Genomic DNA, 57,671 nt, shown 5'->3' on the forward strand with positions numbered 1-57,671 from the left:
GCCAATGCTCCGCAGTGGCTCCCTCCTCCGCCTTGCGATGCACGGCACCAGACGCCACTCCCTGATCCAGCCTGATCCAAACGAAAGACCCTAGCTCGTACCCCACCCACAGCATCCGACCCGGCTTTCCCGTACAGAAAGGACCATGACGTGCTGAACGAGCGGATCCACCAGATCTGGGCGCGTGAGCTCAACCTCGACGACTTCTCCGACACCGACGACTTCTTCGAGCTCGGCGGCCACTCGCTGATCATGACCCGCGTCCAGGCGGCCATCCAGCAGGAGATCGGCATCGAGGTCCCCATGGACGAGCTCTTCCGCAACCCCACGGTGGCCGAGATATCCGCCCACCTGGCGCAGGCGCCCACCGCCGCCTAGCCGATGGCTCGAAGGGGGCGGCGCCCCGGCCGCCCCCTTCATGCCGCACCCCACCCGACAAGGAGGGCACACATGGGACTGTCACTGAGCGGCACGAAAATGGCGAAGGTATCCGGCCTGCGCAGCATCATGGAGGACATCGCCACCACGACGTCCGACACCGGCGGCGCGTCCGGCTGGCTCAACCTCAGCATCGGCAACCCGGCGCTCATCAGCGAAGTACAGGCCACCTGGCAGCAGTTGACGGCCGAGTCCCTGGCCGACGACTTCACCACCGCGAGTTGCCTCTACGGCCCCTCGCGCGGCGCCCCGGCACTGGTCGACGCGATCGTCGCGGAATTCAACACCCGCTACGGGTGGGGCATCACCGCGGAGAACGTCGTCATCGGCCCCGGCAGCCAGATGCTGTGCTTCATCGCCGCGGCCCTGTTCACCGGACCCGCCGTGGACGGAACACAGCAGATCGTCCTGCCCATGACCCCCGACTACACCGGCTACCAGGGCCTGTGCATGCACTCCGGGGGCATCTCCGGCGTCCCGCCCAGAATCGAGCAGGGCGAGGACCGGTCCTTCCGCTACGCCTTCGACTTCGACGCCCTTCAGCAGCGCAACGGCATCGGCATGATGCTGCTCTCCAGCCCCAGCAACCCCACCGGGCGGAGCATCGACAGCGCCGAACTCGACCGTCTCATCGGCGTCGCCCGCCGGCGCGACGTCCCCCTGATCATCGACCACGCGTATGGGGCGCCCTTCCCCCAGATCGCCGCGACGGCCACCGCCCCGGCCTGGGACGAACACGTCATCAACTGCTTCACGCTGTCCAAGGCCGGCCTGCCCGGGGAGCGCATCGGCTTCGCCATCGGCCCCGCCCACCACATCAACGCGATGGTGTCCTTCCTGGCCAACTCGGCGCTGCACGCCCCGCAACTCGCCCAGAACGTCGCCGCCCGCGCCCTCACCACGGGCCGGCTCCAGGACATGGCCACCGAAGTGATCAGCCCCTTCTACCGCGACCGACGCCAGACGGCGGAGAAGCTGCTGACCGAACTGCTCCCCGACGACATGGACTGGCGGCTGCACAGCAGCGAGGGCGGCATGTTCTGCTGGCTGTGGATCAACCACGCCTGGTTCGACGACATGGCGCTGTACCGGCAGCTGAAGACCAAGCGCGTCTTCATCGTGCCCGGCCGCCACTTCTTCGTGGACCCCCTCTACACCGCCCGCCTGGCCAACCACGGGAAGCAGTGCTTCCGTATCAGCCTGAGCGCGGACGAATCCGTCATCGGCGAGGGCATCGTCAGGATCGCCGAAGCACTCCGGGAGTTGCGCAGTGCTTCATGAGAGCGTCGAGCGGGACGGCCTGCGGCTGAGAATCCTGCGGGGTGAGCCGCTCCCGCACCGCGCCACCGCCGCCACCGCCGAGACCGTCCTCTTCGTCAACGCGGTGGGCATGCCCATCGAACTCCTCGACGACATGGCCCGGCAGTTCGCCGCCGAGGGCCTCGACTTCGTCACCTGGGAACTGCGCGGCAGTCCCGGCCCCGGCCGCCGCCCCGACGACTCCCGGCTCGCCGACCACGTCGCGGACGGGCTGGCCGTCCTCGACCACCTGGGCGTGACGGCCGCCCACCTCGCCGGCTGGTGCACCGGCGCCTCCGTCGCCCTCGCCATGGCCGGGCTCGACGACGGCCCGGCCCTGTCCCTGACCTCCGTGGACGGCGCGTACCTGTTCAACGGGGTACCCGGCGGGCCCATGGGCAACGCCATGTTCGAGATGTGCGGCGAGATCGTCGCCGACCCGGCCGCGGGGGAGCGCTACCACGAACTGACCCGGCCCCGCGGCAACGAAGCGCAGGTCATGGGTCTGCTGGGCAGCAGCACCGAGCTGGTCGAACAGCTCACCCTGCCCTACCGCGGCACCACCATGGACCTGGTCCGCTACGCCCACGCCATCCGCTCCGCCTGCGATTACGACCCCCTCGCCGCCTGGTCGCGGATCACCTGCCCCGTCCTGCTCACCGCCCGCACCGACGACCGCATGGTCTCGTACCGCAACTCCGCCCGCGCGGCCGAACTGGTCACCGGAGCCCGCCTCACGGTCGAGCACAGCGGCGGCCACTACGGGCTGTTCACCGACACGGAGGCCGTGCCCGCGATGGCCGGGTTCATGCGCGCCGTCACGGACGAGACGGTGCCCTGCGAGGCGGTGTCCGTCTCATGAGCGCGCCCATGACGAGCGGGGAGGTGATCCTCCACGCGCTGCCCGCCCTGTGCCTCATCGTCGTCGCCGCGCAGCTGGCGGGACGGCTCGCCGCGCGCATGGGGCAGCCGCGGGTGCTCGGCGAGATCGTCGCCGGCATCGCCCTCGGTCCAAGCCTCCTGGGACTGCTGTGGCCGCAGGCCCACGCGTACGTCTTCCCCTCCCAGGTCCTCGGGGCGATGAACGTACTGGCCCAGCTGGGCCTCGTCCTGTTCATGTTCCTGCTCGGTCTGGAGATCGAGTGGTCCGCCCTGCGCGGACAGGGCCGCAAGGCGGTCGCCATCAGCCAGGTGTCGGTGCTGCTGCCCCTGCTGCTCGGTGCCGGGACGGCCCTGTGGCTGTATCCCCGGATGGGCGGCGACGGCGGCGGGGGAGGGGTACTGGGCTTCGCCCTGTTCCTCGGCGCCGCCATGTCCATCACCGCCTTCCCCGTACTGGCCAGGCTGCTGCTGGAGACGGGCCTGCACCGCACCCGTATCGGGGTGCTCACCATCGCCTGCGCCGCGGTCGACGACGTCACCGCGTGGTGCCTGCTCGCCGTGGTCGTCGCGGTCGTCGGCTCGGCCGGTGTCCTTCAGGCGCTGCTGACGCTGACCCTGGCCATCGCCTACGTCTGCCTCATGCTCTTCGTCGTCCGGCCGCTGCTCGCCGACCGGCGCCCGCCGCTGTGGGCGGTGCTGTCCATCGTGCTGATGAGCGCCTGGATCACCGAGCTCATCGGAATCCACGCGATCTTCGGCGGCTTCCTCGCCGGGGTGATCATGCCGCGCCGGCAGGCGTGGCGTACCGAGGTCCATCACCGGCTCGACGCGGTGGTCTCCCAGCTGCTGCTGCCCGTGTTCTTCATGACCGTGGGCGTCACCACCCGCATCGACGCCCTGAACTCCTGGTACTTCTGGGGCATCACGGCCCTGCTGACCGCGGTCGCCATCGCCGGCAAGCTGGGCGGCGCCACGGTCACCGCCCGGCTCACCGGCGAGTCGTGGAGGGACTCCACCGTCATCGGTGTGCTGATGAACACCCGGGGACTCACGGAGATCGTCATCCTCACCGTGGGTCTGCAACTCGGCGTCATCACCGAGACCCTCTTCACCGCCATGGTCCTGATGGCTCTGATCACCACCTTCATGGCGGCACCGCTGCTGCGTCGGCTCGGCGTCGGGCAGTTGGTCGTCGAGGGCCCCCCGGAACACCGTCCCGCGCCCACGGCAGCGGACGCGCAGCCTGTCGCGGTCGGACCGGAACGGTCCGACTACGCGGCGCAGAGCCCTGGTTGACGGCCCACCATGTCCCGCGCGGCCAGGCGGGCGTTAACTACGGGAGAAACGCAAGAGCACCATGGAGGTACGCGTGAATCACATCGTTCTGTCCCTCGGAGAGTCGCAAGCGCCGGCGGTCGCACAGCGCTGCCGCAGCCACGCTGCCTTCATCAGCAGGCTCGCCACCTACGACGGTGGCACCAGCGACGTCATGTACGGACCGGGCGACCCCGCCGAGGCCCTGGGGGCCCTGGCCGCCGCGGCCGGCGTGGTCGGTGACCCCCGGAACGCCGACGAAGCCGTCCGCTACGTACCGACGCAAGCGGCCCGCGGGCGGGTCGGGGCCGAGGAGGACGGCAACTGGCCGCAGTCGCCGGCCTCCCGCCAGCGCAAGACGTTGCGCCGCACCCCCGGGGCCCTTTTCACCTTCCCCCTGGAGAAGCCCGCCGCGGACACCACCGGGCCGCTCCAGGTCTTCATCACCGACTGGTCGCCCAGCCCCGCCGCCTGCGCCGTCGCCGTCCACCCGGGCCACCCCCTCAGCGACGGCCTCCCCTCCGGCCGCGACGCCGCGTTCACCGGCCGGTACTGCCGCCACCCGCTGACCGGCGATCTGCTGCCCATCTGGGTGGCCGACTGGGTCAAGCCCGAGTTCGGCACGGGGGCGGTCCTGGTCAACCCCGGCCATGACGCCGTCGACCTCGCCTTCGGGCGGTCCGTCGGCCTGCCGATCCGCTTCGCCCTCGCGCCCCAGGACTACGACGAGGCCCCCGCGAACTGGCTGAACCCGCCGGTCGTCAAGACCGGCCGGGCCATCCGCACCGGTACCACCGACGGCCTGGACTTCGCCGAGGCGCGCGCCGCGTACTTCCGGATCCTGTCCGAGCGGGGCCTGGCCGTGGAGCACACCGACATCGGTGCCGGCTCGTTCCCCGTGGCCACGTTCGGCGAGGACGGCCCGGCCAAGCTCGGATGGCAGCCGGAGCGGCGTACCGCGGCGGGCGACGGCCAGGACACCGGCACCCCGGTCCGGCTGTCGGTGTCACCGGCGCTGGCCGCCGCCGACCCGCGGGTGCGGCAGGCCTCGCTCGCCGTGGTCGCCGCGTCCACGACCGTCGAGACCGACCTGCTGGCCCTGCGCCTGATGCTCGCGGAGCCCGGCCTCGGACCGGTCCACGAGCACGCCCCCGAGGTCACCATGGTGGGCCCGGTCACCGGCGCCACCGACGGGGTGGACGCCCCGGTGCTCGGCCTGGCGCTGCTGACCGCGGCGGGCGTCACGGAGTCCCTCGCGGTCAAGGCGCCGCAACTGGAGGCGGCGCAGCGGTTCCTGGACGCCCATGAGCGCATCGCCGGCGTGGTGCCCTCGGACGGCGACGCCGACCCGGCCACCGCGAAGGCGGCGGCCCAGATCAAGGGGCTCCTCCGGCGCCAGGACACCAAGCAGGCGTTCACCCAGCTCTACCGGCTGCAGAAGACCCTCGCCAAGGCCGAGTCGGTGGCCGAGGGCAGCGTCGTGATCTACGAGGTGCTGGCGCGGATCGTGGCGGGCGTGCCCAGCCGGTACGCGGAGGAGCGGCTGGCCGCGGCCTGGCAGCAGCTCTGAAGTGATGCGCCGGCCGCGCCCCCAGCGGCGCGGCCGGCGCGGTCCGCTCCGAGGAACGCGAACGCGAGGAACGCGAACGCGAAAAACGTAAACGCGAAGAACGTGAACGCGAGGAACGCGCAGAGCACCAGGGACGCGCAGAGCACCAGGACGCGCAGAGCAGGAAGCGCACGACGAGCACGGCCACCACGGAGAACGCGAGGAAGGAGATCACATGGCACACCACGACGGGGGGCCCATGGCGGACGACGAGTGGCTCAACACCCCTTCCCCGGCTGCGGCGCCCGTCGCCGGGGGGACCCCGGCCGACGACTTCCACGTCTTCGACACGACGCTGCGCGACGGCGCCCAGCGGGAGGGCATCAGCTTGTCCGTCGACGACAAGCTGACCATCGCCCGGCTCCTCGACGGTTTCGGCGTGGGTTTCGTCGAGGGCGGCTGGCCCGGCGCCAACCCGCGTGACACCGAGTTCTTCGCGCGGGCCCGGGAGGAGATCCGGTTCCAGCACGCGCAGCTCGTCGCCTTCGGCGCCACCCGCCGGGCCGGCGCCACCGCCGCCGAGGACCTACAGGTCAAGGCGCTCCTCGACTCCGGCGCCCCGGTGATCACGCTGGTGGCCAAGGCGCACGACCGGCATGTCGAGCTGGCCCTGCGGACGACCCTGGACGAGAACCTCGCGATGGTCGCGGACACCGTCGCGTACCTGCGTCAGGAGGGCCGCCGGGTCTTCGTGGACTGTGAGCACTTCTTCGACGGGTACCGGGCCAACCCGGAGTACGCCGAGTCCGTCGTGCGGACCGCCCACGAGGCGGGCGCCGAGGTGGTCGTCCTGTGCGACACCAACGGCGGCATGCTGCCGGCCCGCGTCCAGGAAGTGGTCTCCGCCGTCCTCGCCGACACCGGCGCCCGCCTCGGCATGCACGCCCAGGACGACTCCGGCTGCGCCGTCGCCAACACCCTCGCCGCCGTCGAGGCGGGTGCCACGCACGTGCAGTGCACGGCGAACGGTTACGGCGAGCGCGTGGGCAACGCCAACCTCTTCCCGGTGGTCGCCGCGCTGGAGCTGAAGTACGGAAAAAACGTTTTGCCTCCGGGTGGCCTCGCCCGTATGACGCAGGTCTCGCACGCCATCGCCGAGGTGGTCAACCTGACCCCCTCCACCCACCAGCCGTACGTCGGTGTCTCCGCCTTCGCCCACAAGGCGGGCCTGCACGCCTCCGCCATCAAGGTCGACCCCGACCTGTACCAGCACATCGACCCCGAGCGCGTGGGCAACACCATGCGGATGCTCGTCTCCGACATGGCCGGCCGCGCCTCCGTCGAGCTCAAGGGCAAGGAGCTCGGATTCGACCTGGGCGGCGACCGCGAGCTGGTCGGCCGGGTCGTCGAGCGCGTCAAGGAGCGGGAGCTGAAGGGGTACACCTACGAGTCGGCCGACGCCTCCTTCGAACTGCTGCTGCGCGAGGAGATCGACGGCCGGCCGCTGGAGTACTTCCGTATCGAGTCGTGGCGCACCATCGCCGAGAACCGCGCCGACGGCAGCCACGCCAACGAGGCGACCGTCCGCCTCGTGGCCAAGGGCGAACGGATCCTCTCGACCGCCGAGGGCAACGGCGCGGTCAACGCCCTCGACCGGGCCCTTCGCGCGGCGGTCGAACAGATCTACCCGCCGCTCGCGGACATCGAGATGGCCAACTACCGGGTGCGGCTCCTCAGCGGCTCAGGGGGCAGCGGATCGACCGCACGCGTCACCACCGCCCTCCGCGGCGACGGCCACGAGTGGACCACCATCGGTGTCGGCTCCAACATCCTCGCCGCCTCCTGGGAAGCCCTCGTCGACGGGTACACCTACGGCCTGTCGCACCTCGGCGTGGACCCCCTCTGACCCCCATCGATTTTCTCTCACCACCCGACGAGCCAGGAGGCCAGGACCGGTGGGCAAGGACGTCATCATCATCGGCGGAGGCGCCAACGCCGTCAGCGCCTACACCCGTGTCCCCGCGGGGCCCGGCATCTCCTCCGTCACCTTCGTGGCCCCGCATCCGATCGGCCTCGGCGGTGCCTTCGGCACCACCGACCCGGAGCTGCTGTGCAACACCTCCGTGGACGTCACCTCGCTCGACCCCGAGGGCACGTCCGGCCTGCTGACGTACCTCACCGCGCGCGGCTGGCCGACGGGCCGTGACGACTTCGTGCCCCGCTACCTCGTCGGCCAGTACTGCCGCGAGCGCTACCGTCAGGCCCGGGCCGCCGCCCACGAGCGCGGCACCACGACGCACCACCTCACCGCCCGGGCCCGTACCGTCCGCCGCGACGGGGGCCGCTACACCGTCCGGCTCGACGACGGCCGGGAGGTGACCGGCAGCGACGTCCTGGTCTGCCTCGGCCTCGACCGGCCCCGCCTCCCCGACCAGCTGCGGCCCCACCGCGCCCACCCCGAGCTGCTGACCAGCCCCTACCCGATCCGCCGACTGCGCGAACTGCCCGCCGACGCGACGGTGCTGCTGTACGGGACCAAACTGTCCGCCATCGACGCCGCCCTCGTGCTGCTCACCGGGGACTCGGGCCGCCGCGTCGTCATGACGTCCCCGTCCGGCGCCCTTCCCGCCGTACGCACCCGGCTGTGCCGGCCCGACAAGGCGCTGCTGGAGACCGACCGCTGGCTGGCCCTCGACCCCCGCTCACCGCACCTGGACACCCAGATCACCAGGATCCTGGTGAGCGCGCTGTCCCGGCACGCCCCCCGGCGCGGCCTCGGGCGCCAGACCAGCACCGCCTCCACGCCGGCCGCCCGGCTGGCCGAGGAGCTGCACCTGGCCACCACCGGCGCCGCCGCATGGCAGGACGTCATCGCCGAAACCATCGACACCATCAACGAGTGGGCCGCTCCGTGGTCCCCGCAGACGCGCGCCGACGTCCTCGGCCGGTTCCGGGAACCGATCACCCGGTACATCTCCGCCATCCCGGCCGTCAACGCCCGCCGGCTGGCCGCGCACCAGGCAACCGGCGCCCTCCACATCGCCGACGCCATGCCCCAGCAGGTCCGGCCCCGCCCGGACGGCGGCTGGCTCGTACGGTGGCCCGGCGGCCGTGAGGAGCACGTCGACCGGGTCGTCTGCGCCACCGGCTACCACGCGCCCCGGCTGACCTGGGGCGCCGACGGGACGCTCCACCTGGACGGCTCCGGCGGGACCGACGCCCACATCACCGAGGACCTGCGCGTCACGCCGGACCCGTCCGTCCCCGGCGAACGCGTCTGGGCCATCGGCGCCGCCGCCCACCGGCGCACCCCCATCGTCAACTACCTCCGAACCGCAGCCTTCCACGCCCGGGAGGTGGGCGCCCAGCTCGTCCGTCCCTGAACCCCCGCCGCACACCCGTCACCCCACCCGCCGAGGAGCCCCCACCCATGCTGGTCCTGGTCAACCCGGTCTCCACCGGAACCCGCCTCGCCGAGGCGTTCCGCGAGGAAGGCGCGGACTTCGTCAGCCTCTACGAGCCCCACCTGGCCGCCGCCCGCGACGCGGACACCACCTCACCGCGCACCATGACGCACCACGGCACCGAGACCACACTGGCCGCCCTGCGCGAGCTCAAGCCGACGGCCGTCATCGCCGCCAGCGAGTACGGAGTCCTCCTGGCCGACGCCCTCGCACACGAGCTCGGACTGGACCACCACGCCCCCGAACAGGCCGCCGCGCGCCGCGACAAGCAGCTCATGGTCCAGGCCCTCGAAGCGGCCGCACTGCCCGCCGCCCGCACCCGCTCCGTCGCCACCGAGCAGGAGCTGCGCCAGGCCCTGTCCGAGCTCCACGACTACCCCGTCATGGTCAAGCCACGGGACAGCGCCGGCAGCGACGGCTGCACCATCTGCCACACCCCGGAGGAGGCGGTCGAGGCCTACCGCGCGACCGTCCACCGGACGAACCTCATGGGCGGGACCAACGAGCAGGTGCTCGTACAGGAATTCCTCACCGGCACCCAGTACATCGTCAACACCGTCAGCATGGCCGGCCGTCATCTCCTCACCGAGGTCTACGCCGAGCGCATCGACCACACCGAGGGCGCGCCCGTACTGCGCCACATCGTCTCCCGGTCCGTCCTCACGCCCGCCGAGGCGGAGATGGCGGACTACGTCTTCCGCTGTCTGGACGCGCTCGGCATACGGGAGGGCGCCGCCCACACCGAGGTGATGCTGACCCCGGGCGGCCCCCGCCTCGTCGAGGTCAACTCCCGCATCATGGGGCCGTCACTCGCCCCCGACCCGTACCACGCCGCCTTCGGCTACAGCCACCAGCACCTGGTCGCGGAACGGTTCCTCCGACCCGACGACTTCGCCCGCCGCTTCGATGCCCCCTACGGTGCCGCGCGAGCCGTCGCGAAGATCTTCCTGCGCCCCCACCGCCCCGGTGTGCTGCTGTCCGCCGACGGGGTGCGCACCCTGCGCCGCCTGCCCGGCTTCCACAGTGTCGACCGCCTGCCGGCCGTCGGCGAACCGCTCAAGGACCGCCACCTCACCACCGGCGCCTGCGGCATCGCCTTCCTCGTCCACGAGGACGAGGAACTCCTGCGGAACTCCCTCGATGTCGTCCACGACATGGAGGACGCCGGCCTGTTCTACCGCCTCGGCCCCGAGGAATGACATGCCCATCGCTCTGATCGTCGCCTCACTGCTGCTCCAGGCCGGTACCGAGGGGTATCTCACCGGCCGGGTCGACGTGGGCGACAGCCTGATGTTCTCGTGCGGGGCCTTCGCCGCGACCAGTCTCCTGTTCAACGGGGCCCTGCTGGCGCGGCGCGCCGTCGGCGGGGGCGCGGTCGCGCCCGCGGCGGCCCACCGGTCCGCGGCCCTGCGGCTGGTCCTCACCATGAACGTGGCGACCGCGGTCACCTTCCTCGGCTTCTACGTCTCGCTCGCCTGGGTGCCGGCCGTCCTCGCCAACAGCGTCATGGCCGGTGTGGGGCCCCTCGCCGTCGCCCTGCTGGGCCCCCGGCACCGTACGTCCGCGGCGGGATGGGCCCGGGCCGCCGTGCTCCTCGCCGCCTCCCTCGTGGTCGCCGCCCTGACCCACGACGGTGCCGAGACGGCCGGCCTCGCGGTCCTCCCGGGCCTGGTGCTGGTCCTCCTCGCCGGATTCAGCGCCGCCTACATCGCCCAGCTCTCCAGCCGCCTCGCCGACGTGGGCGCCCCGCCGGCCTGGGTGACCGCCCACCGCTTCCACCTCACCTACGCGGTCGCGGGGCTGTTGTTGCTGCTCCGCACGGACGGCGCGGCCGACGGTGGACTCTCGCTGCCCGCCACGGCGCTGGCCGCGATCGCCGGAGTCACCGTTCCGCTCTACCTGCTCCAGGTCGGACTGCAACGCACCCGGCCCGCGATCGCCATGGTCCTGCTGACCACCCTGCCGGGACTCGCCTACGCGGGGCAGGTCGCCTTCGGGGACACCTTCGACCCGTGGCGCCTCGCCGTCGTGTGCGCCTTCATGCTCCTGGCCGGCTACTGCGCCCGCGCCGAGAACCGGGCCGCCGCCCGCCCTCGCCCCGTACCGCCCCTCGTCCCTGTCCACGACCAGCCCCTGAAAGCGAACCCATGACCAACGTCCTGGTCCTCGGCGGTGCCGCCGCCCCCGCCACCGGCTTCGTGCGAGACATCTGCGAACGCGCCATGAACCAGTTCACGGACCGGGGCGCCCGGATCGTGCTCACGGACACCGCCGAGAACCTCGCGGCCGCCCCCGACCTGGCAGCGCGGGCCGCCGAGACCCACGTACTCGACTTCGCCGACCCCGCCGCCTGCCGCGCCTGGGCCGTCGAGCACGCGCGCACCCATACGGTCGACGCCGTCGTCGGCTACCGGGAGAGCGCGGGCCCGGCCGTCGCCGCCGTCGCCCAGGCGCTCGGCCTGCCCGGCAACTCCCCCGACGCCGTGCGCCGCATCCGGGTCAAGGACGCCGCCCGGAGCTATCTCGCCGACTGCGGCTTCCTCCAGCCGGCCCTGCGGCTGTGCGCCGGTCCGGAGGAGATCCTCGCGTTCCTCGCCGAATGCGACGGCCCCGTCGTCGTCAAGCCGCGTACCGGCTCCAACAGCCAGGGGGTCTCCCGCGTCGACCGCGCCGAGGACGCCGGCCCCGCCTACCGGGCCGCCAGGGACGCCGAGGGGCTGGTCCTGGCGGAGGAATTCGTCCACGGCCGTGAGTACAGCGTCGAAGGCCTGATCGCCGGAGGTACGCCGCACATCCTCGCCGTCACCGCCAAGCAGCTCTTCGACGGCACCTTCGTCGAGGCGGGACACGCGATGCCCGCACCGCTCACCGCCCGCGACGAGGGCGACATCGTCCTGGAGACCCGGGCCGCCCTCCTCGCCCTCGGGATCACCACGGGCCCCTTCCACGTGGAGTGCTGGACCACCGAGCGGGGCGTCGTCCTGGGGGAGTTCCACGCCCGTCAGGGCGGCGACTGGATCCACGCCATGCTCGAATGGTGCAACCCCGGCTTCGAGCTGTACGGGACGTGGCTGGACGACCTGCTGGGCCGGCCCGTCCAGCTGCCCAAGTCGCCTTCTCGGGGCGCGGTTTCGCAGTTCTTCTCCCTGCCACCGGGTGTCTCCCGGCCCCACGGGTGGGAGGAGGTCCTCGCCCACCCCCGGGTCATGGCCGGCTCGCTGGCCACCACCCTCACCGCGGGCGCCCCCGTCACCTCCAACCTCGCCCGCCACGGTTCCCTCGTCGTCACCGGAGCCGACACCGCCGAGGCGCGGTGGCTGGCCGAACGGCTGCTGGCCGGCCTCATGCATGGGAACGCCGACGGCGGTCGGAAGCGGACCGCCGTCGGCGTGACAGGACGTACAGGGTGAGGTGTTACTTCGTCGGCTTCTTGCCCGTGATGCCGAGGTGGACCAACAGCGCAAGATTCGGCTTGAGTTCGGCCTGTTTGACGCCCCAGGTCTGAAAGCCCTTCTGGTGCGAGGCGACCGCCGCCAGCATCGCGACCAGGGAGCCCGCCATCGCCGCCGGGTTGACGTCCTTGTCGACCTTGTTCTTGGACTGGAGCTCCTTGACCGCGTCCGTAAGGGAGTTGGTGACGGAGTTCAGGATCTTCATGCGGATCTTGTAGAACCGCTTGTCGCCCTCCGCGGCGCCCAGGTCGACCACGCGGAGAATGGCGTCGTTCCTGCGCCAGAAGTCGAGGAAACCCTCGACCAGTTCCTCCGCGGTCTGCCAGGCCGCCTTGCCGACCCAGGTGCGGCCGGAGACGAGTTCGGTCAATCCGGCGCCCTCCTTGGCCATTTCTTCCGCGATCTCGAGGACCGCGCCCTCGACGTCCGGGAAGTACTGGTAGAACGTCGCCGGGGAAGTGCCCGCCTTCCGGGCCACGTCGATGACTTTGACGTCCCGGTACGGCGAGGAGCTGAGCATCTCGCTGAGGCAGTCGAGCAGCTTCTGCCGCGTCGCCTGTCCGCGTCGACCGGCCACGCGGCCGTCGACGGTGCGTACTTGTCCTGTCATGCCGTCAGCTTACCGAGGGGTGATCGGGGCGCGATTCGGCCGACTGCAAATGGGGTGACGGGCGTCTGCCGAAGGCTTCGTGACGGGCTCCGTACCGGGTCTGTACTGGGATGAGCACGGGTGCCCGGATGGCCTCGCCCCCACCGGCCCCTCGAGTCCGAACCGCGCTTTTCGGCCGACTTCCGGACACCACGGCACCGCGTCCCACCCCGATAGGCTTATTAACAGCCTGTGGAAAACTTTGGTGGACAACCCAAGCGGATGCGGGCCAGGATCAGGTCCGTATCCCGATAATTGCGCACATGTGCGATTTCTTTCCCTGCGGCGAACGCCCGGCGCCCTTAGCGTGACGGTGACGGGCACCACACGCCCCGCCCATGCACGGAAAGGGAACAGGTCCATGGCCGCATTCACAGAGGGCACGCCGTGCTGGGCGGATGCGATGCTCCCCGACCTCGAAGCCGGCAAGCGGTTCTACGGTGAGCTCTTCGGCTGGACGTTCGACGAGGGCGGCGAGGCGTACGGCAACTACACCAACGCCTTCAGCGAGGGAAAGCGCGTCGCCGGTCTCGCGCCCAAGCGGGACGGCCGCATGCCCACCGTCTGGGGCGTCTACTTCGCCACCCCCGACGCCGTCGCCACCACCCGAAGGATCCGGGAGGCGGGCGGCCAGATGGTGATGGACCCCATGCCGATCGGCTCCTTCGGGACCATGGCCCAGGCCGTGGACCCGGGCGGTGCCGTCTTCGGGCTGTGGGAGGCCGGCGAGCACTCCGGCTTCGACACACAGGGCGAACCGGGTTCCTTCTGCTGGACCGAGGTCTATACGAGGGAGAAGGACGCCGTCGACGCCTTCTACGAGACCGTCTTCGGCTTCCAGGTGCGCGACCTCGACGACGCCTCGATCGACTTCCGGGTCTGGTCACCCGCCGGTACGCAGGCCAGTGACGAGACGGCCATCGGCGGCCGCAGCGTGATCACCGACGCCTTCCCCGCCGAGATGCCCGCCCACTTCCTCGTCTACTTCGCGGTCGAGGACTGCGACGACACGGCCGCCCACGCCACCCGCCTCGGCGGCCGGGTCACCGAGGAACCGTTCGACACCCCGTACGGCAGGATCGCCCTGATCGCCGACAACCAGGGCGCCGTCTTCGCCGTGCTGGCGGAGCCGAAGGCCGCCTGAGAAGCCCCGTCAGGGTGTCCGGATCGGGGTGAGACACCCCGATCCGCCCCCGGGTTCGCAACCACCGCCCCGGACAGGAACAATCAGGGGGCATGGGGCCGTAATCTCATGGCCCTGACGGGGAGGTGGCAGGCAAGTGGAGCAGCTCACGCAGCACGACCCGAGACGGATCGGCCCCTTCGAGGTGCTGGGCCGGCTCGGTGCCGGAGGCATGGGCCTGGTCTATCTCGCACGATCGGCGTCGGGGCGGCGCGTGGCGATCAAGACGGTACGGACCGAACTCGCCGAGGACCAGCTGTTCCGCGTCCGCTTCACGCGCGAGGTGGAGGCCGCACGGGCGGTGTCCGGCTTCTACACGGCGGCCGTGGTGGACGCCGATCCGCGGGCGGCGGTGCCGTGGCTGGCGACCGCGTACGTACCCGCGCCCTCGCTCGAAGAGATAGTGAACGAATGCGGGCCGCTGCCGGTCCAGGCGGTGCGCTGGCTGGCCGCCGGCATCGCCGAAGCCCTCCAGTCCATCCACGGCGCCGGACTGGTCCACCGCGACCTGAAGCCGTCGAACGTGCTCGTCGTGGAGGACGGGCCGCGCGTGATCGACTTCGGCATCGCGTCCGGCGTCTCCAACACCCGGCTGACGATGACCAACGTCGCCGTGGGTACGCCCGCCTACATGTCACCCGAGCAGGCGAAGGACTCGCGCAGCGTGACCGGCGCCAGCGACGTCTTCTCGCTCGGCTCCACCCTGGTCTTCGCCGCGACCGGGCACGCCCCCTTCCACGGGGCGAACCCGGTGGAGACCGTCTTCATGCTGCTGCGCGAGGGCCCGGACCTGGAAGGGCTGCCCGACGAGCTGCGACCCCTGATCGAGTCGTGCATGCAGATGGAGGCGGCGCTGCGGCCCTCGCCCGCCGACCTCCAGGCGCAGCTGGCGCCGCACCTGTTCTCCGGCAGCGACGACAGCGGTACGGCGTCGGCATGGCTGCCCACCCGGGCGACCGCGATGATCGAGACCCGCCGGGGCGGGCGCCCCAGCGCCCCGCCCCCGGCGGCGCCGCCGCCCGCCCCGCCTTCCGCGCCCCCGCCCGCCCGGGACCACGGCCGCGACTGGGACGCCGCCCCCCGGCGCGGTGACCCGCGTACCGGACAGGCGGCGCCCGCCGCTCCCGTACGGCTGCCGGGCGCCCCCCTGCCGATCGGCCCGGGGCCCCGCGTCGCCGACACGCGCGCCGCGTTCGCGGTGGACGCCGGCCCGACCACCGGCTGGATCCGCCGCCCCGCCGCCGGCCCGAACGGCGCAGACCCGGCCGCCTCCGCACCCGCGGCCGGTCCGGCGCACCCGGCGCCTCCCGCGCCGCCCACCGGCCCGCCCGTCGCCGTGCCCTCCGCCGCCCAGGAGCCCGCGGGCCCCGGGCACTGGCGGCCGTGGCGGTTCCGGATGTCCAACGACGTGTGGGGCACCCCGGTCGTCTCGGGCGACCTGCTCTACGTCACGTCCTTCGAGGTGCACGCGCTCGACGTCGGCACGGGCCGCCGCCAGTTCAAGACCCGGGACGTGGCCTGGACGATGGCGGTGGCGGGCGGCCGTATCCACGCCTCCGACGGGCCGCACCTGTATGCGCTGGACGCCCTCGACGGCAGCGAGCGGTGGCGGGTCCGGACCGACGCCTGGGCCTACTCCGTCAAGGTGGACCGCGGCACCGTCGTCACCGGCACCCGGGGCGGCGGCGTCCAGGGCTGGGAGGCCTCCAACGGCGAGAAGCTGTGGGAGATCACCGGAGCGCAGACCGACTTCGAGACCCCGGACGCCGGACCCGCGCTGTTCGACGACACCGTGTACGTCTGGCAGGACGCCCGGCTGCGCGCCCTGGACGCGCGCACCGGCACCGAACGCTGGTCGTACCCGATCGGCGACGCCGCCTCCTGCGGCGGCGTGCCGGTGCGCGTCGCCCCGGCGGAGGACGGCTATGTGTACGTGGCCGCCGGTACCCGTGTGCTGTCCATCGACATCAGGTCCGGCCATGTGCGCTGGCACTTCGAGGCACCGGCGGTGTTCCTCTCGCCGCCCGCCTTCGCCCCCGGCCCGGCCGTCACCGGCGGCGGGGTGTACCTCGCGGACTACCTCGGCACGGTGTACGCCATCGACGCCACGACCGGGAAGGACCGCTGGCGCATCGCCACCGAGTCCCGCCAGTCGAGCGAACCGGTGCTCGTCGCCGACGGCAACATCCACGTGGGCAGCGGCAGCGCGGTCTACACCCTGGACGCGGTGACGGGCACCCCGAAGTGGCGCTTCCCGGCCGGGGGCCCGATCATCGGTGCCCCGGTCGTCGCGGACGGCCGGCTCCACTTCGGATCGGCCGACCATGTGCTGTACACGCTGGACGCGAGCGGCGGCCAGCTGCGCTGGAAGCTCACGACCGGCGGCGAGATCACCGGCTCGCTGGTCGCGCGTGCGGGCGTCGTCTACGCGTGCAGCAAGGACCGGTGCGTGTACGCGCTCGACGCGGTGAAGGGCACGGCGACGGGGCGGGGCGGCGGCAGCGGGCGCTAGCCCCGCCCGCCCTGTCCGGGTCCCGGTCCGCCGGGGCCGTCGCCCGGGCGGTCGTCGTAGCGGGGGTACTCGGCGGTGCGGGTGTCGTCCGCGTAGGGCCGCTGGCCGTAGGACTGCCCGTGGGGCTCGGCGTACGGCTCGCCCTGCGGTTGCTGGTACGGCTCGGCGTACGGCTCCTCGTGGCGGTCGGGCTCCTCGTGCCGCCCGTGCCGGCGGAACCGGCCGAGCCCTCTCCGCTCGTGCGGCTCGTGCTCGGCGTACGGCTCCTCGTACCGCTCGGGCTCCTCGTGCCGCCCGTGCCGGCGGCGCCGGCCGAGCCCTCCCGGTTCGTGCGGCTCGTGCTCGACATGCCTCCGCCCGCTCATCAGCACGGCGCCCAGCAGCAGAAGCACCCCGCCGCCCGCCGCCAGTCCGACACCCTGGCCGAGGCCCGAGCCGTCGGACTCGACGCTCAGGCTGCCCGTGGCCTGGCCCTGGCGGACCATCCACAGGATGGTGAAGCCCAGCACGACCAGCCCCGCGACGGCGACCAGCACCCGGGAACGCAACAGCAGGCCCACCAGCGTCACCAGCGCCGCGAAGGCGAAGGGCAGCAGAAGCGAGGCCCAGATGTCCGGTTTCGCCTGGGTGATGCCGCCGAAAAGGTCGGCGATGCGGTAATCGCGTCCGTGACGGCCGTCGTACCAGGCACGGAAGGGGCTCCAGACGGCGGCCGTCGCTCCGAGGAGAGCGAGGATCGAGCCGATGACATTGCGGACCATCGTCGGCCTCCCTGGGTTCGGCTCTCGATCACGACGCTACGCCGCCCGGGGGAGGGGCGCCACACGGCCGGACGGGGCGCCCTCCGAGCGCTGCTGGGTGACGTGTCCCGTCAAGATCGGCCGCTGCTCACTCACACGTTCAACGGGGGCTGAACGTGAAGCTCCGCGGCGACGCCGCCTCCAGCGCGACCACGGTGCGGGCCAACGTGACCGGGCTGGCCGTCACGGCCGGCGCCTCCCAGGTGGCCGAGGCCACGACGACGTACACCGGCACGGGGGACGGCAGCGAGTGCAAGGAGTGCGTCGTCGACAGGGCGACGAAGACCGCGCTCCGACCCCCCTGACGGACCGGGCCGCCTCACCGGAGGCGGTACCCGCCCCGGCCCCGCCCCTCGAACAGCGCGGCCTGCCGCTCCGGCGGCAGGTTCCCGAGCGCGATCAGGTGCGGGGCCTGGGCGAGCGCCCGCTCCCTGGCCGCCTCCCGGGCCGCCCACACCGCCCGTACCGTGCCCTGCACGGCCTCGGTCGGATACGAGGCGATGACACCCGCCGCCGCGCGTGCCGCCGCCACCGCGCCACCCGGCTCCGTCAGCTCGGACACCAGGCCCGTCTCGTAGGCCCGCCGCGCCGACACCCGTTCGGCCGTACCCATCAGGGACATCCGGGCGACCTCCCCGTACGGCATGCGCTGCGCCATGAGGACCGCCTCGTACGCGCTGACCATGCCGTACGCCGTATGGGGGTCGAAGAAGCTCGCGTCGCGCGAGGCGACGACGAACTCGCACTCGCCGAGCAGGTAGAACGCCCCGCCGCAGGCCATCCCCTCCACGGCCGCGATCACCGGTTTCCACAGGTCGTTGGCCTTGGGGCCGATGGTGAGGAGCGGGTCGTCGATGCTGTACGGGGACGGCGGCTGCGGCACGTCCACCGTCCGGTCGATGCCGGTGGTGAACGCCTTCCCGCCCGCACCGGTGAGGACCACGGCACGGACGTCCTCGTCGTACCGCAACTCCCGCCACACGGCGGTGAGCCGGCCGGCCATGGCGAGGTCGACGGCGTTGTGCCGGCCGGGCCGGTCGAGCGTGACGACCGCGACGCCGTCCCCTTCCCTCCCGACGGCGACGCTCATGACCGCTCCAGCACCCAGCGGGGGAGCCCGTCGTCGAACACCACCCTGACCGGCGCCCCGATGCGCAGCCGCGCCGGGTCGAGCGAGTCGACGGGGGCACCGGGGGAGGCGACGACGTTGCCGACGAGCCGGATGCGCGGGGCGTCGGTGAGCTCGACGACGGCGACGTTGTAGCGCGGGGCGAGGGCGGCGTACGCGGGCAGGAGGGGCGGATGGGGCACGACGAACGACCAGATCCGGCCGTGCCCGCTCATCGGGCGCCACTCGCTGCCGAACGACTGGCAGTGCGGGCAGCAGGGGCGGGGCGGGAAGCGCAGCTCGCCGCAGCCGGCGCAGCCCTGGACACGCAGCTCGCCCCGGGCGGCGTACTCCCAGAAGGGGGCGCCGTCCTCGTCGACGACGGGTTCGAGCATCTCAACTCCTGAGGAGGAGGGCGGAGGTGGGGACGCCTTCGCCCGCGGTGACCAGGCAGGTGCGGGCGTCCGGGACTTGGGCGGTGCTGGTGCCGCGCAGTTGTTTCACGCCCTCGGTGATGAGGTTGAAGCCGTGGACGTACGCCTCGCTGAGCCCGCCGCCGCCCGTGTTGATGGGCAGCCGCCCGCCGGTCTCCAGGGCACCGCCCTCGGTGAAGGCGGCGCCTTCGCCGCGTCCGCAGAATCCGTATCCCTCCAGGGAGAGGGGGACGAGAGGGGTGAACGCGTCGTAGATCTGCGCCACGTCGACGTCCTCGGGCCCGAAGTCGGCCTGCTTCCACAGGTGCCGGGCGGCGGTCCAGGCGGGGCCGGTGAGCGGGTCGTCGTTCCAGTAGTTGACCATGCCGTGGTGTTGCGCGGGCAGCCCCTGGGCGGCGGAGTGGACGTAGACGGGCGCGCGGCGGCAGTCGCGGGCGCGTTCGGCGCTCACGATCACACAGGCGAGGGCGCCGTCGGTCTCCAGGCAGTTGTCGAAGAGGCAGAGCGGCTCGCTGATCCAGCGGGAGGCCATGTACATCTCACGGGTGAGCGGCCGGTCGTACATGATCGCGGCGGGGTTCTGGTTGGCGCGGTTGCGGCAGGCCAGGGCGACGTTGAAGAGGTGGTCGCGGGTGGCGCCGTACTCGTGCATGTAGCGGCGGGCGAGCATGCCGATCTCGTCGGCGGGGCGGAGCAGGCCGTGGGGGCGGGTCCACTGGGCGGGGGTGGGCAGCTGGACGGCCGTGTTGGTCCAGGGTCTCGGACCGGAGCCGCGTTTGCGTGACCGCCAGGCGACGCCAACGGTCGCCTGGCCGGTGGCGACGGCGGCGGCGAGGTGGGCGACGGTGGCGCACGATCCGCCGCCGCCGTACCCCACCTTCGAGAAGAAGGTGACGTCCCCGGCCCCGATGGCCTTGGCGACCTCGACCTCGTCGGTCTCCTCCATGGTGTACGAGGCGAAGGCGTCGACCTCGGCCGGGGCGATCCCGGCGTCGGTGAGGGCGGCGATGACGGCGCGGCACGCCAACGTCTTCTCCGTCTCGGCGAGTTGTTTGGCGAAGCGCGTTTCCCCGATCCCGACGATGGCCGTCGCGTCCTTGAGCGCACCTGTCATGGCCGCCACGGTAGCGCTAATCTGACGGTCAGTCAGCTAGAGGGGAGGCGGGAGATGCGCGGCGACCAGGAATGGGGCTCGATCCCGGGGCTGGTGCGGTCGGCGGCAAAGCGGTACGGGCCCCGGGAGGCGGTCGTGGAGGGCCGTGCCCGGGTCACCTACGCCGAGCTGGGCGAGCGCGTGGAGCGGGCGGCCGCCGCGTGCATGGCGGCGGGCGTGGAACCGGGGGACCGGGTCGCGGTGTGGGCGCCCAACACCCTCGACTGGATCGTCTCCGCCCTCGGCGCGGTGATGGCCGGAGGTGTGCTGGTGCCGCTGAACACCCGCTTCAAGGGCGCGGAGGCGGCGTACGTGCTGGAACGCAGCCGCACCAAGCTGCTGTTCATCACCGGTACGTTCCTGGGCACCTCGTACGTGGCGTCCCTGCGGCGGAGCGGGATCGTGCTGCCGCACCTGGAGCAGGTGGTGGTGCTGGCGGACAGCGCGCCGGAGGACTTCCGGACGTGGAAGGACTTCCTGGCGGGCGGGGACGGGGTGAGCGCGGCCGAGGTCCGCGCGCGGGCGGAGTCCCTCGACGGAACCCGTCCCTCGGACATCATCTTCACGTCCGGGACGACCGGCCGCCCCAAGGGCGCGGTGATCACGCACGCGCAGACGCTGCGCTGCTACGAGACCTGGGCGGAGCTCGCGGGGCTGGCGGAAGGCGACCGCTACCTGATCGTGAACCCCTTCTTCCACACCTTCGGCTACAAGGCCGGGATCATCGCGTGCCTGACGCGTGGGGCGGTGATGGTGCCGCAGCCCGTCTTCAGCGTGGACACCGTCCTGGCCAACATCGCCTCCGAACGCGTCTCCGTCCTGCCCGGCCCGCCCACGCTCCTCCAGTCCCTGCTGGACCACCCGGCACGGTCGTCCCACGACCTGTCGTCCCTGCGGCTGGTGGTGACGGGAGCGGCGGTGGTGCCGTTGCGGCTGGTGGAGCGGCTGCGGGGCGAGCTGGGCGTGGCCACCGTCCTCACGGCGTACGGCCTGTCCGAGGCGAGCGGCATCGTGACGATGTGCCGCCGGGGCGACCCCCTGGAGACCATCGCCACCACCTCGGGCCGCCCGATCCCCGGTACGGAGGTCCGCGTCGACGAGACGGGCGAGGTCCTGGTGCGCGGCCACCACGTGATGACCGGCTACTTCGAGGACCCGGCCGGGACGGCGCGGGCCCTCGACGCGGACGGCTGGCTCCACACCGGCGACGTGGGCGTCCTCGACGAGGCCGGCAACCTCCGCATCACCGACCGGATCAAGGACATGTTCATCGTGGGCGGCTTCAACGCCTACCCCGCCGAGATCGAACAGCGCCTCGCCGTCCACCCCGAGCTCGTCGACGTCGCGGTCATCGGCATCCCGGACGCACGGCTGGGCGAGGTGGCCAAGGCCTACGCGGTCCGGCGCCCCGGCTCCACCCTGACGGCCGACGACCTGATCGCCTGGGCGCGGCGGGAGATGGCCAACTACAAGGTGCCCCGGCAGGTCGAGTTCGTGGCCGGACTGCCGCGGAACGCGAGCGGCAAGGTGGTGAAGGGGGAGCTGCGGGCGCGGTCGGCGGGATGACCCCCGTCCGGACAGCCGTTTAGGGCGCCGGACCGTGGCCGGTCCGGCGCCCTGCACGAGGCCCTAGCCCCGCGGAGGGGCCGGCAGGTGGTTGTCCCCCAACGTCGTCATGTCCCCGCTGACGGCCTGGACGTGGACCGGCGCCGTGTCGGCACGGCTGTCCGCCGCCGTCGTCGCGGTGCCGGCGGCGAGGGCCGTGGCGATCACCGCGGTCGCCAGCAGGCGCGTGGTACGAGTCATTCCGTCTCCACCTGTCACGTGTGCCGGGCACGTCGCGGCCGCGGCGGCTCCCCCTCCGCGCCGCCGCGACCGTGCCCCGTCGGGATTGAGGCTCAGGAACCCGTGGGCGGGGCGGGCATGTGGTTGTCGCCCATCGTCGTGAACTCGCCGTCCTTCGGCGGGGCGGGCATGTGGTTGTCGCCCATGGTGACGATGGCGCCGTCCTTGGGCGGGGCCGGCATGTGGTTGTCGCCCATCGTGATGATTTCTTCGTTCTTCTTCGCGTCGCTCATCGTCATCTCCCCGTTGTTTCTTGCGTGTACGGAATGCGCCCGCTCGGCCACTCCCCCGAGGGTCTCCGAACGGGCGCATCAGGAGCGCTCACCTTAGCGGTGGGGCCCGACGATCCGTGTGCCCCCCGACGCGACGGACCGTTGGGTAAGAGAGTGCCGGGTCGGCATAAACAAACGCTGAACGCCGACGTCACCACGCTCAGGCGGCCGCCGACGGGGCCAGCAGGGCCCGTACCTCGGTGACCTCCGAAACGTCCGACTCCTGGTAGAGCGCCAGCGCCTCCTGCCAGCAGGCCCGAGCCCGGTCGCTCTGGCCGAGGGCGTCGAGCGCCTTGCCGAGGACGGTCAGCGAATTGCCGCGCATGCGGTCACCGCCGATGCAGCCCATCGCGAGCGCCTGCTCGGCATGTTGGGCCGCGTGGGCCGGACGCCGGGACTTCAGCTGCGCCTCCGCGATACGGAAGTGCGTGGCGCCTTCCCAGAGCCGCTGTCGGTTCTTGGCGAAGATGCGCAGGGCTTCGAACAGTTCCTTCAGCGCCTCCGCGTTGCGGTTGGCGTGGGTGAGCGCGACCCCCAGCGCGTACCGGCCGTTGGCGAGCCGCAACGCGAGATCCATGCGGTCGTAGATCTCGATGCCCTGCCGTGCCAGTTCGATGGCCGTCGCGGTGCGACCGGTGAGCAGGTGCAACCGGGAAAGGTTGCACAGAGCGCTCGCGGCACCCGGGAGGTTGCCGTCCGCACGGGAACCCTCCACCGCCTTGGTCAGGTGCTCCTCGGCGTCCTGGTGCCGGCCGCGTATGGCGGCGATGATGCCCCGGTCGTTGTCCGCCCAGTACACCGGCGTCGCGTCACCCACCTCGACGGCCAGGGCCCGTGCCGTACGGGCCTCCTCGTCGGCCTCGTCGTAGCGGCCCGCCACCAGGTGGACGTTGGTGAGCGTCGTACGGGCACGGGCCTCGGCACGGGCGTCGTCCGCGGCACGGGCCGCCTCGCGGGCGGCCACGGCAGCCGCCTCGTACTGCTTGGAGTTCGCGCCCGACTCCGCGAGGTCCTTCGCCGCCCACAGCAGGTCCACCGCGCGGCGCAGGCCGGAGCCGTTCGCGGCCTGGCGCGCGCACGCGAGGAGGCAGTTGGCCTCCGTGTACAGCCAGTCCAGCGCCTGGTGGCGGTCGGAGAAGGCCGGACCCTCGTATGCGGTGGGCTCCAAGTGGTCCACCAGGCGGTCCCCCGGGCGCTCGATCGCGTACACCCGCGCCGCCGTCGACAGGTAGAAGTCCAGCAGCCGCGACAGCGCCGACTCCCGTTCCGACGGGGGCTGTTCGTCGCGGTCGGCGCATGCACGCGCGTAGAGGCGGACCAGGTCGTGGTAGCGGTAGCGGCCGGGGGCGGCGGACTCCAGGAGGGAGGTGTCGACCAGGGACTCCAGGAGGTCCTCGGCGTCGTGGAGGGGAAGGTCCAGGACGGCCGCCGCGGCGGCGAGCGAGATGTCGGGGCCGTCGGCGAGACCCAGGAGGCGGAACGCACGGGCCTGTGCCGGTTCCAGCTGGCCGTAGCCGAGCTCGAAGGTCGCCTTGACGGCGAGGTCGCCCGCCTGGAGCTCGTCCAGGCGGCGCCGTTCGTCGGCGAGCTTGGCCGCGAGGACCGAGACCGTCCAGGTGCGGCGCGCCGCCAGACGGGAAGCGGCGATACGGATGGCGAGGGGCAGGAAGCCGCACGCGGCGACCACGTCGAGGGCCGCCTCCCGCTCCGCCTGCACCCGCTCGGCGCCCACGATCCGGGTGAAGAGCTGGAGCGCCTCCTCCGGTGACATCACGTCCAGGTCCACGAGGTGCGCGCCGGCCAGGTCGACCATCCGGACGCGGCTCGTGACCAGCGCGGCGCACCCCTCCGTGCCGGGCAGCAGCGGCCGCACCTGGGCGGCGTCCCGGGCGTTGTCCAGCAGGACCAGCACCCGCCGCCCGGCGAGCGTCGACCGGTACAGGGCGGCCCGCTCGTCCAGGGTGTCGGGGATGGCCGAGTCCTGGGTGCCCAGCGCCCGCAGGAAGGCCCCCAGGACCGTCTCGGGCTCCGCGGCCCGCGCCCCGGTGCCCTGGAGGTCCACGTACAGCTGCCCGTCCGGGAAGCGCGGGCGCGCCGCGTGCGCGACGTGCACCGCGAGCGTCGTCTTGCCGACCCCGCCGATGCCCGCGAGCGCCGACACGGCCATCACCGAGCCCTCGGCCGTGGCCAGCCGGTCGATCAGCTCCCGTACGAACGCCGCCCTCCCCGTGAAGTCCGGCACCGTGGCGGGCAACTGCGCCGGGCGGGACACGGCGGGTGCGGGGGACGGCTCCTCAGCCGGGCAGGCCAGCTCGGCGTCCGCCCGGAGGATGCGCTGCTGGAGCCGCGCCAGCTCCGGGCACGGGTCGACGCCCAGCTCGTCGGCGAGGAGCCGGCGCGTGTCGGCGTACACGGCGAGCGCCTCCGCCTGCCGCCCGCTGCGGTACAACGCCAGCATCAGCAGTTCCCGCAGCCGCTCGCGCAGCGGATGCGCCGCGGTCAGGGCCGTCAGCTCGGACACCGCCTCCGCGTGGTGGCCGCACTCCAGGTCCAGGTCCAGCCGGGTCTCCAGCAGTTGCAGCCGCCACTCCTCCAGGCGGGCGCGCTGGGTCTCGGCGTACGGGCCGGGGACGGACGCGAGGGCCTCGCCGTCCCACAGGCCCAGCGACTTGTCGATCAGCACCCGGGCCTGGTTCCGGTCGCCGCCCGCCCGGGCCTTCTCCGCCTCGGCGGCCAGCTCCTGCGCGACGTTCAGGTCGAGGGCGTCGGCGCGGCCCCGGATCGCGTACCCGCCCGACTGGCTGACCACCACGCCAGCCGGGAGGACCTTGCGCAGCCGTGAGGCGTACGTCCGTACCGCCGCGAGGGCCTGGGAGGGCGGTTCGTCGCCCCAGATCGCGTCGATCAGCTCGGCGGCCGTCGCCGTGCGCCCGTCGCGCAGCAGGAGCGCGGCCAGCAGGGCCCGCTGCTGCGGCGACCCGGACGGCAGGGCTTCGCCGTCGCGCCAGGCACGTACCGGGCCGAGCACGCCGAAGCGCAGATCGCTCTCCGCGCCGTCGTGCGGGGCGCGCTGCTCCGGCACTCGCGGCCCGTCTTCACGGTCCATAGCTCCCCCTGCCCGTACCGCTGGTCTCGCCCCCGACAGTCTGCCTTGTCGATGGCGTTTGCGTCAGCAGTGGGTGACGCTCTGCACAAGGTCGTGACACGATCTGCCGCGGAAGGACCTGACGGGTCGTCAGTTCGGCGCTACGGTGCTGTGCATGGAGACCTTCCCGAAGATCATCTCGGTGGACGACCACACGGTGGAACCGCCGCACGTCTGGCAGGACCGGCTCCCTTCGAAGTACCGGGACACCGGTCCGCGCGTCGTCCGGGCGCCCCTGAAGGACATGACCTTCCTGGGTGGGAAGTTCGCCCCGGTGATGGGGGAGAAGGGCGACGACGGCCCCGTCGGGGACTGGTGGGTGTACGAGGACCTCCACCGCCCCCTCACCCGTCTCGACACCGCCGTCGGCTACGACCGCGACGAGATACGGCTCGAAGTGATCACGTACGAGCAGATGCGGCCCGGCTCGTACAGCGTCCCGGAGCGCCTCGCCGACATGGACGCCAACCACGTCCAGTCCGCGCTGTGCTTCCCCACCTTCCCCCGCTTCTGCGGCCAGACCTTCACCGAGGCCTCCGACCGTGAGCTGGGCCTGCTCGGCGTACGGGCCTACAACGACTGGATGGTGGAGGAGTGGTGCGGCCCCGAGGCCCACGGCCGCCTCGTCCCGCTGACCCTGATCCCCCTGTGGGACGCCGAACTGGCCGCCGCCGAGGTGCGCCGCAACGCCGCCCGGGGCGTACGCGCCGTCGCCTTCTCCGAGATACCCCCGCACCTGGGGCTGCCGTCCATCCACACCGACGCCTGGGACCCCCTCCTCGCCGCGTGCGACGAGACCGGCACGGTCATCGCCATGCACATCGGCTCGTCGTCGAGGATGCCGTCGACCTCGGCGGACGCCCCGCCGGCCGTCGGCTCCACCATCACCTTCGCGAACTGCTGCTTCTCGATGACCGACTGGCTGATGAGCGGCAAGCTGGAACGCTTCCCCGGCCTGCGGATCATGTACGCCGAGGGGCAGATCGGCTGGATCCCCTACATCCTGGAGCGGGCGGACGTGGTGTGGGAGGAGAACCGCGGCTGGGGCGGGGTCGCCGACAAGGTCCACCGGCCGCCCTCCGAGGTGTTCGCCGAGCACGTCTACGGCTGCTTCTTCGACGACGCCTTCGGACTGCGGAACCTGGACGCCATCGGCGTCGGCAACGTCCTGTACGAGACGGACTACCCGCACTCCGACTCGACCTGGCCGAAGTCCCGCGAGGTCGGCGAGGCCCAGATGGGCCACCTGGCGCCGGACGTGGTCGAGCGGATCGTCCGCGGCAACGCGATCGAGCTGCTGGGCCTGACGGAGGACGGGCTGTGGCCGGGAGCCGCTGCCTGAGCCGTACGGGGCCGGCCTCCGGGCGGGGCGGCCACTCCGATGGGCCTGCCTGGATGCGGCGCGGGAACGGCCTGGGGAGACCGGCTCCGAACGGGGGGTCTTCGACCTGGAAGAGGCGGCTCATGCGCGTGATGATGATGTGCCGGATGGACACTTCCGGGGCGCCGACCTGCGCAAGGCCGGCTTCGACGGCGTCCGCCTCCGGGAGGCCGACCTGACCGCCGCCCGCCTGGAGGCGCGAGCCTCATGCGCTGTGACCTCTCCGGCGCGCTGCTCCACGGCGCCAAGCTGAGAGGTGCGGACCTGCGGGGCAGTGACCTGTCGTCGCTGGACCCGCTGACGGTGGAAGCGGCGGGCGCCAGGATCGACCTGGAGCAGGCGGCGGTCATCGCGATGGCGCTGGGGTTCGAGCTGGGGTGAGGGGCGGGCCGGTGTCGCGGGCGAAGGGGGGGGCAGGGTTTCGGCGGTGGGGCGCGGCGGCAGCATCCCGGCATGACTCTGACGCTCGCCGAGGCCGACAAGATCCTCGCCGACAATTTCGCCCCCTGGGTGCTGGAGCTCGGCCTGTCCGTGGTGGAGGCGGGTGAGGCGCACGCCGTGCTCCGGCTGCCGTGGGACGGGCGCCTTGCGCGGGAAGGGGGCGGGCTGTCGGGGCAGGCGCTGATGGCGGCCGCCGATACGGCCACGGTGATCGCGGTGTCCTCGGCGCGCGGGGCGTTCGTGCCCATGACCACGGTGCAGCAGTCCACCAGCTTCATGCGGGCGGTGGCCGGTGCCGACGTGCTGGTGGACGCGCGGATCACCAAGCTCGGCAGGCGGATGGCGTTCGCCGAGATCACCATGACCGCGGAGGGGGAGGGGGACCCGGCGGCACGGGCCTCCACGGTGTACGCGCTGCTCGGGTGAGGGCACGGCCCTTGCCTGATGGTGTGTCAGCCACGACGATGGGGGCGCCATAGCGAGCTGACGCAACGTCAGACAAGGAGTGGGGCATGGTCGCGTACGGGATGCAGCTGCCGGTCCAGTCGCAGAGCACCCTCTACGCCGAACCCTGGGAGGCGGGCGGTGGGCCGGAGGATCTGGCCGAGGTCGCCGGGGTCGCCGACCGGTGCGGGTTCGCGTACATCGCGGCCTGCGACCATGTGGCGATACCCCGCAGGCTCGCCGGGGCGATGAGCACCGTCTGGTACGACCCCGTCGCCACTCTCGCCCACCTCGCCGCGGTCACCCGGCGCGTGCGCCTGCTGAGCCATGTGGCGGTCGTCGGACTGCGGCATCCGCTCATCACCGCCAAGCAGTACGCCACGCTTGATCATTTGAGTGGCGGACGCCTGATCCTCGGGGTGGGCGCCGGGCATGTGCGGGAGGAGTTCGAGGCGCTCGGCGCCGACTTCGAGCGGCGGGGCGACGTCCTGGACGAGACGGTCGACGCGCTGAGGGCGGCACTGGGACCGGAGGAGTTCCCGGAGTTCCGCGGCGAGCGGTTCACCTTCGAGGGGCTCGGGCAGCGGCCCCGCCCGGTGCAGGAGCGCGTACCCGTCTGGATCGGCGGGTCTTCGCCCGCCGCCCTGCGGCGCGCCGCGCTCAAGGGGGACGGCTGGCTGCCGCAGGGCGACCCGCGTGACCGGCTGCCCGGGCAGATCGCGAAACTGCGGCGGCTGCGCGAGGAGGCCGGGATCGCGGAACCGCTCGTGATCGGCGCGATCACCGAGGCGCTGTACGTGGGGGACGCCGCCTGGGACGTCGGGCGGCGCACCCTCGGCGGCAAGCCGGACGCGCTCGCCGAGTCGCTGCGGGTGTACGGGGCGATGGGTGTGGACCAGATACAGGTGCGGTTCCGGTCCCGGAGCCGCACGGAGCTGACGGACCAGATGCGGGCCTTCGCGGAGGGCGTCGCGCCCCTGCTGGGCTGAGGAGCGGGAGGCCGGTATGGGGAAACTGGACGGGCGGGTGGTGCTCATCACGGGCGCGGCGCGCGGGCAGGGGGAGCAGGAGGCCCGGCTCTTCGTGGCGGAGGGGGCCAGGGTCGTCCTCGGGGACGTACTCGACGAGCCGGGGAGCGCGCTCGCCGAGGAACTGGGGGAGGACCGGGCGCTCTACGTCCACCTGGACGTCGGGCGGGAGGAGGACTGGGGCGCCGCCGTCGAGGCGGGGAAGAGTGCCTTCGGCGTGATCGACGGACTGGTCAACAACGCGGGCGTGCTGCGCTTCAACGAGCTCGTGTCCACACCGCTGGACGAGTTCATGCACGTCGTCCGGGTCAACCAGGTGGGCTGCTTCCTCGGGATACGGAGTGTGGCGCCCGAGATCGAGGCCGCCGGAGGGGGCACGATCGTCAACACCGCGTCGTACACCGCCCTGACCGGCATGGCGTACGTGGGTGCCTACGCCGCCACCAAGCACGCCGTCCTCGGACTGACCCGGGTCGCGGCGGTGGAACTGGGCGGCAAGGGCATCCGGGTCAACGCCGTGTGCCCGGGCGCCGTCGACACGCCCATGTCCAACCCCGAGGGCGCCGGCCCCGCCGCGTTCGACGAGCTGTACCGCAAGCTCGTGCCGCTGGGGCGGGCCGGGCGGCCGGAGGAGGTGGCGGCGCTGGCGCTCTTCCTGAGCTGCGCGGACTCGGCGTACATCACCGGGCAGCCGTTCGTCATCGACGGGGGGTGGCTGGCGGGGGTCAACGTCTTCTGAGTGTTTCTGATGCATCGTCAGATATTGACGGGGTGGGCGCCCGGTGGAACAGTCGACTGTCGTGAGCTGACGGTACGTCAGATGCAGAGGGATGGTGGACCCCTTGGAATTCGGGCTCTTCGTACAGGGATACGTGCCGGCCGAGCGGGCCCGGGCCGACCCGGAAGCAGAGCACAAGGCGCTGATGGAGGAGACGGAGTACGTCATCCAGGCGGACAGGTCCGGGTTCAAGTACGCCTGGGCCTCCGAGCACCACTTCCTGGAGGAGTACTCGCACCTGTCCGCCAACGACGTGTACCTGGGGTACCTGGCGCACGCGACGGAACGGATCCACCTGGGGTCCGGGATCTTCAATCCGCTCGCCCCGGTGAACCACCCGGTCAAGGTCGCCGAGAAGGTCGCCATGCTCGACCACCTGTCGGGCGGACGCTTCGAGTTCGGATCCGGGCGGGGAGCCGGGTCGCACGAGATCCTCGGGTTCATGCCGGGCATCACCGACATGAACCACACCAAGGAGATCTGGGAGGAGACGATCGCCGAGTTCCCCAAGATGTGGCTCCAGGACGAGTACGTCGGGTTCCAGGGCAAGCACTGGTCGCTGCCGCCCCGGAAGGTCCTGCCCAAGCCGTACGGGGGCGCGCACCCTGCCATGTGGTACGCGGCCGGGTCGCCTTCCTCGTACGCCATGGCGGGCAGGAAGGGGCTGGGGGTGCTCGGCTTCAGCGTGCAGAAGGTCGCCGACATGGAATGGGTCGTCGACTCGTACAAGACGGCGGTCAAGGACGCCGAGCCGGTCGGGGCGTTCGTGAACGACAACGTGATGGTGACGTCCACGGCGATCTGCGCGGAGACCCACGCGAAGGCGGTCGAGGTCGCGGTGGGCGGCGGGCTGAACTACCTCCAGTCGCTGCTGTTCCGCTACCACGACACGTTCCCGCGGCCGGAGGGGATACCGGAGTGGCCGGAGCTGCTGCCGGAGTACACCGAGGAGATCATCGAGCTGCTCATCGCGGAGGAGCTGATGATCTGCGGTGATCCCGACGAAGTGCTGGCGCAGTGCCGGCGCTGGGAGCGGGCGGGGGCGGACCAGCTGTCGTTCGGGCTGCCGATCGGGGTGTCGTACGAGGACACGATGACGACGATCCGGCTGATCGGGGAGCACGTGATCCCCGAGATCGACACGGATCCGGTGCACCGGACGTCCCGGTTCCGCCAGGCGGCGAGCGGCTGACGGTCGCGGGGCTGCCCGCCCCGGGGCCCGGAGGCGGGGGTGGGCGGCGACTGGCTGTTTGTGGGCATTCGTTCCGCAGGGCGGAACGGGTGGGCACAAACGGTCCGCGGACGAACGGGTTCGGGCCGGTGCGGCCACCGTCGGTGGGTGGGGGCGGAGCCCTGACGTGGGCCTGCGCCCGTTCGGCGCGGGAGCACCCAGAACGCGGGGCGGTGGCATCCCGGGCCACCGGCTCCGTGGAGGCCCCGGTCGGGGGGCGTGCGGCTGCGGCCGGCCGCGTCGCCTCCCGGTTGGGGCGCAGAAGGCGACGCAGCGAGAAGGGGACGTCATGCTTGACCATCTGATCAAGGGCGCCGATCTCGTCGACGGCACCGGCGCCCCGGCACGCAAGGCCGACATCGGGGTGCGGGACGGGCGCATCGCGGTCGTTGCCGGGCCGGGCAGTGTCGCCGAGGCGGCCAGGAGCAGCGAGGACGCCACCGGGCTGGTCCTCGCGCCCGGGTTCGTCGACCCGCACACCCACTACGATGCCCAGCTGTTCTGGGACCCGTACGCCACGCCGTCGATGAGCCACGGGGTCACCACGGTGGTGGGAGGGAACTGCGGGTTCACCCTGGCTCCGCTGCGTCCCGAGGACGCCGACTACACCCGGCGCATGATGTCCAAGGTGGAGGGGATGGCGCTCAAGGCGCTGGAGGAGGGCGTCGACTGGAGCTGGCACGGCTTCGGCGAGTACCTGGACGCCCTGGAGGGCCGCGTCGCCGTGAACGCCGGATTCATGGTGGGGCACTGCGCCCTGCGGCGGTATGTGATGGGGGCGGACGCCGTGGGGGGACGGCCCACGGGTGAGCAGCTGCGGGAGATGGTGGGGCTGCTGCACGAGGCCATGGACGCGGGCGCCTGGGGGCTGTCGACGACCCAGTCGTCCACGCATTCGGACGGGGACGGCAGGCCCGTGGCGTCCCGGCACGCCGGGCCCGAGGAGCTGCTGGCGCTGTGCGGGGCGGTCGGTGAGCACGAGGGGACGCAGATCGAGGCCATCGTGGCGGGGTGCCTGGATCAGTTCGCGGACGCGGAGATCGACCTGCTGGTGGAGATGAGCGTCGCCGCGGGGCGGCCGCTCAACTGGAACGTGCTCACCATCGACGCGGCCGTTCCCGAGCGGGTGCCCCGGCAGTTGCTCGCGAGTGAGCGGGCGCGGAAGGCGGGCGGGCGGATCGTGGCGCTGACGATGCCGATCCTGACGCCGATGAACATGTCGCTGGGGACGTTCTGCGCGCTGAACCTGATCCCTGGGTGGGGTGATGTGCTGGGGCTGCCCGTGGACGAGCGGATCGCCAGGCTCAGGGACCCCGCGGTGCGGGCGGAGATGCTGCGGCGGGCGGAGGCGAAGGAGGCCGGGGTCTTCCGGCGGCTGGCGGATTTCGGGCGGTATGTCGTCGGCGACACGTACAGCCCGGAGAACGCGGGGCTGACGGGGAGGGTGGTGCGGGAGATCGCGGCGGAGCGGGGGCAGGATCCGTTCGCGTGCCTTGTCGATATCTGTGCGCGGGACCGGCTGCGTACGGTGCTGTGGCCCATGCCGCCGGACAACGATCCCGCGTCGTGGGCGCTGCGCCGCGAGACGTGGGAGCACGAGGACGTCCTGCTCGGCGGTTCGGACGCGGGCGCCCACCTGGACCGGATGTGCGGGGCGCCGTACACGACGCGGTTCCTCGGCGACTGTCTGCGGGGGCGGAAGCTGGTGGGGCTGGAGCGGGCGGTGCGGATGCTCACCGACGATCCGGCGCGGCTGTTCGGGCTGCGGGGGCGGGGCCGGGTGGCCGAGGGGTACTGGGCGGATCTGGTGCTGTTCGATCCCGAGCGGATCGATGCCGGGCCCGCGTCGCTGGTGCACGACCTGCCGGGCGACAGCCCGCGGCTGGACTCGCGCGCGGTCGGGATCGTCTCGGTGCGGGTCAATGGCGTGGAGACGGTACGGGAGGACCAGGTCACCGGTGCGGTGCCGGGAAAGGTGCTGCGGTCGGGGCGGGACACGAGGACGGTGCCGACCAGGTGAGGCTGTTCATAGGGGGCGCATGGGTCGAGCCGGAGCGAGGGCACTACGAGGTGATCGACCCGGCCACGGAAGCGGTCGTCGGCCTCGCACCCGAGGCGAGCCGGCGCCAGGCGCACGAGGCGGCCGCGGCCGCGAAGGAGGCCTTCGACGCCTGGTCGCGGACGAAGCCGGAGGAGCGGGCGGCGATGCTGGACCGGGCGGCCGAGGTCGTCGCCCGTGACGCGGAGGCGCACACCCGCCTGGCGCGGGCCGAGAGCGGTGCGACGACCGGCACGGCGCGCGCCATGCAGGTCGCGGTCGCCGTCGCCCGCTTCCGCCGGTACGCCAGGGGCGCCCTGGAACCGGTGGAGCAGCCCCTGCCGCCGCAGATCAGCGGGGCGGGCCCGATGGGACCGGCCTCGGTCCTCGGGGCGGTCACGGTGCGCCGCCCCGTCGGTGTGGTCACGTGCATCACCTCGTACAACAACCCCTGGGCCAACCCGGCGGGCAAGATCGCCCCGGCGCTCGCGATGGGCAACACGGTGGTGGTGAAGCCGGCGCCGCAGGATCCGCTGTCGGTGTACGCGCTGGCCCGGGCGCTGGAGGAGGCCGGGGTGCCGCCGGGGGTGGTCAATGTGGTCACGGGGTCGGGGACGGAGGTGGGGGAGGCGGCCGTGGACGCGCCGGACGTCGACATGGTGAGTTTCACCGGTTCGACGGCGGTGGGCCGGCGTATCGGCGAGGTGTGCGGGCGGGAGGTGAAGCGGCAGCTGATGGAGCTGGGCGGCAAGGGCGCGGCACTGGTGTTCGACGACGCCGACCTGGACGCGGCCGTCCGGGGCATCGGCACCACGTTCTCCTTCTACAGCGGCCAGATCTGTACGGCTCCGACCCGGGTCCTGGCACAGCGCGGGGTGTACGAGCGCCTGGTGGAGCGGCTGACCGGCTACCTGGGCCATATGGAGGTGGGGGATCCGGCCGCCCCGGGGACGGTCGTCGGGCCGGTGATCTCGGCCGCGCACCGGGACCGGGTGGAGGCGTACGTCGAGCTGGGGCGGCAGGAGGGGGCCCGGGTCATCAGGCGCGGGACGCCGCCGGAGTACGGGAAGGGCTTCTACGTCGCTCCGGCGCTCCTGGTCGACTGCGCCCCCGGCATGCGGGTCGTACGGGAGGAGATCTTCGGGCCGGTCGTGGTGGTCGTGCCGTTCGAGGACGAGGACGAGGGCGTCGCGCTGGCCAACGACAGCGACTACGGCCTGATCGACTACGTCTGGACCGGTGATGTGGCGCGCGGGTTCCGTGTGGCGGGCCGGCTGCGGGCGGGCGGGGTCGGGGTGAACACGGTCGGACGCAACATGGAGGCGCCGTTCGGAGGGTTCAAGAAGAGCGGTGTGGGCCGCGATTGCGGGTCCTACGCGCTGCACGCGTACAGCGAGCCGCAGGCGCTCGTCTGGCCCGGCTGAAAACAGCGCGGGAAAATTTGGAAACGGGCAAACCGGACACTGCTGCGGTTCCCGTATATCGAACGCTGTGGATTTCACCTACCAATCGGTCGGCGTGGGTCGGAGGAGATCTTTCATTCGTTGCCAGGAGGTGGCCTTGCCCCCTGCAATGAAAGGCAAAGATCGCGGAGTTCCTTCTTCCGGATGTGGAAACCGCAGCGCCTAACGTCCTTCCTATGACTCAGGTGGAAGCGCGGCCCCAGGCCGGAGACACGGTAATGAGCGACTCCCAAGGGGGCGTACGCAAGAAGGGGCTCGGCGACAACTCGGTCGGGCTCATGGGTGGCGCCGTCATCGGCGTGTCCACGGTCGCCCCCGTCTACTGCCTCACGGCCACACTCGGCCCCACGGTCAGTGAGGTCGGGCTGCAGATGCCGGCGATCTTTCTCGCCGGGTTCCTGCCGATGCTCCTGGTGGCGTTCGCCTACCGTGAGCTGAACCGCGCGGTGCCGGACTGCGGTACGTCCTTCACCTGGTCGGTGAAGGCGTTCGGGCCGCGTGTCGGGTGGATGTGCGGCTGGGGCCTGCTGGTGGCCACCATCGTGGTGCTCTCCAACCTCGCGGGTGTCGCCACCTCTTACTTCTACCTGCTCCTCGGTGAGGTCACCGGCAGCGAATCGATCGCCGCCCTCGACGGCAACAAGGCCGCGCACATCGCCACCACCCTCGCCTTCATCGCGGTCGCCACGGCCATCAGCTACCGGGGCATCACCGCCACCAAGTGGGTCCAGTACGCCCTGGTCGGTCTCCAGCTCACCGTCCTGGTGATCTTCGCCTTCATGGCGATCACCAAGGCGGACGAGGTCGCCGGGTCGCTCGACTTCTCCTGGTCCTGGATGAACCCCTTCGGCGTGGAGTCCTTCGCCGCCTTCACCGCGGGCCTGTCCCTGTCGATCTTCATCTACTGGGGCTGGGACGCCTGCCTGTCCATCAACGAGGAGAGCACCGGCAGCGCCCGGACGCCCGGCCGCGCCGCCATGCTCGCCATGGTCGTGATCGTCGCCTCGTACCTGATGATCGCCATCGCCTCCCAGATGTACGCCGGCATCGGCGACAAGGGCACCGGCCTCGGCAACCCCGACACCGCGGACAACGTGTTCGCCGTGCTCGCCGAACCGGTCATGGGCTCCGGCCTCGGCGTCCTGCTCTTCCTCGCCGTCGTCGCCTCCGCCGCAGCGAGCCTGCAGACCACCTTCATCCCGGTGGCGCGTACCGCCCTGGCCATGAGCACCTACCAGGCGATGCCGGCCTCGTTCGCCAAGATCCACCCCCGCTTCAAGACCCCCGGCCGGGCCACCGTCATCGCGGGCGTCGCCACCGGAGCCTTCTACGCGGTGATGTCGCTGGTCAGCGAGAACGTCCTCATCGACACCATCTACGCGCTCGGCCTGATGATCTGCTTCTACTACGCGATCACCGCCTTCGCCTGCGTCTGGTTCTTCCGCCGCGAGCTGCGCCGCTCGGTGCGCGACCTGGCCGTCAAGGGGATCTTCCCGGGCCTCGGCGGCCTGATGCTCACGGCCGTCTTCGGCCAGACGCTGTACGACATCTGGGACCCGGCCTACGGCAGCGGTTCGTCGGTGTTCGGCATCGGCTCGGTCTTCGTGATCGGTGTGGGCCTGCTGCTGCTCGGCGTGGTGATCATGCTGGTGATGCAGCGCCGCAGCCCGGAGTTCTTCCGCGGTGAGGTCCTCACGAAGGAGACGCCGGCCCTGGTCGTCGCCGACTGACGCACACACCTGAGCCGGAAGGGCGGGCACCGTGGGACGGCACGGTGCCCGCCCTTCCGTATGCGTAGGAACCGGCCGCGGGGCAAGGTGGACGGTATGTATGACCTCAACGCGATCGCAGAGGAACATCTCGTCGCCGCCCACGCCGACGAGCACGGCCGCAGCGCGAACCTGATCCTCCGGGACCCGCCCCTGCGGCAGAGCGTCATCGCCCTCACCGCGGGCACCTCGCTCGACGAGCACAACACTCCGCCCGCGGCCTCCCTCCAGGTGCTGCGGGGCGTGATCACGGTGACGGCCCAGTCCGGTGACGTGGAGCTGACCATGGGCTCCCTGTACCTGTTGCCACCCGAGCGGCACGGGGTGACGGCCGTGACGGACGCGGCGGTCCTGCTCACGGCCGTGAACGACTGACCCGCTCAAGGGGCGCTCCGAGGAACACCGGGTTGGTGAACGCCGCGAGCGCCCCCGGCAGGCCCGGCACCGTCGCCGGGTGGCGGACCTCCACGCGGACGTAGGAGGCGTACGCGGGCGTCGTCGTCCACTCGACCGCGCCCGGTCCGGAGGCGGGCAGGCCGGCCGAGTGCAGGACCCCCTGGTCGGTGACGAAGCGGGCCGTGCAGCCGGGGGCGCCCGTCACCTCCAGGCGGACCGTGACCGGGGCGTCGAGGGGTACGGGGAGCCGGTCGCCGATGCCCGCCCGGTCACCGCGTCCGCCGGTGACGGAGAGCGCCAGGGACACGGCGGCCGACTCGGCGACGTACGAGCGGCCCGCGCGCAGCCCGGCCAGGATCGCCTCGCGGGTCAGGTCGTCGGCGAGGACGACCGTCTGCGGCTCGCCCACCTTCTGCGGCTCGCGGTGGGCGTCGCTGCCGCCCATCGCGGGTGTCCACCCCGGGGAAGCCAGCGCGGCGTCCCAGTCGGCCAGCGTCACCTCGTCGTCCGGGGTGTAGGGGCCGTTCCACACCTCCACCACGTCCGCCTCGGCGAAGCCGAACTTCCAGTTGCAGCCGACGCACGTGGCGTGCGGGTGGGCCGGGACGACCAGACCGCCGGCGCGGCGGATGGCGCGGGCGAAGTGCCCGAAGCGGTTGTCGCGGGCCCGGTAGCGCCAGTCGACGAACGTGCCCGGGTCGGTGCCGATCGCGACGACGTGGCCGTTGCGGGTGGTGACCTCCTCGCCGGTGAGGATCAGCAGGTCGTCGCCCCACAGCCCGTCCCATGCCCCGTGGGCGGCGTGCGTGTTGTGCTCCGAGGTGTTGATGAAGTCCAGCCCGGCGGCGCGTGCCGCGGCCGCGATCTCCGCCGGGGTGCGGCGGCCGTCCGAGTACACCGAGTGCAGGTGGCAGTCGCCCCGGTACCAGGCCCGGCCGCGTCCCCGGGCCCGCTCCGGCGGGTACACCGGACGCGGGGTCCGCCCGGCGGAGCCGTACGTGAGGCGGACCGTCACCGTGTACGCCAGGCCCTCGGGGGCGACGGTGTACGGGCCGAGCGCGATGTGCCAGGTGCCCGCGCGGACGGGCCCCGGCAGGTAGCCGGGCGTGGCGTCGTCGGCGCGGAGGAAGAACTCGGTGCGGGCGCCGCCCGACCAGCCGCGGAAGCCGCGCCCGCCCAGCTCGGTGCCGCGCTCGTCGAAGACGCCGATGTCCAGCGCGTTGCCCTGCGTCCCGGGCGGCACGGCGGGCCGCTCGTACGCGTACGACACCCGGATCTCCCGCACCCCGCGCGGTACCTCGACCGGCAGGTAGACGTAGTCGGGCGAACCCGGCGGCAGGGTGCCGCGCAGTACCTGCTCGGTCTGTCCGGGGGCGAAGCTCACTCCGGGTGCGGCCAAGGCCCCCGCCGCGCCCGTCACGAATCCTCGTCGGCCCATCATGGGTGCCACCCTCCTCGCGGCCGGTCAACTCCCCGCCAACCTGAGGTGAAGGTCTCGGAATTCGCGGCCGGGCGCCATACCGTGGGCCGTCATGCGCATCGCGACGACGATTTTCCTCACGGACCAGACCGTCACCCCGGTACGACTCGCGCGCGAGCTGGAGCAGCGCGGCTTCGCGGGCCTCTACCTGCCCGAGCACACCCACATCCCCGTCGAACGCACCAGCCCCTACCCGGCGGGCGGCCCCCTGCCGCCCGAGTACGGCCGCACCCTCGACCCCTTCATCGCGCTCGGCCAGGCCGCCGCCGTCACCGAGCGGCTCGGCCTGGGCACCGGCATCACGCTCGTCGCCCAGCACGACCCGATCGACCTGGCCAAGCAGATCGCCACGCTCGACCACCTCTCCGGTGGCCGCTTCACCCTCGGCATCGGGTACGGCTGGAACCGCGAAGAGGCCGCCGACCACGGCGTGACCTGGTCCACCCGCCGCGAACGCACCCGCGACCGGATGGCCCTGATGCGCGCCCTGTGGGCCGCCGAACCCACGGCGTACGAGGGCCGGACCGCCTCCGTACGCGCCTCCTACGCCCACCCCAAACCGGCCGGCGGCGCCCCCCGCACCCTGATCGGCGGCGCGGCCGGTCCCAAACTCTTCGCCCACATCGCCGAATACGCCGACGGCTGGCTCCCCATCGGCGGCCGGGGCCTCACCGAGACGCTCCCCGTCCTCCGCGAGACATGGCAGAAGGCCGGCCGCGACCCGGAGGCCCTCCACGTCGTCCCCTACGCCGTCCACCCGTCGGAGGGGAAGCTCGCGCACTTCGCCGACCTCGGCATCACGGAGACCGTCGTCCAACTCCCGCCCTCCGGCGAGGCCGAAGTGCTGCGCAAGCTGGACGAGTATGCCCGGTACGTGTAGGGACCCCGCACTCGTATGCTCGGGCCATGACCGATGACCGGCCCGGACGCCCCACCCCCAACGCCAACGCGATGCGACGTGCCCTCAAGCGGGCCAGAGACGGGGTGGCGCTGGACGTCACCGAGGCCGCCGTCCTGTTGCAGGCGCGGGGCGCGGATCTGGAGGATCTGGCCGCGTCGGCGGCCCGGGTGCGGGACGCCGGGCTGGCGGCGGCGGGGCGGGCCGGGGTCATCACGTACTCGAAGAGCGTGTTCGTCCCGCTCACCCGGCTGTGCCGTGACAAGTGCCACTACTGCACGTTCGCGACCGTGCCGGGGAAGCTGCGCCGGGCCGGGCACGGGATGTTCATGTCGCCGGACGAGGTGCTGGACATCGCCCGGCGGGGTGCCGAACTGGGCTGCAAGGAAGCGCTGATCACGCTCGGCGACAAGCCCGAGGACCGGTGGCCCGAGGCGCGGGAGTGGCTGGACGCGCACGGGTACGACGACACCCTCGCGTACGTACGGGCCATGGCCATCCGGATCCTGGAGGAGACCGGGCTGCTGCCGCACCTGAACCCGGGTGTGATGTCGTGGACCGACTTCCAGCGGCTGAAGCCGGTGGCGCCGTCCATGGGGATGATGCTGGAGACGACGGCGACCCGGCTGTGGTCGGAGCCGGGCGGCCCGCACCACGGCTCGCCCGACAAGGAGCCGGCGGTGCGGCTGCGGGTGCTGGAGGACGCGGGACGGTCGTCCGTGCCGTTCACCAGCGGGCTGCTCATCGGGATCGGCGAGACGTACGAGGAGCGGGCGGAGTCGCTGTTCGCGCTGCGGCGGGTTTCGCGGGCGTACCACGGCATCCAGGAGCTGATCATCCAGAACTTCCGCGCCAAGCCGGACACGGCGATGCGCGGCATGCCGGACGCCGAGCTGGACGACCTGGTGGCGACGGTCGCCGTCGCCCGGCACATCATGGGGCCGTCGGCGTGTTTGCAGGCCCCGCCGAACCTGGTCGACGGGGAGTACGGGCGGCTCATCGGCGCGGGCATCGACGACTGGGGCGGCGTGTCGCCGGTGACGATCGACCACGTCAACCCGGAGCGGCCCTGGCCGCAGATCGACACCCTCGCCGAGAAGTCGGCCGCCGAGGGCTTCGAGCTGCGGGAACGTCTCTGTGTGTACCCGGAGTTCGTCACGCGCGGCGAGCCCTGGCTCGACCCGCGTCTGCTGCCGCACGTCCGCGCCCTCGCCGACCCGGCCACGGGCCTCGCGAACCCCGACGCGGAGGTGCGCGGCCTGCCGTGGCAGGAGCCCGACGGGGGCTTCACCGCCGCCGGGCGCACCGACCTGCACCGCACCATCGACACCACCGGGCGCGCGTCCGACCGGCGTGACGACTTCGACGAGGTGTACGGCGACTGGGAGGCACTGCGCGAGGCCGCCGCGCCCGGCATGGTGCCGCAGCGCATCGACACCGACGTACGGGAAGCCCTCGCGGTCGCCGCCGACGACCCGACGAGGCTGACGGACCAGCAAGCCCTCGCGCTGCTCCACGCGGACGGCCCGGCGCTGGACGCGCTGTGCCGGATCGCCGACGGCATCCGCCGCGACGCGGTCGGCGACGACGTCACGTACATCGTCACCCGCAACATCAACTTCACCAACGTCTGCTACACCGGCTGCCGTTTCTGCGCCTTCGCCCAGCGCCGCACCGACGCCGACGCGTACACCCTGTCGCTGGACCAGGTCGCCGACCGTGCCCAGCAGGCCTGGGACGTGGGCGCGGTCGAGGTGTGCATGCAGGGCGGCATCCACCCGGACCTGCCCGGCACGGCGTACTTCGACATCGCGCGGGCCGTGAAGGACCGCGTCCCCGGCATGCACGTCCACGCCTTCTCGCCGATGGAGGTCGTCAACGGCGCGACCCGCACCGGCCTGTCGATCCGCGAGTGGCTGACCGCCGCCAAGGAAGCCGGCCTCGACTCCATCCCGGGCACGGCCGCCGAGATCCTCGACGACGAGGTGCGCTGGGTGCTCACCAAGGGCAAGCTGCCGACGGCGACCTGGATCGAGGTCGTCACCACCGCGCACGAGCTCGGCATCCGGTCCTCGTCGACGATGATGTACGGCCACGTCGACCAGCCCCGCCACTGGCTCGGCCACTTCCGTACCCTCGCGCGGATCCAGCAGGAGACCGGCGGCTTCACCGAGTTCGTCACCCTCCCCTTCATCCACACCAACGCCCCCGTCTACCTCGCCGGCATCGCCCGCCCAGGCCCCACCACCCGCGACAACCGCGCCGTCACCGCCATGGCCCGCGTCCTGCTCCACCCGCACATCCCCAACATCCAGACCAGCTGGGTCAAGCTGGGCACCGACGGCGCCGCCGACATGCTCCGCTCCGGCGCCAACGACCTCGGCGGCACCCTCATGGAGGAGACCATCTCCCGCATGGCGGGCTCCGGTTACGGCTCGTACCGCTCGGTCAAGGACCTCGTCGCCATCGCGGACGCGGCCGGCCGCCCGGCCCGCCCCCGTACGACGCTGTACGGCGAGGTTCCGGAGGAACGGCGGCGGGCGGCGGCGGCGTCCGACGGGCACCTGCCGGAACTGCTGCCCGTACTGGAGTGAACTTTGCGAGACTGGCCGCATGGCCAGGAATCCCGACCCAGACCGTCGATGCCGGAACTGCTCACGCAGCACAAGCGCGCCGGTTTCGTCGGCCGGCAGCACGAACTGGCCCTGTTCCGCAGCAACTTCGACACCGCGCCGGAAGACGGACGACACCGGTTCGTCTTCCACGTCCGCGGCATGGCGGGCGTCGGCAAGACCACGCTGATCCGGGAGCTGGAGGACGTCGCCCGCGAGCGCGGGGCGCCGACCGCGTACGTCGACGAGGGCGTGAACAGCGTCCCCGAGGCGATGGCGGCACTCAGCGACTGCCTGGGCCGGCAGGGCCACCCCCTCAAGGCCCTGGACCGGCAGCTGGCCGCCTACCACCGCCACCGCCACGAGGCCGAGATGGCCGCGGCGGCCGGAGCCTCCGGAGCGGAAGGTGCGCCGCAGGGGGCCCCGGGCACCGCCCCCTCGCCGGGCAGCATGGCCGCCGCCCAGGCGGGGCTGATCGGCGCGGGCATGCTGCCGGTCGTCGGCGCCTTCGCCGGTGCCGTGGACCCGGCGCAACTGGCCCGCGGCGCCGACCGGCTGCGGACGAACCTCGGCCCACGCTCCCGGGACGCCGACGGCGTACGGCTCGTGTCCGACCCCGTCACCGTGCTCAGCCCCCTCCTGGTGGCCGATCTGGACCGGGTGGCGGCCCACGTCCCGTGGGTCGCGCTCTTCTTCGACACCTACGAACGCACCGGGCCGTTCCTCGACGTCTGGCTGCGCGACCTGGTCGCGGGCGCCCGGTACGGGGCCCTGCCCGGCAACGTCGTGCTCACCCTGGCCGGGCGGTCGCGCCTGGACCCGGCCTGCTGGGCGGACTGGTCCGACATCGTCCAGGACCTGCCGCTGGAGCCGTTCACCGAGCCCGAGACGCGGCGCCTGCTGTCGGCCAGGGGCATCGAGGACGAGCCGGTCGTCCAGGACGTGCTGCGGCTGTCCGGGGGGCTGCCCGTCCTCGTCTCGACCCTGGCTCAGCACCCGGGCGAACCGAACACCGCGGGCGCCACGGCCGTGGACCGGTTCCTCAAGTGGGAGGACGACCCGGCCCGCCGCGCCACCGCCCTCGCCTGCGCGCTGCCGCGCCGGCTCAACGAGGACGTCTTCGCGGCGGCCGTCGCGGACGGCGCGGGGTCGGCGGATCTGTTCGGCTGGCTGCGCGCACTGCCGTTCGTCAGCGAGCGCGAGGACCACGTCCAGTACCACGACGTCGTACGCGCCCCCATGCTGCGCCTCCAGCGGACCGGCTCACCGCAGCGCTGGCGCGAGGCCCACACCCGGCTGGCGGACGCCTACGCCGCCTGGGCGGGCACGGCCGGACACGACATCCACCCCTCCGAGCTGTGGGAGCACGAGAGCTGGCGCGCCCTGCGGCTGGAGGAGCTGTACCACCGGCTGTGCGCCCAGCCGCGCACGGCGTTGGCGGGCGCCCTGCACGACGGGATCGGCGCGTGCCACGAAGGCCCGGTACAGGCCCGCCGCTGGGCGCAGGTGCTGGCCGAGGCGGGCGAGGACACGGACGACGACGCCGTGCGCCGCCTCGGCACGGCGTGCCTGGAGACGCTGGCCGACCCGGCCCGGTCGCTCGTCGGCGTGCTGGACCTGCTCGTCGCCCGGGCCGGCCCCGAGGACCGCGCACACGCACTGCAGGCGCGGGGCCGCGCCCTGCACGACATGAAGCGGTACGACGAGGCGCTCGCCGACTTCGACCAGGCCATCGCGCTCCGGCCGGGAAGCCCCAGGGCGTACACGGGACGGGCCTTCGTCCACCGTGTGCGCGGCGACTTCGACAAGGCCCTGGAGAACCACGACCGGGCCGTCGAACTGGCCACGCGCCCCGTGCGGCCCCTCGCCCACCGAGGGGAGACCTACCGGAGGATGGGCCGCCACGCGGAGGCACTCGCGGACTTCGACCGCGTCATCGAGCTCGACCCGGCGTCGGTGTGGCCCCGGGCCGGCCGCGCCCAGGTCAAGCACGCGCTCGGCCGGCCGGCCGAGGCGCTGGCGGACCTGGACCTCGCGCTGAGCATCGACCCCGACCACCGCTGGAGCCTGGTGCGCCGGGCCCAGGTCCGGCGCGCGCTGGGCGACGCGGCCGGCGCGCTGCACGACCTGGACCGCGCGGAGGCCTCCGCCCCGGGCGACCCGTGGATCGCCGGGGAGCGGGGCGAGGCCCTGCGCGCGGCGGGGCGACCCGCGGACGCGGTCGCCGCGTACACCCGCGCCCTCGCCCTCGACCCCGGCTACGCCTGGGCGTTCGGCAGCCGCGCCCTGGCCCACGAGGCGCTGGGCGACATCACCGGGGCGCTGCGCGACCTGGACCGGGCGCTCGCCCTGGATCCGGACTACGCGTGGGCCGCGGCGCAGCGCGAACGCATCGTCCGGAGCAACCCCGAAACGGTGCCGAACAGCGTGCAAAACCCCACCTGACGGGCGTCCCACCCATAACACTCCTGGCCCCGGGCGGCCGGTTCCCTTCGATTACAGTGCTGCGCGCCGGACGTAGGCGGACGGTCGAGGGAGGGACGCGAGGTGAGCGCAGCAGCCGCGGCGGTCTGGGGCCGGGCCGAGCAGCAGGACTTCCGTGCCCGGGTACGGGGCTGCCTCCTCGGTGCCGCCATCGGGGACGCCCTCGGGGCGGGCGTGTCCGGCCTGTCGGTCGAGGCGATCCGGGCGGCGCACGGGCCCGACGGGCTCGCCGACCTGGCACCGGCGTACGGGCGGCGCGGTGCCGTCACGTCCGCGACCCAGCTGACGCTGTTCACCGTCGACGGCCTGATACGCGCCCAGGTGCGCCGCGACACCGGCGCCTGGCACCCGCCCACCGATGTGCACCGCGCGCATCTGCGGTGGGCCGCCACCCAGCGCGACTGGGGTCCCGACGAGCGCCGCAAGGACAACGGCTGGCTGGCCTGCGAGGAGTGGCTGTACGCCCGCCGCGACCCCGCGCACGCGAACCTCACCGGGCTGGGCGACGACGTCCTCGGCACCGTGGACAAGCCCAAGAACCCCACCGCCCGCGACGCCGGCGCCGTGGTGCGGTCCGCGCCGTACGGGCTGCTCGTCGGCTGGGAGCCGCAGCTGGTGTGCCAGCTCGCCGTCGAGTGCGCCGTCCAGACCCACGGCCACCCCACCGCCTACCTGTCGGCGGGCGCCTTCGCCGTCGTCGTGCACGGCCTGGCCCGCGGCGAGAGCGTCGACGGCTCCGTACAGCGGGCGCTGGCGCAGCTGGCGACCCGCCCCGGGCACGAGCCGGTCAGTGAGGCGCTGAAGCACGCCCTCGGTGCCGTACGGCAGGGGATTCCGAGCCCGGCCAGGATCTCCTCGCTCGGCGACACCGACGGCGAGCACGCGGAGGACGCCCTGGCCATCGCGGTCTACTGCGCGCTCGTCGGCGAGGACGTCCGGCACGGGCTGCGTCTCGCCGTCAACCACGACGGCCCGTCGGAGGTCACCGGCTCGCTCACCGGCGCGCTGCTCGGCGCCCTGCACGGCGAGACCGCCCTCCCGCCGGCCTGGCTGGCGGAGCTGGAAGGGCGGCCGACGGTCCTCCAACTGGCGGACGACTTCGCCATGGAGATGACGCAGGGCCCGGCCCTGCACGGCCCGGCGGTCTCCGCGCCGGGGTGGCTGGCCCGCTATCCGAGGGGCTGACGCTCGGGCGTTCCGGGTGCGACGGCAGCGCCCGCCGGGCTGCCGTCGTCGGAGTGGATCTTGTCCAGCACCGCGTCCCGCTCCGGGGTGTCCTCCGGCTTGATGAGGCCGATGAGGACGTACAGGATCAGCGACGTCGCCAGCGGCGAGACGATCTGGATCTGGAGCTCGATGCCGTCGAGGCCGTAGTTCGTCAGCCAGAACGCGAACAGGCCGGCCGCCCATGACACCAGCGCCGCCGTCGGACCGGACCTGCGGAACGTCCGCAGCAGTCCGAGCATGAAGGGGATCGCGATCGGCCCCATCAGGCCCGCCACCCACTTGATGACGACGGTGATGATGTCCTTGAACGTGGGGGAGTTGACCTGGGTTGCGATCGCCATCGACAGGGCGAGGAAGGCGACGGTCGACCAGCGGGCGGCCAGCAGTCCGGCCCGGTGCGACCAGCCGCGCGCCGCCTTGGAGAGCGCCGGGGCGATGTCGCGGGTGAAGACGGCGGCGATGGCGTTGGCGTCGGAGGAGCACATGGCCATGGTGTGGGAGAAGAACCCGACGATGACCAGGCCGAGCAGTCCGTGCGGCAGGAGTTGTTCGGTCATCAGCGCGTAGGAGTCGGAGGCGTCCGGCTTCTCGGGCCTCACCAGCAGCGGCGCGCACCACATGGGGAAGAACAGCACCAGCGGCCAGACGAACCACAGGACCGCCGACAGCCGCCCGGAGCGGGTGGCCTCGCGGGCGGTGGGCGTCGCCATGTAGCGCTGCGCCTGGTTCCACATGCCGCCGCTGTACTCGAAGGTCTTGATGAAGAGGTACGCGAGGAGGAAGGTCACCGTGTAGGGGCCCGCGGTCGGCTCGGTGTGGCCCTGGAGCTCGGGGCGGTCCCACACGGTCCACAGCGCGCTGAAGCCGCCCAGCTTCGCCATGACGGCGACGAGCATGGCGATGCCGGCGAAGAACTGGATGATGAACTGGCCGAGTTCGGTGAGGGCGTCGGCCCACAGCCCGCCGACCGTGCAGTAGATGCCGGTGATGACACCGGTGATGAGGATCCCCTGGTTGAGCGAGATGCCGGTGAAGACGGACAGCAGGGTGGCGATGGCCGCCCACTTCGCACCCACGTCGACGATCTTCAGCAGGACGCCGGACCAGGCGAGCGCCTGCTGGGTGGGCAGGTTGTAGCGGTTCTTCAGGTATTCGAGCGGTGAGGCGACATGGAGGCGGGAGCGCAGCCGGTTGAGCCGGGGCGCGAAGAGGTGGGCGCCGATGGCGATCCCGATGGCGATGGGGAAGGACCAGGTGACGTACGAGGTGACGCCGTACGTGTAGGCGATGCCCGCGTACCCGGTGAACATCACGGCGCTGTAGCCCGACATGTGGTGGGAGATGCCCGACAGCCACCACGGCATCCTGCCGCCGGCGGTGAAGAAGTCGCTGACGTTGTCGACGCGTTTGTGCGACCAGACGCCGATCGCGACCATCACGCCGAAGTAGCCGATGAGCACGGCCCAGTCGAGACTGTTCATGTGCCCCCTCCAGGGGTCCGCCTTGTGAACGTCGAAGCGCGTCGTCAGTACGTCCGGTCAGCGGCGCCCCCGTGCGGGAGCGGGGACTTCGGGGATTGAACCGCCAGTTCGGGCGGGCGGTCAAGAGCTGTGCGGGTCATGGATATGAACGCAGATCAGAAAGCAGAACGGTTTTGCCGTTTCTTGACTCACGTGGCCGTTGTCGTGCCCGTAACGGCGGCCACACGATGATCGGGCGCTTCGTCAGGTCCGTACGACACATGGCACAGCGACCGCGCGGGATGCGGGTCCCGTGCGGTCGGCGAAGGGGAGGGCGCTCTACCTCATCAGTTCGCCCGCGTGGACCGGCAGCGACTGGTCCGCGATCGCCCGTGCCGGCCTCCATGTCCAGCCGGGCGGCGCTGTGTTGACCCGGTCAGTCAGGGCCGACGGGCCGTCACCCGGGCACGTGGGCTCTCGCCCGGCCCGTGACCGCCGGGTGCTGCCTCTCCCTGTCGGGATCAGCGAAACAGGCCGAGGCCGTCGACACTGCGGTGGCGCATGACCGAGCCCCCTCGGCCGGGACGGCGGACCAGTCGAGAGGGCTCATCGGTGACACGTCGCAGGCTCAGAGAGCTCCCGTGCTCACTTCACGCACGAACGCGTTCCACGACTCGGGGACGAACGTGATGGACGGACCGGCGGGGGCCTTCGAGTCCCGTACCGCGATCGACGCGACGACAGGGGACTTGACTTCGACGCATGCGCCGTTCCCGCCGGAATACGAGGACTTGGTCCAGGTGTCCGTGGCGCCCTGAATGATTGCCATCTTCTCCGCTCCGGTTCTCGACAGTTTCTCGACAGTGACAGCAGTGACTCGCACCGACCTGGCCTCCAGGCCGGCGTGATCGACGCTACTCGTCGGGATCTGTGTGCGGGGCGGTCGTTCACTCGACCGGATGGCATATTCCACGGGGTCTTCCGCTGGAAGCCGGTCGGGGTGTACCGTACCGGCTTCTTCCCCGGCGGGCCGGGCGAACCCCTATTATCCAGGACCAAATTCGCATATCCGGACACATCGCAGCAAGGTCGATGCAACGGTGTCAGTGTGTCGCGTCCGTGTAGTCCTTGATGACCTCGCCGATGAACTGCCGCGTCTGCTCCACGTTCAGGGCCTGGGCGCGCAGGTGCTCGTACATCACGCTGTACCGCTGCACGTCGTTCGCCTTCTCCAGGTACAGATCACTGGTGACCCCCTCGATGTAGACCACCGAGGAGTCGGAGGCGTCCGGGAACTCCAGGATCGCGTAGTGACCGCTGATGCCCGGGTGCGCACCCATGTCGAACGGCAGCACCTGCACGGTGACGTGCGGCAGGTGCGACTGGTCGACCAGATGCTCCAGTTGCTCGATCATCAGCTGCCGGTCGCCGACCACCCGGCGCAGCGCCGACTCGTCGATCACCGCCCACAGGCGCAGCGGCGTCTCCGCGTCCTTGATGCGCTCCTGGCGGCGCGCGCGGACGTTGACCCGCTTCTCGATGTCGGCCGGCGACGACTCCGGCAGAGCACCGGTGATCAGCGCCTCGGCGTACCGCCGGGTCTGCAACAGCCCCGGCACCACCTGGGGCTCGTACACCCGCAGCGAGGCCGCGTCCGTCTCCAGGCCGATGTAGACGCTGTACGGGATGTCGCCGAACGCGTGCCACCATCCCTGCTGGCGCGAGTCCTTCGCCATCTGCATCAGCGAATCGACGATACGGTGGTCCTCGACCTCGTACACCCCGCACAAGTCACGGACATCGCGCTGGCTGATCGAGCGGCGGCCGTTCTCGAGGCGGCTGATCTTCGACTGCGAGACGAGCAGGCGCTCCGCCACCTCCTCCGCCGTCATGCCCTTGAGCTCACGCAGCCGGCGCAGCTCCTGGCCCAGTCTGCGTCGCCTGACGGTGGGGTTGACGTTGGACGCCACGGGAAACTGCACCTCCGGCTGCTTGGCTGCGGTAGCTGTTGTAGCTCTACGTATCTACTGCTCAGCAGACTGCCACCAATGGGCTTTGCGCGCTGGGAAATGGCCACACGAGCCCCTGGGTGTACGCACGTACGGACACGTGCGAGCGCGCGGGGCGGCAGTGTTGACCGTCCCGCGCGCTCATGCGGCTCCCGAACCGGGCCCTGGGGGTTGCGCCTGGTGCTCGTTTCAGCTGTGCCTCTGTGCCTCTGTGCCTTTGTGCTGCCGTGCTGTGAGCGCGCCGTCGTGCCGCTCAGTGCGCCACGGCGCGGGCCATCGACCCGCTGCGTGACTGGGGCTGCATCGGTACCGCCGTGGCCGGGCGGCCACCGCCTCCCGTGCCCGCGCTACGACGTGGCTGTGCGCCCACGCCGTTCTGGACGTCCATCACGGCGTGCGCCACGAGTCCGCCCATCGGGTCGTGCCTGATCAGGTCCCGGAGCCGGGAGCGTGAGGAACGCCCCTCGTTGCCGGGGTAGAGGTGCTTGCCGAGACCGACCGCGTGGGCCAGTGCGGCGAGCGCCGCGGTCCGCGGGTCCGGCGGTACACCGGTGCGGATCGCACTGTCCAGCCGGGCCCTGATCTCCCGGCTGATCGCCGTCTCCGTCGCCTGGTAGCGCGTCGTCGGCAGCACCCCGCACATCTGGCCCTCGACGGCATGCACCATGCCGCACCGTTCCAGATGCGAGAGATACGTCTGGCGCAGCCCCAGTCGGGGCCCGCCGATCCAGTGGACGGCCCGCACCGGACTGCCACGCCTGCGCAGCAGCTCGAGCGCGGAGTCCAGTGTCGGATCTCCGGTCGGCCGTGGCATCACCACGGCGATACGATCCCCGTCAGGGGCTATCCGTCCTGCCAGAGCCAGCTCCACTAGCTGTGCTCCGGCGAGGCCGAGGTCGAGCGACTGCGGCTGCGCTGTGGTACCCGTGGCCGGGTCCAGAGCGAGCAGCAGAAGCTCCTCCGGAAGTGTTCTGCGGCTCCTGCCCATCCATGCCTCCCCGCGTGGATGAATGACAGGGTGACCCCTCTCACATTGGTCTGTCGAGAGCGCCTGGGTGCTTCGTACGGGAACCGGTAGGTATGTCGTTCTCGTCTTGCAGCCGAGCCAAGCGCTCACACAGGACACTGGTGCATGGTTCGGGCAACGCGTTGATTGAAGGAGGCACGGTGGCGGGCGAGTCCCCCGACAAGTCGGAGCAGCAGAAGTCGCCGGGGGAGACGGCTTCGAACGAACGCGATCCGAGGCTTGCCGTACTCGGTGACACCGGGTCGTCGGACGGGGACGCGGAGCGCTCGGTCGACCAGCCGACGACGGTGTTCAAGGCGGTCCGGCAGGACGGTGACGGGGACACCCGCCTGCGGGACGCCGTGGCGGCATGGGTGACCCGGGCGGACGAGCCGGGCGACGAACCGGCTCCCGACGAGACCGGGTCGCCCGCCCGCGACACCGGGGAGCCGTCCGCCGAGGCCGACGAGCCGTCCGCAGCGAGCGACGAGTCGCCCGGCGAAGCCGACGACGTCGCTGTCGCCGAGCCCGCCGCCGAGCCCGCCGCCGAGAGCGACGCTCCGGTCGGCGGGACCGCCGAGGACGGGGCCGCCGAGACCGACGACGTCGCCGCGTCCGGCGAGGGCGAGGAGCCGTCCGGCGAGGCCGACGACGCCGAGCCCGCCCGCGAGGCCGACGAGCCGTCCGCAGCGAGCGACGAGTCGCCCCGTGAAGCCGACGACGTCGCTGCCGCCGAGCCGGCCCGTGCCGCCGCCGAGCCGGCCCGTGCCGCCGTCGAGCCCGCCGAGCCGGCCCGTGCCGCAGGCGAGAGCGCCGAGCCGGCCCGTACCGTCTCCGAGAGCGACGAGCCGGCCGACGAGGCGCAGGACGTGCCCGGTAAGGCCGAGCAGCCGCCCGTCGACCAGCCCACCGCCGTGTTCCGGGCGGTCCAGCGGACCCCCGTGGACCAGCCGACGACCGCGCTGAAGGCCATCACGCGCAAGCCGGACCCGAGCCCCGCCTCCGAATCCCCCGCCGAGCGGACGAGCAAGTTCGTACCGCTGCGTGGGGACGACGTGCGCCCCGCCGCGAAGAAGCCCACCGCGCCCACCGCGCCCGCCGCTCCGGCCGCTCCCGCCGCGGCCCCCGCGCCCGCCGAGGCGACGGCCACACCCGCCTCCCTCACCGAGCCCGAGCGGACCAAGCAGCAGCCCCTGCCGCCCCGGCCGCCGCTCGACATGCTGGCCGAGTTGACGAACACGCCGCCCCCGCCGGAGACCCCGGTCCGCACGGCGGTCCGGCGCGTCAAGATCTGGACCCCGCTGGTCCTCCTCCTGGCGATCATCTTTGCGATCGTGCAGTTCGTGCGACCGCTGCCCGCGCCCACGCTGACGATGACCGCCAAGTCGTCCTACGCCTTCGACGGGGGCAAGCCGTCCCTGCCGTGGCCGAACGAGGGCCAGGGCTACATGTCGGCGACCGGCCTCGGCACCGTCGACTCCTTCGGCGAGCAGAAGCCCGTGCCGATCGGCTCCGTCGCGAAGGCCATGACGGCCTACGTGATCCTCAAGGAGCACCCCCTGAAGAAGGGGTCCAAGGGCGAGATGATCGAGATCGACGCCCTGGCGGAGAAGGAGGGTGGCTACGACGCGCAGAACGAGTCGACCCTCAACACCGTGAAGGCCGGCGACAAGATCTCCGAGTACGACGCGCTCGCCGCCATCATGATCCCCTCCGCCAACAACATCGCCCGGCTGCTGGCGCGCTGGGACGCCGGTTCCGAGGCGGCGTTCGTCAAGAAGATGAACGACACCGCCAAGGAACTCGGGATGAAGAACACCACGTACACCGACCCCTCGGGCCTGAACCACACCACCGTCAGCTCCGCCGAGGACCAGGTCAAGCTGGGCGAGAAGCTGGTGGAGATCCCCGCGCTGCTGGAGATCACCGCGATGCCCTGGTGGACGGACCCGTCGGGCAAGAAGTGGCGCAACTACAACGACCTCGTCCCGTACGACGGGGCGCTCGGCATCAAGACCGGCAGCACCACCAAGGCGGGCGGCAACCTGCTCTTCGCCGCGCACAAGAAGGTGGGTGACACGGACCAGCTGATCGTCGGCGCGGTCCTGGCCCAGTACAAGACGCCGATCCTGGGCAGCGCGATCGCCGCCAGCAAGGAGGCGATGCTCGCCACGCAGGAGCTGCTGGAGAACCACACGGTCGTCAAGAAGGGCGATGTGGTCGGCCATGTCGACGACGGCCTCGGCGGCAGGACCCCGGTGGTCGCGACCAAGGACGTGAAGGTCGTCGGCTGGTCCGGCCTGACGGTCGAGCTGGAGCTGGGCAACGGCGGCCGCGCGCTGCCCCACTCGGCGCCCGCCGGCACGCAGGTCGGCGTCCTGACCGTGGGCGAGGGCGCCAGCCAGGTCCGGGTGCCGGTGGCGCTGAAGAGTGCCATGGCCGAACCGGGGCTCGGCGACAAGCTGACCCGTCTCGGCTGAAACCTCCCTGGGCGCCCCGGATTTCCGGGGCGCCCCCGTGTTAGCGTCCGGACACGTCCAGGCAACGGATGGCGCCGGGACGACGTCTTCGCAGACAGCACGTGGCAAGGGCGTGGGGGACGACGCAGAGAGCAGAGAGCCGCAGTGACCACCACTGAGCCGACCAGCGCTGAGCCGGCCCGCGCGGAAAGCGCCTCTACTTCCCGGGCGCGAATAAGGCCACCGGCCGAGGCGCCACCCAAGGCCCTCGAGGTGTTCGGCGACCCCAAGGGCGCCGGGGTGACCTTCGAGGCTCTCACGACACCGGCCTCACCGGGTGCGCCGGAGGCTCCCGCCATGACCGCGGCAGCCACGCCCGCGGCAGCCACGCCCGCCGCAGCCGGGGCCCTCGTCACGCCCGCCGCAGCCGGGCTCCTCGCCCCGACCTCCGGTCCCGCGCGCCGAACCGGGGGGCCCCGCGCGGCGTTCCTGCGCCATCCGGTCGCGGTCGCGACCGCGCTCGCCGCGTTCACCCACATCGTGTGGTTCTTCGTCTTCGCGAACAGCGGCGGTGACCTCGCCGCGCAGGACGCGTGGGCCGAGTTCGTCGGGCGGCACCCCGACTCCGCGTACAACCTCGCCTGGTACGGCGGGATGCACCCGGTGTCGTACAGCGTCGTGTCCCCGTACCTGATGTCGCTGCTCGGCGTACGGACCACGATGATGATCGCCGGTACGGTGTCCGCCGCGCTGACGGCGCTGATCCTGGTCCGCGTGCGGGCCGTGCGCAATCCGCTGGCATGCTCGCTCGCCGGGGTGTTCGCGTTCCTGTGCAACGCGCTGTCCGGCCGCGTGACGTTCGGCCTCGGCATGATGTTCGCGCTGGGCGCGGTGGCCGCCGTCTTCTGCTGGCCGCACCGGTGGCGGAGGAAACGGTGGGCCAAGGCCGCCGCCGCGGCGCCGCTCGCCGGGCTGGCGACGGCCGCGAGCCCGGTCGCCGGGCTGTTCCTGGGGGTCGCGGCGGCGGCGCTGTTCCTCAACAAGCGGCGCCCCGGGGCGTACGCGCTCGGCCTCGCGCCGGTCGCCGTCGTGGCCCTGTCGTCGTGGCTGTTCCCCTTCTCCGGTACGCAGCCGATGTCGTTCGGGTCGACGATGCTGCCGTTCGCCTTCGGGGTCCTGGTCTTCGTCCTCGTACCGGAGGAGTGGCGCACGGTCCGTACCGCCGCGGCCGTGTACGCGCTCGGCACGCTGCTGACCTGGCTGATCGACTCGCAGATCGGGTCGAACGTCTCGCGGTTGCCGATGCTGTTCGCGGGTGTCGTCCTGCTGGCCGCACTCCCGCACACGGCCCGCCGCACGCGTAAGTGGTACGCCCTCGTCCTCGCCTTCGCCGTCCTGAACGTGTGGATCGGCTTCAAGAGCGTCGACGACATCATCCGTACGGCGCCGGACGCGTCGTGGGCGCGGGAGGCCGCGCCGCTGATCAACCAGTTGCAGCAGTTGGGGGCGGAGAAGGCGCGGGTGGAAGTGGTCCCGGCGCGCAGCCACCGGGAGGCGTCGGCACTGACCCCGTACATCAACCTCGCGCGCGGCTGGAACCGCCAGGCGGACATGGAGCGCAACCCGGTCTTCTACGACGACACGCTCAACTCCGCCACCTACCGCGACTGGCTGCACCGGTGGGCCGTCCACTACGTGGTGCTGCCGAAGGGCGAGCCGGACACCGGCGCCGAGCAGGAGGCGGAGCTGGTCAAGGACGGCCAGCCGTACCTCCGGCCGGTGTGGTCCGACGCCAACTGGCGGCTGTTCGCGGTGGAGGAGCCGACCCCGCTGGCCGATCCGCCGGCGACGGTGGTCCGGGCGGGCGCCGGCGAGGTGACCATCCGGGTGCGGACGGCGGGGCGGGTGCTGATCCGCGTGCCGTACTCGCCCTGGCTGGCGCTCCTCGACGAGGAGGGCAAGAAGGTGGAGCCGCCCGAGGAGACCGAGGCGTCCAAGCGCCGCGAGGAGGCTCCCAAGTCCTTCGTGAACCTCCATGGTTGCCTGCTGAAGGCGGAGGAGGACCGGGAGGGCGACGAGTGGACGGAACTGCTCGCGCCGAAGCCGGGGGTGTACCGGCTGGCCGCACCGTACAAGATCTTCCCGCGTGGCACGCCGTGCCCGGAGGAGCTGCGCTGACCCTCACGGTTACCGCGAGTCGCGCTGCATAGTGGTCGGCCATGGCGAGCGTACGTACTGTGCTGGCAGCGGGAATCGTCGTGGCCGCGGGCTGCCTGACCGCTTCGGTGGCCCTGCTGGGCGGCGACGACGGGCCCGACACCGACCCGGGCGGCGGGCTACCGGAGCGGAGCCTGCCGTCCCGCATAGCCCCGACACGTCCGCCGACGTACACGGCGTGGGCGGGCCCCGGGTGCACGACCGACACGACGTACCGCGAGCAGGGCCGTTTCGAGAACCGTGACGTCGCCTGGTACACGGTGGCGTCCGGCGGTTTCCGGGGCGGCGGGTGCGACGGCCGGTTCACCGCCCTGCCGATGTCGGGCAGCCCGGACAGGGACGGTACGGGCACGGCGACGTGGACCTGGCCGGTCGGCACGGACTACACACGGTGCGCCCTGGCGGTGTACGTCCCGAAGGGCCCGCGCGACATCGATGTCGCGGGTGACCCGACCGTCTACCGGGTGCTCGCCGACCCGGACGACCGCACCTCCACGTACGCCGTCTTCGGCGTCCTCCAGACCATCCACCGCGGCACCCTGGTCCAGGTCGGCACCTATCCGGTCAAGTCCCCCACCTTCACGGTCCACCTCACCGACCGCGGCCGCGACTGGGGCGCCGCCTCGCTGACCGGCGCCCACCACGCGGCGGCCCAACTCCGCCTCACCTGCCGCGACTGAGGGGCCTTTGGAGCGCGCCCCCGGGCGCATGGTCCTCCCCGGTGGGTGGCGCTAGGGCAGTTCGCGGCGGACCAGTGCCCGAACGAACGGCTCTCCAGTGGTTCGGGCGTGGGTCATTCGCTCGCGCACCTCCCTGAGGGTGCGCGGGCGGTAGCCGGGGCCGCCGCAGCAGCTCTTGTGGAAGCGAACTCCGGCATGCAGCAGCACGGAGAGCGTGCGCCAGGCGGAGGTGTCCCGCCTCTTGGGCGCCGCGAAGGCGGAGCCGACATGGACCAGTGGTTCCGCGCAACGCGGACAGACCCGGTCGTGGTCGTGGTGGCCGGGGTAGGGCTGCTTGTACGAAGCCCGGCAGGGCAGGCAGACGTACGAGGTCTTCCCATGTGGCATGCGGCAACGATAGTTCGGCCGAAGGGCGGGGTTCGACGGAATTTCTGCCTGGCCCGTACCGCCGGCCAGGATCGCCACCTGCGAACCGGCTACCGTCCGCACGGATCAGGTCTGGCCGCGGCGGCGTCGAGCGCGTGGGCCGGGTCGCACGGGCGAATGCGGCTCTGACGGCGCCGTACCGGGGGAGTCGTTCGGAAGTGTGAGGGGGGCGACTGGTCCTGGCGGCCGGCCATCGACCGTTTCCAGGCCGGGCAGGAAGGCGTTGTCCGGGCCGGTGTGAGCGTGCTTGGCGGGATCGGGTACGGGGAGGACACGGCGTCGGGTGAGTTCAGCGACATCGATCAGAGGGGCGGCGACGATACGGTCGAGCAGCTCCTGCTGCTGCGGTTCCACGGCGGTGAGGTGGCTGAGTACGGTGAGGATTTCGACGAGTTCCCGGCTCCAGTCGTGCTCCCAGTGCTCGGGCCGCTCGCGGTCCAGTTCGCTGGTGATTTTGCCGGCGGTGCGGCTGCCGCGGTAGGCGAGCCAGCTGTCCAGCACGTTGCGCCCGCCGGTCGTGTACGTGCGCATGCGTGGCGTGACACCGGTGAAGACGCCGCCCTCGACGACCAGGTGCTCGCGTTCGCTGTCGTAGGTGATGGTGGAAGGGAGCATGTCAGGCGCGACTTCACGGGCGTACCTGATCTCGGGGTGTACACGTCTCCACCAGTTTGCTGTACCTGGCGGGCGACCGTCGTCAGGGTCGATGCAGCGTGTGCCGAAGGTGGAGGCCCACAGGACGTGGCGGCCCAGACCGGTGGCCTCCTGCCAGAGGCCACCATCTGCGGTCAGGGGCACGCGTACGCCAGGGGAATTGAGGTCGTCCGCATAGCGCTCGGTGAAGGCGGGGTGGGCGGTGACGGCGGCGATGTAGGAGAGCAGGTCCTCGGGGAGGACTTCCTGGAGCCCGTAGGAGTTCGCCAGGTGGTGCAAGAGCCCTGGGGTGATGTTGGGGGTGCGGTCGGCGTGCATGAGTGGCAGGACACGGCCGCCGTTTCCCTTGAAGTAGTCATTGTCAGGGACGAGGGCGGTGAAGAGCAGTGCTGGGCCGGTCCGCAGACGTTGGGTGTGCTGTTCGACGACGAAGACCTGCCCGTCAATGGCGGCCTGCCACAGCTCGGGGCGGGGAAAGTCGATGACGCGGCCGTCAGGTATGAGCCACTGGCGATCGTGGGCTCTGCGGGCGATGCGTAGGGGAGCGGGACAGGGCCCTTGCTCGACTCGGAGGAGCGTCGGCGGGTGGGGATGACCGGGGATCTGGACGGCTTCCTTGTCCAGGGTTCGGTCGCGGGTCTCTTTGAACAGCTCCTGCTGCGTGGAGGGGTCGCGTTCTTGGACGAGGCGGTTCCAGCGTCGTCGCAGCAGGCTTTTCGAGGGGCTGATGACCCAGTTCCGGTTGGGCTTGATGCCGGGTTTGTGCCAGGGCATGAGGTCGGTGAGAGCAGGGAAGGTGTCCCACCCACTCTGGGAGGCGGGTGTGAAAGGGACGGGTCCGGCAGGTCGTGACGTGCGCCAGCCGGGACCATTGATGTGCAAGTCGTGAAGCTGCTCTTCCTTGTTCCGGCGGGTGCCATGGACGGCCGCGTAGTGGATGGGGGCCAGTTCGTCTGCTCGCTCATCGTGTCGCCGGACGAAGATGGCGATGGCCAACTCCTGCTGGACGCCGGGGAAGAAGCGGCTGTTGAGCGGCGGCCTTTTGGTCTCGGGTGTGAGGTCGATGACCCAGCCCTCGGTGCAGGTGCGTCGCAGGTAGGAGCGCATGCCCTGGAAGCCCGCGCCCCGGATGAATCCGCCGGTGCTGATGAAGCAGACGACGCCATGACGCTGGTCGTCGTGCTGGTCGAAGACTTTGTGGGTGGCCCAGCGCCAGAAGTAGGTGCACAAACTCTTCAGTTTGTTCTCGTACACGCCTGCTGCGCCGCGTAGCCGGAAGGCGTCCAGGGGCGGGGCACCGCGGCCCGGCGAACCCTTCTCGATCCACCCTCCCTGGCCTTCCGCTTGTTCACGGTGAGGAGGATTTCCTATGACGACGGTGATGCGTTCGTTGCGCTGGATGGTGCTGGCAGCTTCGGCGTCATCACGTAAAGGGCCCCACAAGGCACCGTATCGATCGAAGAGTTCGCTGGGCCGCCAGGGGTCGGCGAGGGTGTCGGCCAGATGCAGGCGCATGTCACGCAGCCGGACCCGGGCGTTGAGTTGGCGCAGCATCTGTCCGACGCGCATCTGAGCGACGGCGAAGGCGCCC

Annotated in this window: 47 protein-coding genes (1 of these 47 running past the window's edge); 32 read left to right on the forward strand and 15 right to left on the reverse strand. The window is 72.0% G+C overall.

Annotation, left to right across the window (positions count from 1 at the left end; translation table 11 throughout):
- The first annotated feature begins 150 nt into the window (after window positions 1-150).
- The 10 genes from ABT360_RS06175 (at window position 151) to ABT360_RS06220 (ending at window position 12,356) form a co-directional block, all read left to right on the forward strand.
- Complete coding sequence (locus tag ABT360_RS06175; protein WP_351811478.1) at window positions 151-378, forward strand: acyl carrier protein; 228 nt, start codon at window positions 151-153, stop codon at window positions 376-378.
- A gap of 72 nt (window positions 379-450) precedes the next feature.
- The gene (locus ABT360_RS06180; protein WP_351811481.1) at window positions 451-1,719 is read left to right on the forward strand and encodes a valine--pyruvate transaminase; all 1,269 of its coding nucleotides are present in this window, start codon (window positions 451-453) and stop codon (window positions 1,717-1,719) included.
- A complete protein-coding gene (locus tag ABT360_RS06185) occupies window positions 1,709-2,599 on the forward strand; it encodes an alpha/beta fold hydrolase (protein ID WP_351811484.1) in 891 nt (296 codons plus the stop codon). Before ABT360_RS06180 ends, ABT360_RS06185 begins: the two co-directional genes overlap by 11 nt.
- Window positions 2,600-2,607: 8 nt before the next feature.
- Window positions 2,608-3,915 (forward strand): cation:proton antiporter, encoded by a 1,308-nt coding sequence (locus tag ABT360_RS06190; RefSeq protein ID WP_351811488.1) that lies wholly within the window; start codon window positions 2,608-2,610, stop codon window positions 3,913-3,915.
- Between the two features lie 73 nt (window positions 3,916-3,988).
- A complete protein-coding gene (locus ABT360_RS06195) occupies window positions 3,989-5,503 on the forward strand; it encodes a hypothetical protein (protein WP_351811491.1) in 1,515 nt (504 codons plus the stop codon).
- Between the two features lie 238 nt (window positions 5,504-5,741).
- On the forward strand, window positions 5,742-7,388 hold the full coding sequence (cimA, locus tag ABT360_RS06200) for a citramalate synthase (protein ID WP_444852188.1): 1,647 nt from the start codon (window positions 5,742-5,744) through the stop codon (window positions 7,386-7,388).
- 49 nt (window positions 7,389-7,437) lie between these two features.
- The gene (locus ABT360_RS06205; protein ID WP_351811497.1) at window positions 7,438-8,865 is read left to right on the forward strand and encodes an FAD/NAD(P)-binding protein; all 1,428 of its coding nucleotides are present in this window, start codon (window positions 7,438-7,440) and stop codon (window positions 8,863-8,865) included.
- 47 nt (window positions 8,866-8,912) lie between these two features.
- Complete coding sequence (locus ABT360_RS06210) at window positions 8,913-10,145, forward strand: ATP-grasp domain-containing protein (RefSeq protein WP_351811499.1); 1,233 nt, start codon at window positions 8,913-8,915, stop codon at window positions 10,143-10,145.
- A gap of 1 nt (window position 10,146) precedes the next feature.
- On the forward strand, window positions 10,147-11,097 hold the full coding sequence (locus tag ABT360_RS06215; protein WP_351811503.1) for a hypothetical protein: 951 nt from the start codon (window positions 10,147-10,149) through the stop codon (window positions 11,095-11,097).
- Window positions 11,094-12,356 carry an ATP-grasp domain-containing protein gene (locus ABT360_RS06220; protein ID WP_351811506.1) on the forward strand — a complete coding sequence of 421 codons (1,263 nt, stop codon included), beginning with the start codon at window positions 11,094-11,096 and terminating at the stop codon, window positions 12,354-12,356. The genes ABT360_RS06215 and ABT360_RS06220 overlap by 4 nt, the downstream gene beginning before the upstream one ends.
- Before the next feature lie 4 nt (window positions 12,357-12,360).
- Here ABT360_RS06220 and ABT360_RS06225 read toward each other — a convergent pair whose 3' ends face one another.
- Window positions 12,361-13,008: a TetR family transcriptional regulator gene (locus ABT360_RS06225; RefSeq protein ID WP_351811509.1), complete on the reverse strand. Its 648-nt coding sequence runs from the start codon at window positions 13,006-13,008 to the stop codon at window positions 12,361-12,363.
- Between the two features lie 400 nt (window positions 13,009-13,408).
- Between ABT360_RS06225 and ABT360_RS06230 the strand changes: the two genes are divergently transcribed.
- Window positions 13,409-14,191 carry a VOC family protein gene (locus ABT360_RS06230; protein ID WP_351811512.1) on the forward strand — a complete coding sequence of 261 codons (783 nt, stop codon included), beginning with the start codon at window positions 13,409-13,411 and terminating at the stop codon, window positions 14,189-14,191.
- Window positions 14,192-14,327: 136 nt separating this feature from the next.
- Complete coding sequence (locus ABT360_RS06235; RefSeq protein ID WP_351811516.1) at window positions 14,328-16,742, forward strand: outer membrane protein assembly factor BamB family protein; 2,415 nt, start codon at window positions 14,328-14,330, stop codon at window positions 16,740-16,742.
- Here ABT360_RS06235 and ABT360_RS06240 read toward each other — a convergent pair.
- Window positions 16,739-17,503 carry a hypothetical protein gene (locus tag ABT360_RS06240; RefSeq protein WP_351811518.1) on the reverse strand — a complete coding sequence of 255 codons (765 nt, stop codon included), beginning with the start codon at window positions 17,501-17,503 and terminating at the stop codon, window positions 16,739-16,741. The two genes, ABT360_RS06235 and ABT360_RS06240, sit on opposite strands and share 4 nt — an antisense overlap.
- 155 nt (window positions 17,504-17,658) lie before the next feature.
- Here ABT360_RS06240 and ABT360_RS06245 point away from each other — a divergent pair, with 155 nt between their 5' ends.
- The gene (locus ABT360_RS06245) at window positions 17,659-17,847 is read left to right on the forward strand and encodes a hypothetical protein (RefSeq protein WP_351811521.1); all 189 of its coding nucleotides are present in this window, start codon (window positions 17,659-17,661) and stop codon (window positions 17,845-17,847) included.
- A gap of 14 nt (window positions 17,848-17,861) precedes the next feature.
- On the opposite strand, the gene ABT360_RS06250 is transcribed toward ABT360_RS06245, so the two are convergent.
- From ABT360_RS06250 to ABT360_RS06260, 3 genes are read right to left on the reverse strand one after another with little or no spacing between them, the layout of a single operon-like run.
- On the reverse strand, window positions 17,862-18,632 hold the full coding sequence (locus ABT360_RS06250) for an enoyl-CoA hydratase/isomerase family protein (RefSeq protein ID WP_351811524.1): 771 nt from the start codon (window positions 18,630-18,632) through the stop codon (window positions 17,862-17,864).
- Window positions 18,629-19,045, reverse strand: coding sequence for a Zn-ribbon domain-containing OB-fold protein (locus tag ABT360_RS06255; protein WP_351811527.1), 417 nt, complete (start codon window positions 19,043-19,045; stop codon window positions 18,629-18,631). The genes ABT360_RS06250 and ABT360_RS06255 overlap by 4 nt, the downstream gene beginning before the upstream one ends.
- 1 nt (window position 19,046) lies before the next feature.
- On the reverse strand, window positions 19,047-20,198 hold the full coding sequence (locus tag ABT360_RS06260; RefSeq protein ID WP_351811530.1) for a lipid-transfer protein: 1,152 nt from the start codon (window positions 20,196-20,198) through the stop codon (window positions 19,047-19,049).
- Between the two features lie 54 nt (window positions 20,199-20,252).
- On the opposite strand from ABT360_RS06260, the gene ABT360_RS06265 reads away from it, so the two are divergent.
- Window positions 20,253-21,803 (forward strand): FadD3 family acyl-CoA ligase, encoded by a 1,551-nt coding sequence (locus tag ABT360_RS06265; protein WP_351811533.1) that lies wholly within the window; start codon window positions 20,253-20,255, stop codon window positions 21,801-21,803.
- Between the two features lie 63 nt (window positions 21,804-21,866).
- Here the strand turns inward: ABT360_RS06265 and ABT360_RS06270 are convergent, their stop codons facing one another.
- The 3 genes from ABT360_RS06270 to ABT360_RS06280 form a co-directional block, all read right to left on the reverse strand.
- Window positions 21,867-22,043, reverse strand: coding sequence for a hypothetical protein (locus ABT360_RS06270; protein WP_351811536.1), 177 nt, complete (start codon window positions 22,041-22,043; stop codon window positions 21,867-21,869).
- Window positions 22,044-22,135: 92 nt separating this feature from the next.
- Window positions 22,136-22,315, reverse strand: coding sequence for a hypothetical protein (locus tag ABT360_RS06275; RefSeq protein WP_351811539.1), 180 nt, complete (start codon window positions 22,313-22,315; stop codon window positions 22,136-22,138).
- Between the two features lie 199 nt (window positions 22,316-22,514).
- Window positions 22,515-25,460 carry an AfsR/SARP family transcriptional regulator gene (locus tag ABT360_RS06280; RefSeq protein ID WP_351811541.1) on the reverse strand — a complete coding sequence of 982 codons (2,946 nt, stop codon included), beginning with the start codon at window positions 25,458-25,460 and terminating at the stop codon, window positions 22,515-22,517.
- Window positions 25,461-25,614: 154 nt separating this feature from the next.
- Here ABT360_RS06280 and ABT360_RS06285 point away from each other — a divergent pair, with 154 nt between their 5' ends.
- The 11 genes from ABT360_RS06285 (at window position 25,615) to ABT360_RS06335 (ending at window position 36,447) form a co-directional block, all read left to right on the forward strand.
- Window positions 25,615-26,841 (forward strand): amidohydrolase family protein, encoded by a 1,227-nt coding sequence (locus ABT360_RS06285; protein WP_351811544.1) that lies wholly within the window; start codon window positions 25,615-25,617, stop codon window positions 26,839-26,841.
- A 139-nt stretch (window positions 26,842-26,980) separates the two neighbouring features.
- A complete protein-coding gene (locus tag ABT360_RS06290) occupies window positions 26,981-27,133 on the forward strand; it encodes a pentapeptide repeat-containing protein (RefSeq protein ID WP_351811547.1) in 153 nt (50 codons plus the stop codon).
- Complete coding sequence (locus tag ABT360_RS06295) at window positions 27,088-27,261, forward strand: pentapeptide repeat-containing protein (protein WP_351811550.1); 174 nt, start codon at window positions 27,088-27,090, stop codon at window positions 27,259-27,261. The genes ABT360_RS06290 and ABT360_RS06295 overlap by 46 nt, the downstream gene beginning before the upstream one ends.
- 72 nt (window positions 27,262-27,333) lie before the next feature.
- Complete coding sequence (locus ABT360_RS06300; protein ID WP_351811553.1) at window positions 27,334-27,747, forward strand: PaaI family thioesterase; 414 nt, start codon at window positions 27,334-27,336, stop codon at window positions 27,745-27,747.
- A gap of 86 nt (window positions 27,748-27,833) precedes the next feature.
- On the forward strand, window positions 27,834-28,754 hold the full coding sequence (locus ABT360_RS06305; RefSeq protein WP_351811556.1) for an LLM class F420-dependent oxidoreductase: 921 nt from the start codon (window positions 27,834-27,836) through the stop codon (window positions 28,752-28,754).
- 16 nt (window positions 28,755-28,770) lie between these two features.
- Entirely contained in the window at window positions 28,771-29,532 is a 762-nt protein-coding gene (locus ABT360_RS06310; protein WP_351811559.1) for an SDR family NAD(P)-dependent oxidoreductase, read from the forward strand.
- Window positions 29,533-29,635: 103 nt separating this feature from the next.
- Window positions 29,636-30,763 (forward strand): LLM class flavin-dependent oxidoreductase, encoded by a 1,128-nt coding sequence (locus ABT360_RS06315; protein WP_351811562.1) that lies wholly within the window; start codon window positions 29,636-29,638, stop codon window positions 30,761-30,763.
- Between the two features lie 328 nt (window positions 30,764-31,091).
- Window positions 31,092-32,822 carry an N-acyl-D-amino-acid deacylase family protein gene (locus tag ABT360_RS06320; protein WP_351811565.1) on the forward strand — a complete coding sequence of 577 codons (1,731 nt, stop codon included), beginning with the start codon at window positions 31,092-31,094 and terminating at the stop codon, window positions 32,820-32,822.
- Entirely contained in the window at window positions 32,819-34,264 is a 1,446-nt protein-coding gene (locus tag ABT360_RS06325) for an aldehyde dehydrogenase family protein (RefSeq protein WP_351811567.1), read from the forward strand. The genes ABT360_RS06320 and ABT360_RS06325 overlap by 4 nt, the downstream gene beginning before the upstream one ends.
- 215 nt (window positions 34,265-34,479) lie before the next feature.
- Window positions 34,480-36,033, forward strand: coding sequence for an APC family permease (locus ABT360_RS06330; protein ID WP_351811571.1), 1,554 nt, complete (start codon window positions 34,480-34,482; stop codon window positions 36,031-36,033).
- A gap of 96 nt (window positions 36,034-36,129) precedes the next feature.
- Complete coding sequence (locus ABT360_RS06335) at window positions 36,130-36,447, forward strand: cupin (protein WP_351811574.1); 318 nt, start codon at window positions 36,130-36,132, stop codon at window positions 36,445-36,447.
- Here the strand turns inward: ABT360_RS06335 and ABT360_RS06340 are convergent.
- Entirely contained in the window at window positions 36,428-37,909 is a 1,482-nt protein-coding gene (locus ABT360_RS06340; protein ID WP_351811577.1) for a CehA/McbA family metallohydrolase, read from the reverse strand. The two genes, ABT360_RS06335 and ABT360_RS06340, sit on opposite strands and share 20 nt — an antisense overlap.
- Before the next feature lie 91 nt (window positions 37,910-38,000).
- On the opposite strand from ABT360_RS06340, the gene ABT360_RS06345 reads away from it, so the two are divergent.
- The 4 genes from ABT360_RS06345 to ABT360_RS06360 all read left to right on the forward strand — a co-directional run bounded on the left by ABT360_RS06345 (window position 38,001) and on the right by ABT360_RS06360 (window position 45,127).
- On the forward strand, window positions 38,001-38,828 hold the full coding sequence (locus ABT360_RS06345; RefSeq protein ID WP_351811580.1) for an LLM class F420-dependent oxidoreductase: 828 nt from the start codon (window positions 38,001-38,003) through the stop codon (window positions 38,826-38,828).
- A gap of 26 nt (window positions 38,829-38,854) precedes the next feature.
- Entirely contained in the window at window positions 38,855-41,440 is a 2,586-nt protein-coding gene (locus ABT360_RS06350) for a bifunctional FO biosynthesis protein CofGH (protein ID WP_351811583.1), read from the forward strand.
- Window positions 41,441-41,488: 48 nt separating this feature from the next.
- Entirely contained in the window at window positions 41,489-43,903 is a 2,415-nt protein-coding gene (locus ABT360_RS06355; protein WP_351811586.1) for a tetratricopeptide repeat protein, read from the forward strand.
- A gap of 102 nt (window positions 43,904-44,005) precedes the next feature.
- Complete coding sequence (locus tag ABT360_RS06360) at window positions 44,006-45,127, forward strand: ADP-ribosylglycohydrolase family protein (RefSeq protein WP_351811589.1); 1,122 nt, start codon at window positions 44,006-44,008, stop codon at window positions 45,125-45,127.
- Here the strand turns inward: ABT360_RS06360 and ABT360_RS06365 are convergent.
- The 4 genes from ABT360_RS06365 to ABT360_RS06380 all read right to left on the reverse strand — a co-directional run bounded on the left by ABT360_RS06365 (window position 45,112) and on the right by ABT360_RS06380 (window position 49,626).
- Window positions 45,112-46,650, reverse strand: a complete 1,539-nt coding sequence (locus tag ABT360_RS06365; protein WP_351811592.1) for a sodium:solute symporter family protein — start codon at window positions 46,648-46,650, stop codon at window positions 45,112-45,114. The two genes, ABT360_RS06360 and ABT360_RS06365, sit on opposite strands and share 16 nt — an antisense overlap.
- 607 nt (window positions 46,651-47,257) lie before the next feature.
- Window positions 47,258-47,458, reverse strand: coding sequence for a DUF397 domain-containing protein (locus tag ABT360_RS06370; protein WP_351811595.1), 201 nt, complete (start codon window positions 47,456-47,458; stop codon window positions 47,258-47,260).
- Window positions 47,459-47,732: 274 nt separating this feature from the next.
- Entirely contained in the window at window positions 47,733-48,599 is an 867-nt protein-coding gene (locus ABT360_RS06375; RefSeq protein WP_351811598.1) for a helix-turn-helix domain-containing protein, read from the reverse strand.
- Window positions 48,600-48,891: 292 nt separating this feature from the next.
- Window positions 48,892-49,626, reverse strand: coding sequence for a GOLPH3/VPS74 family protein (locus tag ABT360_RS06380; protein ID WP_351811601.1), 735 nt, complete (start codon window positions 49,624-49,626; stop codon window positions 48,892-48,894).
- Between the two features lie 179 nt (window positions 49,627-49,805).
- Between ABT360_RS06380 and ABT360_RS06385 the strand changes: the two genes are divergently transcribed.
- The 3 genes from ABT360_RS06385 (at window position 49,806) to ABT360_RS06395 (ending at window position 55,000) form a co-directional block, all read left to right on the forward strand.
- Window positions 49,806-52,124, forward strand: a complete 2,319-nt coding sequence (locus ABT360_RS06385) for a D-alanyl-D-alanine carboxypeptidase (RefSeq protein ID WP_351811604.1) — start codon at window positions 49,806-49,808, stop codon at window positions 52,122-52,124.
- A gap of 336 nt (window positions 52,125-52,460) precedes the next feature.
- Entirely contained in the window at window positions 52,461-54,281 is a 1,821-nt protein-coding gene (locus ABT360_RS06390; protein WP_351811606.1) for an MFS transporter, read from the forward strand.
- A gap of 41 nt (window positions 54,282-54,322) precedes the next feature.
- Entirely contained in the window at window positions 54,323-55,000 is a 678-nt protein-coding gene (locus ABT360_RS06395) for an adhesin (protein ID WP_351811609.1), read from the forward strand.
- Between the two features lie 51 nt (window positions 55,001-55,051).
- On the opposite strand, the gene ABT360_RS06400 is transcribed toward ABT360_RS06395, so the two are convergent.
- Together ABT360_RS06400 and ABT360_RS06405 are read right to left on the reverse strand one after the other, a co-directional pair.
- The gene (locus ABT360_RS06400; protein WP_351811612.1) at window positions 55,052-55,387 is read right to left on the reverse strand and encodes a deoxyxylulose-5-phosphate synthase; all 336 of its coding nucleotides are present in this window, start codon (window positions 55,385-55,387) and stop codon (window positions 55,052-55,054) included.
- Between the two features lie 105 nt (window positions 55,388-55,492).
- Window positions 55,493-57,671: the 3' portion of a type ISP restriction/modification enzyme gene (locus ABT360_RS06405; protein WP_351811615.1), read on the reverse strand. The gene runs 1,286 nt beyond the window's last position; the window shows 2,179 of its 3,465 coding nt (coding positions 1,287-3,465); its start codon lies beyond the right edge, outside the window — the gene reads right to left on this strand; it ends in the stop codon at window positions 55,493-55,495.

It is taken from the genome of Streptomyces sp. NPDC000229, from assembly GCF_040300825.1.
Classification (GTDB): domain Bacteria; phylum Actinomycetota; class Actinomycetes; order Streptomycetales; family Streptomycetaceae; genus Streptomyces.

Excerpts from the sequence above, each read along its gene's own strand:
- ABT360_RS06180 (WP_351811481.1), top strand. The coding sequence starts at position 451 with ATGGGACTGTCACTGAGCGGCACGAAAATGGCGAAGGTATCCGGCCTG.
- ABT360_RS06190 (WP_351811488.1), top strand. The coding sequence starts at position 2,608 with ATGACGAGCGGGGAGGTGATCCTCCACGCGCTGCCCGCCCTGTGCCTC.
- cimA (WP_444852188.1), top strand. The coding sequence starts at position 5,742 with ATGGCGGACGACGAGTGGCTCAACACCCCTTCCCCGGCTGCGGCGCCC.
- ABT360_RS06210 (WP_351811499.1), top strand. The coding sequence starts at position 8,913 with ATGCTGGTCCTGGTCAACCCGGTCTCCACCGGAACCCGCCTCGCCGAG.
- ABT360_RS06215 (WP_351811503.1), top strand. The coding sequence starts at position 10,147 with ATGCCCATCGCTCTGATCGTCGCCTCACTGCTGCTCCAGGCCGGTACC.
- ABT360_RS06220 (WP_351811506.1), top strand. The coding sequence starts at position 11,094 with ATGACCAACGTCCTGGTCCTCGGCGGTGCCGCCGCCCCCGCCACCGGC.
- ABT360_RS06225 (WP_351811509.1), bottom strand. The coding sequence starts at position 13,008 with ATGACAGGACAAGTACGCACCGTCGACGGCCGCGTGGCCGGTCGACGC.
- ABT360_RS06230 (WP_351811512.1), top strand. The coding sequence starts at position 13,409 with ATGGCCGCATTCACAGAGGGCACGCCGTGCTGGGCGGATGCGATGCTC.
- ABT360_RS06240 (WP_351811518.1), bottom strand. The coding sequence starts at position 17,503 with ATGGTCCGCAATGTCATCGGCTCGATCCTCGCTCTCCTCGGAGCGACG.
- ABT360_RS06250 (WP_351811524.1), bottom strand. The coding sequence starts at position 18,632 with ATGAGCGTCGCCGTCGGGAGGGAAGGGGACGGCGTCGCGGTCGTCACG.
- ABT360_RS06255 (WP_351811527.1), bottom strand. The coding sequence starts at position 19,045 with ATGCTCGAACCCGTCGTCGACGAGGACGGCGCCCCCTTCTGGGAGTAC.
- ABT360_RS06260 (WP_351811530.1), bottom strand. The coding sequence starts at position 20,198 with ATGACAGGTGCGCTCAAGGACGCGACGGCCATCGTCGGGATCGGGGAA.
- ABT360_RS06265 (WP_351811533.1), top strand. The coding sequence starts at position 20,253 with ATGCGCGGCGACCAGGAATGGGGCTCGATCCCGGGGCTGGTGCGGTCG.
- ABT360_RS06270 (WP_351811536.1), bottom strand. The coding sequence starts at position 22,043 with ATGACTCGTACCACGCGCCTGCTGGCGACCGCGGTGATCGCCACGGCC.
- ABT360_RS06275 (WP_351811539.1), bottom strand. The coding sequence starts at position 22,315 with ATGAGCGACGCGAAGAAGAACGAAGAAATCATCACGATGGGCGACAAC.
- ABT360_RS06280 (WP_351811541.1), bottom strand. The coding sequence starts at position 25,460 with ATGGACCGTGAAGACGGGCCGCGAGTGCCGGAGCAGCGCGCCCCGCAC.
- ABT360_RS06285 (WP_351811544.1), top strand. The coding sequence starts at position 25,615 with ATGGAGACCTTCCCGAAGATCATCTCGGTGGACGACCACACGGTGGAA.
- ABT360_RS06295 (WP_351811550.1), top strand. The coding sequence starts at position 27,088 with ATGCGCTGTGACCTCTCCGGCGCGCTGCTCCACGGCGCCAAGCTGAGA.
- ABT360_RS06300 (WP_351811553.1), top strand. The coding sequence starts at position 27,334 with ATGACTCTGACGCTCGCCGAGGCCGACAAGATCCTCGCCGACAATTTC.
- ABT360_RS06305 (WP_351811556.1), top strand. The coding sequence starts at position 27,834 with ATGGTCGCGTACGGGATGCAGCTGCCGGTCCAGTCGCAGAGCACCCTC.
- ABT360_RS06310 (WP_351811559.1), top strand. The coding sequence starts at position 28,771 with ATGGGGAAACTGGACGGGCGGGTGGTGCTCATCACGGGCGCGGCGCGC.
- ABT360_RS06320 (WP_351811565.1), top strand. The coding sequence starts at position 31,092 with ATGCTTGACCATCTGATCAAGGGCGCCGATCTCGTCGACGGCACCGGC.
- ABT360_RS06330 (WP_351811571.1), top strand. The coding sequence starts at position 34,480 with ATGACTCAGGTGGAAGCGCGGCCCCAGGCCGGAGACACGGTAATGAGC.
- ABT360_RS06335 (WP_351811574.1), top strand. The coding sequence starts at position 36,130 with ATGTATGACCTCAACGCGATCGCAGAGGAACATCTCGTCGCCGCCCAC.
- ABT360_RS06340 (WP_351811577.1), bottom strand. The coding sequence starts at position 37,909 with ATGATGGGCCGACGAGGATTCGTGACGGGCGCGGCGGGGGCCTTGGCC.
- ABT360_RS06345 (WP_351811580.1), top strand. The coding sequence starts at position 38,001 with ATGCGCATCGCGACGACGATTTTCCTCACGGACCAGACCGTCACCCCG.
- ABT360_RS06350 (WP_351811583.1), top strand. The coding sequence starts at position 38,855 with ATGACCGATGACCGGCCCGGACGCCCCACCCCCAACGCCAACGCGATG.
- ABT360_RS06355 (WP_351811586.1), top strand. The coding sequence starts at position 41,489 with ATGCCGGAACTGCTCACGCAGCACAAGCGCGCCGGTTTCGTCGGCCGG.
- ABT360_RS06365 (WP_351811592.1), bottom strand. The coding sequence starts at position 46,650 with ATGAACAGTCTCGACTGGGCCGTGCTCATCGGCTACTTCGGCGTGATG.
- ABT360_RS06370 (WP_351811595.1), bottom strand. The coding sequence starts at position 47,458 with ATGGCAATCATTCAGGGCGCCACGGACACCTGGACCAAGTCCTCGTAT.
- ABT360_RS06380 (WP_351811601.1), bottom strand. The coding sequence starts at position 49,626 with ATGGGCAGGAGCCGCAGAACACTTCCGGAGGAGCTTCTGCTGCTCGCT.
- ABT360_RS06390 (WP_351811606.1), top strand. The coding sequence starts at position 52,461 with ATGACCGCGGCAGCCACGCCCGCGGCAGCCACGCCCGCCGCAGCCGGG.
- ABT360_RS06395 (WP_351811609.1), top strand. The coding sequence starts at position 54,323 with ATGGCGAGCGTACGTACTGTGCTGGCAGCGGGAATCGTCGTGGCCGCG.
- ABT360_RS06400 (WP_351811612.1), bottom strand. The coding sequence starts at position 55,387 with ATGCCACATGGGAAGACCTCGTACGTCTGCCTGCCCTGCCGGGCTTCG.